The organism is Microbacterium sp. F1-18, assembly GCF_052921305.1.
The window spans coordinates 168,133-223,495 of record NZ_JBREVD010000001.1; the positions used below are offsets into that span (position 1 = coordinate 168,133).

Consider the following 55,363-nt stretch of genomic DNA (forward strand, 5'->3'; position numbering starts at 1 on the left):
ACCTCGCCGAGGAGGCAGCGGCCGTCGACCTCATCTCCGACGGACGACTCGCGCTCGGCGTGAGCCGCGGGTCACCCGAGACCGTCGTCCGCGGTTACGAGGCGTTCGGGTACACCGGCTCGGCGGATCCCCGCGGCGCCGACATCGCACGCGAGCACTTCGACACCTTCCTCCGCGCAATCGAGGGCGAGGGGCTCGCCGAGCGCGACCCGAACAGCCCCTTCGGCGGCGGCAGCGGGAAGCAGCGGGTCGAGCCCCACTCCCCCGGACTCCGCTCGCGGATCTGGTGGGGCGCCGGCAACACCGACTCCGCCGAGTGGGCGGGTCGCAGGGGGGTGAACCTGATGTCGTCGACGCTCCTCACCCAGGCCGACGGCACGCCGTTCGACATCCTCCAGGCCCAGCAGCTCGATGCCTTCCGCGCCGCGTGGCGCGAAGCCGGGCATCCGGGTGAGCCCCGCACGTCGGTCAGCCGGTCGGTCTTCCCCATCACGACCGCCGAGGACGAGCTGTACTTCGGCGGCAGCAACGAGCAGGACGGCATCGGCTACATCGACGGCATGCGCTCGACGTTCGGTAAGACGTACGCCGCGACGCCCGACGTGCTCGTCGAGCAGCTGCTGCAGGATGCCGCGGTCATGAGCGCCGACACCCTGATGCTGACGATCCCCTCGCAGCTCGGCGTCGAGTTCAACCTGCGCATCGTCGAGTCGTTCGCGAAGTATGTCGCGCCGGCGCTCGGCTGGAAGAGCGAGGCGCTGCAGCCGCGATGATCGCGGCGGAGCGTGGCTCGGGCATCCCGCTCATCGCGGTGCACGGGTTCGGCGTCGATCACCGCATCCTCCTTCCCCTGGAGGAATGGGCGGCCGACCGCCCGTGGCGACGCGTCTACCTCGATCTCCCGTGGGCGGAGGGCACGACCGATCAGGGTCTCAGTACGCCTCGAGAGGTCGCCGACGCTGTCCGCGACGAGGTCGAAGCGATCGCCGCAGGCGGCCCGTTCGCTATCGTCGGCAACTCGTTCGGCGCGATGGTCGCACGTCACGTGGCGCATGAGCTCCGGTCTCAGTGCCGCGGGCTGGCGACTCTCGCCGGCGTGTTCGAGCTCGACCACGACAAGCGGCGACTGCCCCCGCGCGAGATCGTTGTGGCGAACGAGTCCGTGCTCTCCCGAGCGGGTTCGTTCCGGGACGACTTCGCGGAGATGGCGGTGCTGCAGACCCCCGAAGCGCTGGCCGCGTTCGAGAGGTTCGTGCTGCCCGGCATCCAGGGGTCCGACGCGGATGTCCTCGACCGGATCGCCTCCTCGTACTCGGCTGGATACGCCCCCGAACGCACCGACGTCCCGTTCACAGCGCCGAGCCTGCACGTCTTCGGGCGTCAGGACCACGTCGTCGGTTTCGAGGATGGACTCGGCGTCGCCGACCACTACGTCCGGGGGACCTTCGTCGTCCTCGATGGCGCCGGCCACAACGTGCATCTGGAGCGCCCCGATGCCGTGGCCCCGCTCGTCCGCGACTGGCTCCTGCGAGCGGAACAGCACGCCCTCTGACCTCGGTCGGCCCAGCCTCGGTCGATTAGCGTGGATCGCGTGCACGATGAAGACACCCCCGACCACCCGGCATCCGACGCCGCCCGTTCGCGCGGCACCATCACGCTGGTCCGCATCGACCCGGCGGGAGCCGACCGCGAGGAACTGATCGCGTTCATGACCGGCGAGGTGTTCCCGTTCCACGTCGGCACCCGGCCGACGCGCGAGCAGGTCGAGGACGGCATCGCCGACGGTCGGTACCGCGACGACGACAACGACTCGTTCTGGATCGACCACGTCGAGCACGGTCGCATCGGCTTCTTCCGTCTCGAGGAGATCAGCGACGGCGCACCGCTGTTCGACCTGCGCCTCGCCTCACCCTGGCGCGGACGCGGCCTCGCCAAGGAGGTCGTGAAGACGGCGGCCGACCACGTGTTCACGACGATGCCCGAGGTCGACCGCTTCGAGGGGCAGACCCGCGAGGACAATCGCGCGATGCGCCGCGTCTTCGATGCCTGCGGCTGGGTCCAGGAGGCCTACTACCGCGAGGGATGGCCCGTCGAGGGGGCGGAGCCGCTGGGGTCGGTGGCGTACAGCATCCTCCGTCGCGACTGGGAGACCGGCGAGGTTACGCCGCTGCGCTGGTCGTAGCTCGCGCCGAGCACGCACCCTCGCGCCGAGAACGCACCGTCCGGGGTGCGTTCTCGCGGGGATGGTGCGTGCTCGCGGGTCGACGGGCCGGGCGCGGCATCCGAGAATGGACGGATGATGCAACGCCGGCGCACGACGATCGAGCGTGACGGTGTCTCGCTCGCGGTGACCGAGGCGGGCGGGTCGGGGCCTGCTGTCGTGCTGCTGCACGGGCTGGCGGGCAGCTCGCGCGAGCTCATGCCGACCGCCGAGGCACTCGCCGACCGCCACCGGGTGCTGCTGCTCGACCAGCGCGGCCACGGCTTCAGCACGCGGCGGCCCGACGACCTCTCACGCGATGCGTTCGTGGCGGATGCCGTCGCCGTGATCGAGCGACTCGCACCCGGCGAGCGAATGGCGCTGGTCGGGCAGTCGATGGGCGCCCACACGGCGTTCCTCGCCGCGAGCCACCGCCCCGACCTGGTCAGCCGGCTCGTGATGCTGGAGGGGCACCCGGCGGGGAGCGCCGATCCACAGGATGCCGCCGACCTCGGCGCCTTCTTCGCCTCGTGGCCGATCCCGTTCCCCGATGCTGCCGCCGCCCGGTCGTTCCTCGGCGACTCGCCGCTCACCAAGGCCTGGGTCGCCGACCTCGAGCAGACACCGTCGGGATTGCGGCCCCGCTTCGACGCCGACGTCATGCAGGCAGTGATCACCGCGGTCCACGAGCCACGATGGGCGGAGTGGGAGAACCTCGCGGTGCCGACGACCGCCGTGTTCGCCCGCCGCGGCATGTTCTCCCCCGAGCAGCAAGCCGAGCTCGCCGCTCGGCGCCCGGGCACCCGCATCCTGCCCCTCCCCGACGGCAGTCACGACGCCCACCTCGACGCGTTCGCAGCCTGGGTCCGCGCCCTGCGCGAGTCCCTCGCCTGAGGCACCCCTCGCCTGAGGCACCCCTCCCGAGCACGCACCCTCACCGCGAACGGGCACCATACCGGGTGCGTTCTCGCCACGACGGTGCGCGCTCGCGGCACATACGGACCCGGAAGGGTACAACCACGCCGGGCGTGGGCGGAAGGTCGACGGGCTTCCGCCGGAACGGCCATAGCCTGTCGTCCGCCCCGGGTGCCCGACCGGCACCTGTTCCCGCAAAGAAAGAAGAAGCACCATGCTCTGGACGATCCTCGGCCTCATCCTCGTCGGACTGATCGCCGGCTTCATCGCGCGCGCCGTCATCCCCGGCAAGCAGAACATCGGCATCCTGATGACGATCGTGCTCGGCATCGTCGGCTCGTTCGTCGGCGGATTCCTCGGATTCCTCATCTTCAACCACAGCCCCGAGGGTGGCTTCCTGCAGCCGTCGGGCATCATCGGCTCGATCATCGGCGCCATCATCGTGCTCGGCATCTACGTCGCGTTCTCGCGCCGCGGCTCGACCCGCACGCGCTGACACACCTGCGCACGCGCATCGCGCCAACTCCTCAGATCCGGCCGGTCCCGCCTCTCGCGGGGACTCGGCACAGCACCGCGGGTCGGAATCTGAGGAGTTGGCGCGTCGTCGTCCGGCCGTCTGGACCGCACGAGCCGGAATACCGACACCGGCCCGGGCCTTGAACTCATCATGAGCACGATCGGCAACAGCGACCTCTCCGTCTTCCCCCTCGCCCTCGGCGGCAACGTCTTCGGCTGGACCGCCGACCGCGACGCGTCGTTCGCGATTCTCGACGCCTTCGTCGAGGGCGGCGGCAACTTCGTCGACACCGCCGACTCGTACAGCGCCTGGGTCCCCGGCCACACCGGCGGTGAGAGCGAGACCATCATCGGCGAGTGGCTCGCTGCACGCAGCCGCCCCGAGGTCGTCGTGGCGACCAAGGTCAGCCAGCATCCCGACTTCCGCGGCCTGTCGGCATCGAACGTCCGCGCCGCGGCCGAAGCCTCACTGAAGCGCCTGGGCGTCGACGCGATCGACCTCTACTACGCCCACTTCGACGACGCGGAGACCCCGCTCGACGAGACCGTCGGCGCGTTCGGGCAGCTCGTCGCCGACGGCCTCGTCCGCCACATCGCCGTGTCGAACTACACCGCCGAGCGCATCGAGGAGTGGCTGCGCATCGCCGACGAGACCGGCGTCGCTCGGCCCGTCGCCATCCAGCCGCATTACAACCTCGTGCACCGGAACGACGTCGAAGAGACGATCGTGCCGATCGCCGAGCGCGAGAATCTCAGCCTCGTTCCCTACTTCGCCCTCGCCAAGGGCTTCCTGACCGGCAAGTACCGGTCGACGGATGCCTCCGGGCACGACTCCCCGCGCGCCGAGGGGGCAGCCGTCTACGCGACGCCGCAGGGCCTGCAGATCATCGACACGCTCGAGCGCATCGGTTCCGCGCACGATGTCTCTATCGCATCGACGGCACTCGCCTGGCTGCGCTCGCAGCCGACGGTGGTCGCACCGATCGCGAGCGCTTCGCGCCTGGAGCAGGTGCAGGGCCTCCTCGACGGCGGACGCGTCGAGCTCACCGCCGACGAGGTCGCCGAGCTCACCCGCGTGTCGACCTGGACGCCGGAGGCCTGATCGGGGGCATCCTCGGTGGGCCTGTTCCCGCAGGCTAGGGTTCGGATCGTGGGGTGGTCGGTGCTCGGTCTGATGACGAGCATCGCCGTGCTCGCGCCGAATGCGCTGCTGATCGCCTGGCCGCCACGAGGCCCGGCGCCCGATGCTCGGGTGCCGGTGCCGCTGGCCTGGCTGGAACGCGCCGGACAGGCTCTCTGCCTCGTCGTCCCCGCCATGACCGAACCGGGCGGCATCCGACCGTGGTGGGCGCTTCCGACGGCCGTGGCGCTCGCGACGTACTACGGGCTGTGGATCCGTTTCCTCCGGGCCGGGCGATGTCAGGCGATGCTCTACGCGTCCCTGCTCCGGATACCGGTGCCGATGGCGGTGACTCCCGTCGTGGCGTTACTGGCCGGTGCCGTCTGGCTCGACAACCCGTGGATGGCCGGCTCGGCACTCGTCTTGGCTGCCGGCCACATCCCTGTCGCGCTGGCCGCTCGTCGTTCGCTCGTCGCGTGACGCTGACCATGGCCGGACACGACACGCGACGCCCGGCTCGGAGATTCACGCGAACCTCGGAGCCCTGAGGCCGCAGGCTCCGAGGTTCGCCGTTTCCTCCGAGGTTCGCCCACCGAAGCGCTCGACCGCGCGAGCAAACCGACAAATTTCACGGTGTGGTAAGACCACAGCGTGTTTTCCGTGTTTAATGAGTCCTATGAGCACCGCGACAGTCGGATACAGCGCCATCTCGAGCTACTCCCGCGTCGAGATCCTGCACCTCATCCAGGAGCAGCCCCGCCGGACGATCCTCGAGCTGCAGGAGGCGACCGACCTGCACCCGAACACCATCCGCGAGCACCTCGCACGCCTGATCTCCGATGGCTTCATCGTGGCGGAGAAGGAACACCGCACCACCCGCGGCCGCCCCCGCGTGCTCTACAGCGCCGCCGACGGCGACGCCACCCGCAGCGCGATCCAGCGCCGCAAGGTGCGGGATGCCGCGCAGCGCGGCGACCTCATGCGCCGCGTCCTCACCCTCGACGTCCCCGACGTGCTCGAGACCCGCGCCCTGCACCAGATCGACGCCCTCGTCGAAGAGCTCGAGGACGAGGGCTTCGACCCGATCATCGACGACACCGCACTGACGGTCGATCTCACCCCGTGCGCGCACGCGACGGCGCAGGCCGACCATCGCGAAGTGCTGTGCAGCGTCCACCTCAGCCTGCTGCAGGGCGTGCTCACCGAGGCGGGCGGCCCCCTCGCCGTCGACGGTATGCGCTCCTCGTGCGATCCGTCGGTGTGCATCATCCAGCTGCTTCACGCCGCCACCACGCACGACTGATCCCGAGCACGCCGGGCGCGGGCCCGCCGTCAGCGCCGAGAGGCCGCGATCAGCATCGCCGCCGTCGAGCGCGCCAGATCGGTGTCGTGGCCTCGCTCACGCAACCGCATCGCCAGGTCGCCGCTGACGACGAGAAGCAGTCGCTCCGCGAGCTCGCCCGCGTCGGCGCCCGCGATCGGCCGGGCGAGCTCGGTCAGTCGGGTGCGCATGCCGACGGTGTCGGCGCGGACGGCGGATGCCACCTCCGGCGGCGGATCGGCGTACTCCGCGGCCGCGCCGAGGAACGCGCACCAGCGCGATCCGCGCGGCTCGTCGCGAAACGCCGTCAGCGCGTCGAACACCGCCAGCAGTCGCCCCTCGTCGTCGTCGCTGCGCGCGATCGCGGCGTCCCATGTCTCGAGCCAGGCCCGCTGCCGGCGTTCGAGGGCTGCGGCGAGCACCGCTTCCTTGCTGGCGAATCCGCGGTAGAGCGTCGCCGCCGAGACCCCGGCACGGGCGATCACGGCGTCGATCGGGGTCGCGGCGATGCCTCGCGTGAAGAAGAGGTCCTCGGCGGCGTCGAGGATGCGTTCCTCCGTGCGCGGCCGCATTCCCATGCCAGCACTCTATGCTCGGGAAAGTGAAACGATCGTTTTCGTTTTGGCGATGGGGGCTCGTCGCCTCGGGAGTCGCGCTCATCGCGGCGACCTACGGCCTCGTCCGCCTCGCCTTCGGACTTCATCTGCCCGACATGAGCGCCGACCTCGGTGTCGACACCGCCGCGGCCGGTCTCGTCTCGGCTGCAGGGTCGATCGTCTACGCCCTCGCCGCATGCGTCGGCTTCCTCGCCGCCGAGCGCCACCCCCGCGTGCTCGTCGTCGCGGCGACCCTCACGGCGAGCGGCGGGGCCGTCGGGATCGCGGCAGCAACGGATGCCGCAGTCTTCGCCCCCGCGGCGGCGATCGCCTCTGCCGGCGCAGGGCTCGCCTCGCCCGCGCTCGTGCGACTGGTCGCACGTTCGTTCGCCAATCGCGCGTCGAGCACGCCCCAAGCCGTCGTGAACGCGGGAACCGGCCCCGGCCTGGTCATCGCCGGCGCCATCGCCCTGGCACTCACCCCCGACTGGCGGCTGTGCTGGCTGATCGCGGCGGGAGCCACAGCCGTCGCCGGGATCGCCGTCCTCGCTGCCGATCGCCCGCCGAGGGGCCCATCGGAGGACGAGCGGACGGGCCGGGCCGCGCTCGTTCCGCCGCGAGCATGGTGGGCGGCGCATCGCCCCGCGATCGCGGCATCCGTCCTCCTCGGAATCGGCGCGGCGGCGATCTGGAACTACGGCCGCACCATCCTGGTCGATGCCGACGGAGCGCCGACGCAATCGGTGCTCGCCTGGATCGTGCTCGGATGCGGCGGCGCCGCCGTCATCGTCACGTCGCGACCTGTCGCGGGCCTGCAGCCCCGGACGCTCTGGTTGGTCGGCGCCGTCCTCATCGCCGGCGCGACCCTCGCCCTCGGCGCAGCTCCGACCCGCACGGTCCTCGCACTCGGCGCGTGCGCCGTGTTCGGGTGGGCCTACGTCACGGCCTCGGGAGCCCTCATCGGGTGGACGACCCAGATCGACGGCGGGCACGCGGCGGCCGGCACGGCCCTGCTCTTCGTGACGTTCATGGTCGGGCAGGCGATCGGCGCCGCAGCCCTCGGCGCCCTGCTCCCCGTCGCTGGGCCGGCGATCGTCTTCGCCGCAGCCGCCGCGATCGCCGTGGCTGGAGGCGCCAGCCTGACCGCACCCGGGAGCCGCCGCGAGGTCGTCGACGCCTGACCGTGACGATCGCGACGACCCAGGGGTCGCCTTTCCCCCGGTGGTTGCCGGTCAGCCGCCGATCGCGTTCATCCCCCGAGCGGGCTGGAGGAACCCGGGATCGTCGATCGCGTGACCGGCCTTCTTGCCCGCGATGCAGTTGCGCAGCACCCGATCGATCCGCTCGGCCCGCGCCCCCGGCGACATCTCGGAGCGCAGGACCGGGAGCAGGTCGTACTCGTCTATCGAGAACAGGCAATTGCGCAGCTGGCCGTCGGCCGTCAGCCGCATCCGATCGCACGCACCGCAGAACGGCGCCGTCACCGACGCGATGACCCCGACGGTGTGCGGGCCGCCGTCGAGCCGCCAGCGTTCGGCAGGCGCACCGCCCCGTCCCGGGACGGGGTCGAGGCTCCAGCGCGCCGACAGCGCCTCGAGGATCTCTTCACGAGTGACCATGCTCGACCGGTCCCAGGTGTGGCCGGCATCCAAGGGCATCTGCTCGATGAACCTCATCTGGGCGTCGTGCGCGACGGCGAAGGCCACGAGGTCGGCCAGCTCGTCGTCGTTGACGCCGCGCATCGCGACGGCGTTGATCTTCAGCGGTCGCAGCGCCGACGCCTGGGCGGCCCGCACACCGTCGAGCACATCGTCGAGTCGGTCGCGACGGGTGAGCGCACGGAAGCGTTCGCGGTCGAGGGTGTCGAGCGAGATGTTCAGGCGCGCGAGGCCCGCGGCGACGAGGTCGGGAAGCACCTCGGGCAGCCGGATGCCGTTCGTGGTCATCGCGATCTCGATCGGGCCGTCGGGCGACTCGATCGCCGCGAGTCGCCGCACGATCTCGACGAGGTCGGTGCGCAGCAGCGGCTCACCGCCGGTGAGGCGGAAGGTCGTGATACCCGCCGCGGCGGCGACCGTGGCGATCTCGACGATCTCGTCGAGGGTCAGGATGCTCTGGCGGGCGAGCCATTCATTGCCCTGCTCGGGCATGCAGTAGGTGCACCGCAACGAGCAGCGGTCGGTCAGCGAGATGCGCAGGTCGCGGTGGACCCGGGCGAATCTGTCGACGAGCGGCTCCCCCATGGGTCGAGCGTAAGCGGCCGAAGCGCACCCGAGGGTCGCTTGTCGCGAATCGCCGCTGGCCGGTGTGGTCTGACAGCACCTTGATAAGTGGTCAGACCACGCGTAGCATTATTCCCGGCCGCCCCTGAGACCGGGGAAAACCACACTCGATACCTTCAGCCTGTCGAAACCTTCGCCTCCCGAAAGGCACCTGCCGATGGACTTCCTCGATCCGCTCCTGCTGGCCCGCTGGCAGTTCGGTCTGACGACGCTCTACCACTACCTGTTCGTGCCGCTGACCCTCGGGATGGCTCTCGTCGTGGCGATCTTCCAGTCGGTGTGGCACCGCACGGGCAACGTGAAGTGGCTGCACCTGACCCGCCTCTTCGGCAAGATCTTCCTGATCAACTTCGCCATGGGCGTCGTGACCGGAATCGTGCAGGAGTTCCAGTTCGGCATGAACTGGTCGGCATACTCCCGCTTCGTCGGTGACATCTTCGGTGCTCCGCTGGCTTTCGAGGGCCTCCTCGCCTTCTTCTTCGAGGCGACCTTCATCGGCCTGTGGATCTTCGGGTGGGACAAGCTGCCGAAGGCGCTCCACCTGTTCTCGATCTGGATGGTCGTGCTCGGCTCGACCCTCTCGGCCTACTTCATCCTCGCGGCCAACGCCTTCATGCAGAACCCCGTGGGCTACCAGATGGCCGCCGACGGCGGACGGGCGGAACTCATCGATTTCGGCGCCGTCCTCACCAACCCGATCGTGCTGGCCGCTTTCCCGCACACGATCTTCGCCGCCTGGATGTTCGCCGCCGCCGTCGTCATCGCGGTCGCGGCCTGGCACCTCTCCCGCGCACAGCACATCGAGACGATGCGCCCCGCGCTGCGGTTCGGCATGTGGGGCATGATCGTGTCGTTCATCGGCGTCGCGCTCTCGGGCGATCAGCTGAGCCTCGTGATGGTCGCGACCCAGCCGATGAAGATGGCCGCCGCCGAAGCGATGTTCAACAGCGCGTGCGGAGCAGACGCATCCTTCTCGATCTTCTCCATCGGAACCCCCGACGGCACCGAAGAGATCTGGTCGCTGCGCGTGCCGTACCTGCTGTCCTTCCTCTCGACGCACAGCTTCGACGGCTGCGTCGAAGGCCTCAACGATCTGCAGGCGCAGTACACCGAGACCTTCGGGGCCGGCGTCGACTACCGCCCCATCGTGTGGGTCACCTATTGGTCGTTCCGCTGGATGATCGGCCTCGGCGGCGTCGCCACCCTCATCTCGGTCGCGGGCCTCTGGCTGACCCGCAAGAAGGCCCAGCGCCCCGTCGCCCGCTGGATGTGGAAGGTCGCGATCTGGTCGGCTCCGCTCCCCCTCCTCGGCAGCCTCGTCGGCTGGGTGTTCACCGAGATGGGCCGCCAGCCCTGGATCGTTTTCAGCCTCATGCTCACCGAGGACGGCGTCTCACCCAACGTCCCCGGATGGACCGTGCTCATCTCGCTGATCGCCTTCACCGCGGTCTACGCCTCGCTCGCGGTCGTCGAGTTCGGGCTCATCCGCAAGGCCGCGCAGAAGGGGCCTGACCCGCTGCCCGAGCCGGGCTCGCCCGAGGCCGAAGATCCTGCGGCCTCCCACACCCAGACCACCGTCTACTGAGGAGCACCACATGGATCTCGCATACGTCTGGTTCTTCATCGTCGGAGTGCTCTTCGTCGGATACTTCGTCCTCGACGGTTTCGACTTCGGCGTCGGGATGTCGTTGCCCTTCCTCGGCAAGGACAACGTCTCGCGTCGCCAGATCATCAACACCATCGGCCCGGTCTGGGACCTCAACGAGACCTGGGTGATCGTGGCAGGCGCCTGCCTGTTCGCGGCGTTCCCGGAGTGGTACGCGACCCTCTTCAGCGGGTTCTACCTGCCGCTGCTGCTGATCCTCATCGCCCTGATCCTGCGCGGCGTCTCGTTCGAGTACCGCCACCAGCGCGACGACGCCACCTGGCGCAAGCGCTTCGACCTCATGATCGTGGTCGGCTCGGCGCTCCCCGCCTTCCTCTGGGGTGTCGCGGTCGCCAACATCGTGCAGGGTGTGCCGATCGACGCCGACAAGGAGTTCACGGGCACCCTGTTCACGCTGTTGAACCCCTACGGCTTGCTCGGCGGCGTCGTGACGCTGTTGCTGTTCTTCACCCACGGCGTGTACTTCGTCGCGCTCAAGACCGACGGCGATGTCCGCGCGCAGGCCCGACGGCTCGCGACGAAGTCGGGACTGCTGACGCTCGTCGCCGCCGCCGTCTTCCTCGCCTGGACCGTCCTGTCGGCGATGCAGGCGCAGGCGCCGCTCCTGCCGCTCGTGTTCGTCACCGCCGCCGTGGCCGCCGTCATGCTGATCGGCGCCATCCTCGCCAATGTCCGGGGCCGCGAGGGGTGGGCCTTCGCGGGAGGCGCCGGCACCGTGATGTTCGCCGTGCTGACCCTGTGGCTGTCGCTCTTCCCGAACGTGATGCCGTCCTCGACCGACCCGGCGTGGAACCTGACGATCGAGAATGCCTCGTCGACCGACTACACGCTCACGATCATGACGTGGGCGGCCGTGATCTTCCTGCCCCTCGTGCTCCTGTACCAGGGCTGGACCTACTGGGTCTTCCGCAAGCGCGTCACGCGCGCACGGATCGAAGAGGCCGAGCTCGTCACCCACTGACCGAGCGACGGGATGCCTCGGATCCGCGCGATCGCGCCGGGCCCGAGGCATCCCGGTCCCGGGGTAAGGCAGGATCGAAGGGTGAGCATGGACGACTCCGAGGCGCCCGCGCGCTCGAGCGGGCGGCCCGTCGATCCGCGGCTGCTGCGCTACGCCCGCACCTCGCGCGTCTTCTTCGTCGCGATCGGGGCGATCGGCCTCGCCCAGACCGCCGTCGTCGTCGGGTTCGCCTGGCTGACCACCCAGGCGATCGTCGGGGCCATCGGCGGGATGCCGATGGGCGACCTCATGCGGACCCTCGCCGCCCTCGCCGCTGTCGTGGCCGCGCGCGCCGGGCTGCTGTGGCTGCGCGAAGCCGTCTCGGCGCGCGCCGCGGCCCGCGTCCGCAGCGAGTTGCGCGGCGGCCTCACCTCCGCCGTCGGGCGCCTCGGGCCCGGCTGGCTCGCGAGCCGCAACTCCGCTCAGCTCGCCATCACCGCCGGCCGCGGTCTCGACGCCCTCGACGCGTACTTCGGCCGCTACCTGCCGCAGCTCGTCCTGACGGTCATCGCCACGCCGGTGCTCATCGCCGTCATCTGGTGGAGCGACTGGATCTCGGGACTCACCGTGCTGCTGACGATGCCGCTGATCCCCCTGTTCATGGTGCTGATCGGTCTGGCCACCCGGGCGGTGCAGCGCGCGCAGTGGCAGACGCTCCGTCAGCTCGCCGCCCGCTTCGCCGACACCGTCCGCGGCCTCTCGACGCTCACGGTGTTCGGCCGGCAGCACCGGGCGGCGGCCTCGATCGAGCGGGTGACCGAGAACTACCGCATCGAGACGATGCGCGTGCTGCGGGTGTCGTTCCTGTCGGGCTTCGCCCTGGAGTTCCTCGCCTCGATCTCCGTGGCGATCGTGGCGGTCTCGATCGGATTCCGGCTCATCGACGGCTCGCTCGCACTGTCGGTCGGACTCTTCGTGCTGCTGCTGGCCCCCGAGGCCTACCTTCCGCTTCGTCAGGTCGGCGTCCAGTTCCACGCCGCCGCCGAGGGGGTTGCCGCCACCGACGACGTCTTCGAGGTGCTCGACGCGGCACGCGCCCTTCCGCTGCAGGGTGCTGCGGGCGCCGCTTCGACGGACGCCGCGACGAGCGCGACGGCAGAGCACGGCGTTCTGCGCGCTCGTGGTCTCCGGGTGCGCCGCGGCGACGCTCTGCTCCCGCCGGTGTCGTTCGCGGCGACGCCCGGCACGATCACGCTCCTGTCGGGTCCGAGCGGCGCGGGCAAGTCGAGCGTGTTCGCCGCGCTGCGCGGTGTCGCCCCGTTCGAGGGCGAGCTGACCCTCGACGGTGCGCAGCTCCCGCCGCCCGCCTCGTGGCTCGCCTGGGCCGGGCAGGATCCGGGGCTCATCGCCGGCACGGTCGCCGAGAACGTCACGCTCGGCGCCTCCTCGGAGCGCGCGCCGGGTCCGGCGGGCGAGCGGGCTGTCGCCCGTGCTCTCGCGGCTGCCGGCGCCGACGGCATCGACCCGGCCCTCGAGCTCGGCGTTCGTGGCGCAGGCCTGTCCGGGGGTCAGGCGCAGCGCGTCGCCGTCGCCCGCGCTCTCTTCCGTCACGCGAGCGGCGGCGCGCCGGTCGTCGCCCTCGACGAGCCGAGCGCCGCCCTCGACGCCGAGACCGAGGCCGCACTGTGGCAGAGCCTGCGTCGCGTCGCCGACGACGGCGCGACGGTGCTGCTCATCTCGCACCGGGAGTCGGCCCGGACGATCGCCGATGTGCTGGTCGATGTGCGACCCCGATCCGAGGTGACGGCATGACCACGACGTCCGACGTGCTCCGCGGCGCGATGCCCTCGCCGCGACGGTTCTGGCGCGCCCTCGCGACGGGGTTCGCCACGGAGGCCTCCGCCGTCGCTCTCCTCGCGTGCAGCGCGTGGCTCATCGTGCGCGCGAGCGAGCAGCCCGCGGTGATGTACGTGATGGCGGCCGTCGTCGGAGTGCGTGCGTTCGCGATCTCGCGGGCCGTCTTCCGCTACCTCGAGCGCCTCACGTCGCACGACGCGGCGCTGCGTCAGCTCGCCGCGACACGCACCGACCTCGTCCGTCGCCTCATCCCGCTCGCCCCCGACGGGCTCGGCCGCATCCGCCGCGGATCCGCGCTGTCTGCTCTCGTCGATGATGTCGACGACCTGCAGAACCTTCCGTTGCGGGTCGTGGAGCCGCTCGTGGCGTCGGCCACCGTCGCCCTCGCCGCCGTGGTCTTCGTCGCAACGGTGTCGTGGCCGGCGGGCCTGACTCTGCTGGGCTGCCTCGTCATCGCGGCAGCTGCGGCCACCGGCTGGGGCTGGGTCGCGGGAGCCCGCGCGGAACGGACGATCGCGCCGCTCCGTGCCCGGCTCGCCGACGCCGTCGCCGACCACCTCGGAAGCCTCGACGTGCTGCTGGCATACGGAGCCGAGGAGCAGAGCCGTCGGCGTGTCGAAGCCGCGGACGCCGATCTCCGCCGCGCCGTCGTCCGCCGGGCCGGCGCGCAGGCCGGCAGTGCGGCGATCGTCTCGCTCGCCGCCGGCGCCGCCTCGATCCTCGCCGTCATCGTCACCGCACCGGATGTCGCCGCCCTCGGCGGTCCGTGGCTGGCGGTCGCGGTACTCGTGCCGATGGCCGTGTTCGAGGTCTTCCAGACGGTTCCGCTCGCGGCGGCCTCGTGGCGTCAGGTCCACGCGTCTGCGGAGCGCATCGCCGAGACCGTGCCGAGCGGCATCCCCGCCGGTCTCGTCGAGAGCAGCGTCGCCCCCGCGGGTGTCGCGCCCGCCCTCGGCGACGGACTCCGCCTGCGCGACGTGTCGGTGACGTGGCCCGGAGACGATCGGCCGACGCTCGCCGGGATCGATCTGGACGTCCGTCCCGGCGAGCGCCTGCTCGTCGTCGGGTCGAGCGGGGCGGGCAAGTCGACGCTCGCGCACGCCCTGGTCCGCTTCCTCGACATCGACGGCAGCTACCGTGTCGGGGGCACCGACGTCCGCGAGCTCTCCCCCGACGACGTACGCCTGACCGTGGGACTGTGCGAACAGCAGCCGATGCTCTTCGACGAGGACATCCGCCAGAACCTGCTGTTCGCCCGCGACACCGCGACCGACGCCGAGCTGGAGGCGGTGCTCGAGCGCGTCGGTCTCGGCGGCTGGCTCCGTGAGCGCGGGGGTCTCGATGCGCGCGTCGGCGAGCACGGCGCTCTCGTCTCGGGCGGCCAGGCGCAGCGCATCGCGCTCGCACGTGCGCTGCTGCACGGCTTCCCCGTGCTGGTGCTCGACGAGCCGACGGCCGGGGTCGACCCCGCAGCATCCGACGCGCTGATGCGAGATCTGCTCTCCGCCGTCGACGCGGACCGCGCCGTCGTCCTCATCTCGCATGTGCGGGTGCCGAACTCACTCGTCGACCGCACGGTCCGCATCTCCGACGGAAGCCTGCACGCCGCCTGAGACGCGAGCCACACCCCGCGAGGTCCCAGTTGGGCCGGGAAACCTGCCGCCAAACCCGGCCCAAATGGGACCTCGGGTCGCACGACCCGGGCTCAGCGCGCGAGATCGATGCCGAAAGCCTGCGCGCCGGGCGACGAGGGCAGACGCTCGAAGCCCAGGCGGTCGTAGAAGGCGAGCGCACCGGTGTTGGCCGCGGACGCGACCAGGTGCAGCCGGGTGACCCCCGCCGCGCGGAGCTGTTCCGACACGCGGTCGATCAGACGACGCCCCCACCCCTGTCCCTGGGCAGCGGGCAGCAGGTCGATGTGGAGGTGCGCCGGGTAGGCCTCGGCGAACGGCTCCGCGCCCGCGCGCCGGCCGTAGGCGTACCGCAGCGTGGCCGCCTGGCGCGAGGTGTCGTCGGGCGAGGGCTCGGGCCAGCGCGCGGCGAAACGGGGCCACCACTCGCGATGGAACCACTCCTCGAAGGCCTCGGTGTCGGGCGTCGCGACGACGTAGCCGATCGCCCGATCGTCCTCGTCGGCCACGACGAAGGCGAAGTCGGGATGCCGCTCGGCATAGGGCCGCGCGAAGACCGCTCCCCAGATGTCGTCGTCGTCGAAGAGTCCGGTGGCATCGGAACCGTGATCGGCTGTTCGCAGACAGATGTCGCTCAGCGCGGCGTCGTCGCCGGACCGGACGGCACGCATGTGAGGCATATCCCCATCGTGCCACCCCGCATCGCCCGACCCGTTACCCTGCCGCCGTCTCCGGTTCCGGGCTCCCCCACGTGATCGCGGCGTTCGGCAGCGTGAGCCGGACGTGAGCGCCGGCACGAAGATCTGCTGCCAGGTCGACAGGGATGTCGACGGCGAGCGACGGATCGGCGACGAGCATACGCACACCTCCGACGGTAGGTTCGAGCCGCGCCACCCGCGCATGCCAGACGACACGCGAGCCCTCCGGCGCCGCTCCGAGCGTGGCGTGCCCCGCAGCGACGACCCCCTCGAGCCGGACGTCGCCCGGGCGGAACAGCGCCGCGACGGGGCCGGGTTCCGCACCAGGCCGCGCCACGGCGAGAGCACCTGCCCGCCACACCGCGCCGTCGCCGCGACCGATCACGCTTCCGACGACGCGGTTGACTCCCGCGATCGCCGCGCCGAACGCCGTCGCGGGAGTTCGCAGCACGTCGCGCACGGAGCCACTCTGCGTCACGGCACCCGCCTCGAGCACGACCAGCCGATCGGCCACGACCGCGGCGTCGAGCGCATCGTGGCTGACGAGCACGGCTGTCGTCCGCGCGGCCCGCAGCTGTTCGCCGAGCATCGTGCGGAGCGAGGCGGCCGTCGCCGGGTCGAGCGCCGTGAACGGTTCATCGAGCAGGATGACGCGGGGTCGCGCCGCGAGCGCGCGGGCGAGTGCGACCCGCTGCTGCTGTCCACCGGAGAGCTCGCGGGGATGCTGTCCTCCCACCCCGGCGAGCCCGACCCGTTCGAGCCATTCGTCGGCGACGAGACGCGACCCACGAGCGGGCGCCCCGCGAGAGCGCAGCCCGAAGGCGACGTTCTCGCGTGTCGAGAGGTGCGGGAAGAGGCCGGGGTCCTGACGCAGCAGCACGATGCCACGGCGCTGCGGCGCGACACGGTGACGCGGACTGGCCACCTCGTCGCCGTCGACGCGGACCGACCCCGCATCGAGCCGCACGAGACCCGCGATCGCCTCGAGGACGGTCGACTTGCCCGCCCCGCTCGGCCCCATGACGGCGACGATCTCGCCGGGCTCCGCGACCAGCTCGGCGGCCACGGTGAGACCGGGGCGCTGCACCCGGACGCGGGCCGTGAGCCGCCCGCTCACCGAGCACCGCCCGGTCGCCAGGCGCGCACGAGCAGAAGCGCCGCGATCGCCGTGATGAGCAGGAGCAGCGACAGCGCCACCGCCGTGCCCTGCGACACCCCGGCGCCGTTGAACGCGGTGTAGATCGCCAGCGGCATCGTCTGCGTGACTCCGGGCGCGTTGCCGGCGAACAGCGCGGTGGCGCCGAACTCGCCGAGTGCGCGGGCGAAGCACAGCACGGTTCCCGCGATCAGCCCGGGGGCGGCGAGCGGCAGTGTGACCCGCCACAGTATCCGCCACCGTCCCGCGCCGAGCGCCGCGGCTGTCTGCTCGTATCCGACGCCCGTCGCCCGCAGCGCCCCCTCGAGCGCCAGGACGAGGAAGGGAAGGGCGACGAAGGTCTGTGCGATCACGACGGCGGCGGTCGTGAACGGGATACGGATGCCGGCTTCGCCGAGCACGGCGCCCAGCCAGCCGGTACGACCGAACAGGAAGAGCAGGGCGACGCCGCCCACCATCGGCGGCAGCACGAGGGGAACCGTCACCACGGCGCGAAGCACCGCCGCGCCCCGAGCGCTCGCCCGGGCGATGGTGAGGGCGAGCGGTACGCCGAGCACGATGCACGCCACCGTGGCCGTCAGCGCGGTCTGCAGCGACAGCGCGAGGGCTGCGCCGGCCTCGGGTGAGGTGACGTCGGCCCACACCGTCGCGGGGTCGAGGCGGCCCACGAGCGCGACGAGGGGAACCACGAGGAGCGCGAGGCCGACGACCGCGGGGACGAGCAGGATGCGCGGCAGATTCCCCGGCGTCCGGCGACCCGTCGCCCGCTGACGGCCGGCTTCGGCGCCGCTCACGGGGCGCCGAAACCGAGACGGCGCAGCACCGCCTGGCCCTCGTCGGACAGCACGTAGGCGACGAACTCCGCGGCTGCGTCGGGCGACTGCGCGTCGGCGAGAACCGCGATCGGGTAGCGATTGACGACTCGCTCGGCGCCGGGAACCTCGACCGTCTCGACGTCGCCGGTGAGAGCGGCATCCGTGACGTAGACGAGCCCCGCGTCGGCTTCCCCGCTGGCGACCTTCGTCAGCACCGCCGTCACGTTCTGCTCGTAGCTGTCGACGCTCGCCGCGACACCCGCATCACTGAGAAGCGTCGCCGATGCCGCGCCGCACGGGACGGCGGCCGCACAGAGCACCACCGTGCGATCGGGGTCGGCGAGGTCTGCCAGACCCGTGACCGAGCCGGGGTTGCCGGACGGCACCACGAGGGTGAGCCGGTTCGTCGCGAAGATCTCCGGGGCGCCGGCGAGGCCGGCCGCGACGACTCTCTGCATGTTCGCCTCGTCGGCCGAGGCGAACACATCGGCCGGCGCGCCCTCGATGAGCTGGCTCGCGAGGGTCGACGATCCGTCATAGCTGATCGGCGAGATCGTGACCGAGGGATGCCGCTGCTCGAACTGCGTGGCCAGCTCGTCGAATCCCGTCTTCAGCGACGCCGCGGCGAAGACGGTGACCTCGCCCGAGACGCCGGCTTCCGCTGTGCCGGGCCCCGACTCGGCCACGCCCGGCGTGCCGTCCGTGCCGGTGTCGGGGCCACCGCCCGCCGCGCATCCGGCCAGCAGCAACGCGGCCGCGGCGAGGGCCGCGATGCTCGTCGTTCGTCGTGTTCGCACGCGCACGGTTCAGTCCTTCGGAGTCTCGACGACGACCGTGGTGGCCTTGACGACCGCGACGGCGAGCGAACCGGGTTCGAGTTCGAGCTCGCGCGCCGCCTCGGCCGACATCAGCGACACGACGCGGTGCGGTCCGGACTGCACGTCGACCTGGGCCATCACCCCGTCGATCTGCACCCGTGTGACGAGGCCGACGAAGCGGTTGCGGGCGCTCGAGAGCCGATCCCACGGGTCGTCGGCGGCAGAAGCGAGCTCGACCGCGTGAGCCGCGAGAGCGTCGCCGGGAATCCGCGCCGGGCTTTCGCCCGAGACCGGGAGGACGCCCTGGTCGGTCCAGCGACGGACGGTGTCATCGCTGACGCCGAGCAGGCGGGCCGCCTCCGAGATGCGATACGTCGTCATGCGCTGAACATACCCGCATCCGCGGAGGTCGAGGGCGGAATCCACCGCATCCGCGGATGCGCGGGGCGTTCTCGCCACCGCCCGCCCCCGGTACCCCCGCGCGCGTCTAGCCTGATCCCATGATCCTCGCGCCCCTCGTCGCTCCCGTCGACACCCTGTCGGATCGCGAGCGCGAACGCACCGCGAGGCACGCCGTCCTCGCGGGCGTGGGCGACGAGGGTCAGCGGCGGTTGACGGCGGCTCACGTCGCTGTCGTCGGTGCGGGCGGCCTCGGCTCTCCCGTCATCCTCGCCCTCGCCGCCGCGGGGGTCGGGACGATCACCGTCATCGACGATGACGTGATTGAGTACGCCAACCTCCAGCGGCAGGTCATCCACCGCGCCGACGACGTCGGCAGCCCGAAGGTCGCCTCGGCCCTCCGCGCGGCTGCCGCGCTGTCGCCCGAGACGCGGATCGAGCCGCGCCGCGAGCGACTGGATGCCGACAACGCGTCGCGTCTGCTCGCCGGAAGCGACCTCGTCATCGACGGCACCGACACGTTCGAGACCCGCACCGTCGTCGCCGCGGCGTGCGCGGCGCTCGGACTGCCCCTCGTCTGGGGCGTCATACAGGAGTTCCACGCGCAGGTCACCGTGTTCTGGACGGACCCACCGGAGGGGATACCGGCGATCGGGCTCGACGACCTCTACCCCGCCGGCAGCGCCGACGATCTGCCGACCTGCGCCGAGGTCGGTGTGCTCGGGTCGCTCTGCCTGACGGTGGGGGGAATGCTGGCGACCGAGGCCATCAAGCTCATCACCGGTGTCGGCGAGCCGCTCCTGGGCCGGCTCGTGGTGGTCGACGCGCTGTCCGGGACCACGCGTGAGGTGCCGCTGCGTGCCGCCTCGAGCGCACCGCCGGCGCCCCCGGCGCCTGAGCCCCGCACCCCGCAGACGCGGCCGACGACGCCCGAGATCGATCTCGATCAGCTCCGCGCCCAGCAGCGCGCCGGGGCGGTGGTCCTCGATGTCCGAGAGCCCCACGAGACGGCGACGGGGGTGCTCCCCGGCTCGGTGCTGCTCCCCCTCGGCGATCTCCTCGCCGACCCGAGCCGCGTCGACGCCGACCGGGTCGTGGTCGTGTGCGCGCACGGCATCCGGGCACGCCGCGCCGCCGACGTCCTCCGCGGCCGGGGCGTGACGGCCTCCGTCCTCGCGGGAGGCCTCGCCGGGTGGCGATCGTGAGCGGCGGGTTGCGCTCGGTCGAGGAGCAGCTCGCCGACGTCCTCGCGACCGTGCGACCGCTGCCGACCCGCACGGCCGGGCTCGCCGACGCCGCCGGCCGCGTTCTGCGCGAGGCGGCGGTCGCGCGAGGCGGCATCCCCGACTTCGACAATTCCGCCATGGACGGCTTCGCGGTCCGCTTCGCTGACGTCGCGAGCGCGTCGACCGAGCAGCCCGTCGACCTGGCGGTCGTCGCCGATCTGCCGGCCGGCACCGCGGACGACCCGCGTCTGCGCGCCGGCGAGACCGCGCGCATCATGACGGGCGCCCCGGTGCCATCCGGGGCCGACACCATCGTGCCGTTCGAAGACACCGCCGGCGGCCTCGACGATTCGCTGACGACCGCGCGCGTCCTCACCGCTCCCGCACGGCGGGGAGTGTTCGTCCGGCGTGCGCACGACGACATCCGCCCCGGCGACACCGTGCTGGAAGCGGGAGTGCTGCTCGGCGCCCGGCAGCTCGCCGCCCTGGCGGCTGCCGACATCGCCCGGGTCACCGTCTCGCACGCGCCGCGCGTCGTCGTGATCTCGACCGGCAGCGAGCTCGTCGAGCCCGGCCGCCCGCGCATGCGAGGCCAGATCCCCGAGTCGAACGGCCTGTTGCTCGAAGCGCTCGCTCGTCAGGCGGGGGCCGTCGTCGTCCGCCGCGTGCACGTCGACGACGGCGGCGCCGCGTTCCGCCGCGAGATCGCGGCGGCCACGACCGGCGATGCACGGGCGGACGTCGTCATCACCTCGGGCGGGGTGAGTGCGGGCGCCTACGAGGTCGTCAAGACCGAGCTCGGCGATGCGCTGCGCTTCTCGCGTGTGGCGATGCAGCCGGGCAAGCCGCAGGCGTTCGGTGTCCTGCCCTCGGGGACGCTCGTGTTCGGCCTTCCCGGAAATCCGGTGAGCGCGGCGGTGTCGTTCGAGGTGTTCGTACGCCCCGCCCTCCTCGCCCTGCAGGGCCGCTCCGACCTGTACCGACCAGCTCTCCGACTTCCCGCGAGCGAGTCCTGGCGTACGCCGCCGGGCCGTCGGCAGTACCTCCCCGCGGTCATCGACCGCTCCGACCCCGTGCGCTGGTCCGTGCATCCGGCGACACCCGGCGGCTCGGGGTCGCACCTCGCGGGCGCCCTCGCCCTCGCCGAGGCGTATGCGGTCGTGCCGGCGGAGACCGTCGCCGTAGAGCCCGGCGACCTCATCGATGTCCTGCTGCTGGAAGGATGAGGGCATGAGCTTCACCCACCTCGACGACGCCGGTCACGCCCGCATGGTCGACGTCACCGCGAAGCAGCCGACCGTCCGCGCGGCGACCGCTCGCGGCTTCGTCCGCTGTTCGCCCGAGGTCGTCGCCGCGCTGCGTGACGGCACCGTGCCGAAGGGCGATGTCCTCGCCGTGGCACGCATCGCCGGCATCCAGGCCGCCAAGCGCACCCCCGAACTGCTGCCTCTCACCCACGTGATCGGCGTGCACGGGGTCGTCGTCGACCTCGACATCACCGACGAGGGCATCGAGATCGAGGCGACGGCGCGCACCGCCGACCGGACCGGCGTCGAGATGGAGGCGCTCACCTCGGTGGCGGTCGCAGCCCTCGCCGTGGTCGACATGGTGAAGGGCATCGACAAGGCGACCTCGATCGAGAACGTTCGCATCACGGCGAAGTCCGGTGGCCGCAGCGGTGACTGGCGGCGTCCCGGCGGGGACGCCTGATGGCCCGCGTGCGCTACTTCGCCGCCGCGGCCGAGCGCGCCGGACGGAACGACGAGGACCGCTCCGAGATCACCCTCGGCGCCCTGCGCGACGCGCTGTCTCGCGAACGTCCGGGGCTGGGAGCGATCCTGCCCAAGTGCGCCGTGCTGGTCGACGGTGCGCGCGTCGCCGACGCCACCGAGATCGGCCCCGACGTCACCATCGACATCCTGCCGCCGTTCGCCGGCGGCTGAGACCGCCGGCGCTCAGCGATCAGCCGCCGATCCCCTTCCACGCGGTCGTGCCGTCGGCCTCGATCTGCTGCTTCCAGATCGGCAGCTCACGTTTGATCGCCTCGATCAGCTCACGGCACACCTCGAACGCGTCATCCCGGTGCGCCGTGCCCACCGCGATGACGACCGCCGCATCCCCCACCCCGAGGTCGCCGACGCGGTGGCTGACCGCGACCGCACCGTCACGTCCGGCGAGCGCGGTGTCCGCGATCGCACGCAGCGTCGCCTCGGCGTCGGGATGAGCCTCGTAGTGCAGCGCGGCGACCGTGCCCGCGGCATCCGGGTCGTGATCGCGCACGGTTCCGACGAAGCTCGTCACGGCCCCGACCGCGGCGGACTCGACGGCCTCGAGGTGCTGCGACACGTCGAGAGGCTCGGCGGTGATGCGGGCGATGCGGATCTCGCCCATCAGTGATCGTGCCCGTCGAGCTGGGCGACGACATGCCCGGCGATGCCCGTCACCACATCCATACCGGACGCCACGGCCCGGGGCGACCCCGGCAGGTTCACGATCAGCGTCCCACCGGCCACCCCCGCGCGCCCGCGCGACAGGACGGCCGTGGGGGTCTCGACGACCCCGCGTCGGCGCAGCTCTTCGGCCACGCCCGGCAGCTCGCGTTCGATGACCTCGCCGGTGGCTTCGGGCGTCTCGTCGCGCGGCGCCACACCTGTGCCGCCCGTCGTGACGATGAGGCGCGCACCCGCGGCGATCGCGGCGCGCAGAGCCTCCGCGACCGAGGCGACGCCATCGGCGACGACCGTCGGGTCGCCGCACTCCCACCCCGCGCCGCGCAGGGCCTCGACGGCGACGGGACCCGCCGTGTCCGGGCGTTCACCGTGCGCTGATCGGTCGGACACGGTGATGACGGTGGCGAAGCGGCTCATGACCCCACCCTAGGAGTGCCCGCATCTGATGAGGCGGAGTCGTCGTCGGCGTGCGCGCTCTCGACCGCGATCCGCCCCTCCTCCACCTTCCCCTCGGCCATCTCGGTGATGCGCGTGGCCATCGCCGTGAAGATCAGTCCGTGGAACGGCAGCACGCCGAGCCAGTACAGTCGCCCCGCCAGCCCGCGGGGGAAGAAGATCGCGCGCTGCTCGTACCGGGCACCCCCCTCGCGCGGGGCGACCTTGAGCTCGAGCCAGGCCTCGCCGGGCACGCGCATCTCCGCACGCAGACGCAGCAGGCGCCCGTCCTCGACAGCCTCCACCCGCCAGAAGTCGATCGCATCCCCCACCCGCACCTTGCCCCGGCTTCGGCGGCCACGTGCGAGACCGATGCCGCCGACCAGGCGGTCCATCCAGCCGCGGATCTCCCACAGCGCGCGAGCGGAGTACCAGCCATTCGTCCCACCGATTCCGGCGATGACCTCCCACAGCCGCTCGGGCGATGCGCTGGTCTCGGCGGACCGCTCGTCCGTGAATACCGTCCGGCCCGCCCACTCGGGGTCGCTCGGCAGGGGGTCGCTCGGCGCACCGAGCACATCGGCGTCCTGCCAGCTCGTCTCGACCTCGTCGGCGTCCATGCGGTGGAGCGCCAGTCGCACACTCGTCCGATACGACGTGAGGCCGTCCTCGGGCTGCGGGATGATCGCGTCGATGTCGTGATCGTCCATGACGCACTCGTTCTGGAGCGACGCGATCAGCGGACGCGCGATGGCGCGCGGCACCGGCGTCACCAGGTTGACCCAGTGCGAGGCCAGCCCCGGCGTCAGCACCGGCAGGGCCGCGATCGCCCTCTGGCGCAAGCCCGCCTCGAGGGCGTACCCGTTCATCATCTGCCCGTAGCGCAGGACATCGGGCCCGCCGATGTCGACGGCACGGTTCAGGTCGGGATCGACGCGAGCCGCGCCGAGGAGGTAGTGCAGGACGTCGCGGACCGCGATCGGCTGGATGCGGTTTCGCACCCACTTCGGCGCCGGCATGTACGGCAGGACGTCGGTGAGGTGACGCACCATCTCGAACGATGCCGACCCCGAGCCGATGACGACACCTGCCTGCAGCACGAGGGTGGGCACCCCCGACGCCAGCAGGATCTCGCCGACCTCCACGCGCGACCGCAGGTGCGGCGACAGCTCGGCGTCGGAGGGGTGCAGGCCGCCCAGGTAGACGATGCGCTTCACGGATGCCGCCGCGGCGGCCTCGGCGACGGTGCGGGCCGCCCGCTCGTCGGCTTCCTCGAATCCGGCACCCGCTCCCATCGAATGGATGAGGTAGTACACGACATCCACGTCGTCGACGGCTTCGGCGACGGCCTCCGCGTCGTCGGCCGAGCCTCCGACGATCTCGACGGCGTCTCCCCACGGAAAGCTCGCGACGCGTTCGGGGGTGCGTGCCAGCACGCGCACGCGGTATCCGGCCGCGACGAGGCGCGGCACCAAGCGCCCGCCGATGTAGCCGGTGGCGCCGAGGACGAGGGCTCGGGGGGCGGATCCGTCCGATCGAGGCTGCGCTCGCAGCTCGGGCTCGTGTCCGGTGGGTGCGGTCAGCTCGGTCATGATCAGACGGTAGGCGCCGCCGAGCATCGACCGACATGACTTGACACGCCTCGGTCGATCGGTCGGTGATGACACCAGCGGCGCCCCGCGCGCACGATAGGCGAGCGCCCGCCCGATCGCAACGTCGGACCGCGAGCTTGCGTGGGCCCCCTGCCGCGGGGCTACGCTCCCGTGAGCGAAGGACAGTCGTCTGGCGACCCGAGCCCGGCGGCGCTGCCGGAGGAGAACCGAATATGTCACGCACGCGCACGAAGCGGCCTGCCCGCCGACGTCTCGAGGTCGATGACGTCATCGTCGTCGAACGCAAGAAGGTCCGCACCGCGATCTCGGGGACCGTGGTCGGGAACTTCATGGAGTGGTTCGACTTCGGCATCTACGGCTACCTCGCCGTGACCCTGACCGTCGTGTTCGCCGAGGACATCCCCGACCCCTGGGGGCTTCTCGTGACGCTGCTCGGATTCGCCGTCTCGTTCCTCGTGAGGCCCCTCGGCGGCATCGTGCTCGGACCTCTCGGCGACCGGATCGGGCGTCAGAAGGTCCTGTTCCTCACGATGGCGATGATGGCGACCGCGACGGCACTCATCGGTCTGCTCCCCACATCCGCGCAGATCGGCATCTGGGCCGTCGTGCCCCTGTATGTGCTGAAGATGGTGCAGGGCTTCTCGACCGGCGGCGAGTACGCGGGGGCCTCGACGTACGTCACCGAGTTCTCCCCCGACCGCTCGCGCGGCTTCTGGGCGTCGTGGCTCGACGTCGGCTCGTACGTCGGCTTCGCAGCCGGTGCCACGGTCGTCGCGGTGACCACCCTCATCACCCAGGGCCTCTGGGGGCCGGACGCGATGGTCGACGGCGGCTGGCGCATCCCGTTCCTCGTCGCCATCCCCCTGGGCATCGTCGCCATCTGGTTCCGGCTGCGCATCCCCGAGACCCCCGCGTTCGAGCAGGAGTCGGAATCGGCCGCGTCGCCCCGCAAGGACGACCCGATGGCCCGCCACGGCATCGGCGGCATCCTGCGCCACCACTGGCGGACGATCCTCGTCGCCGTGGCCATCGTCGCCGCGACCAACACCGCAGGGTACGCATTGACCAGCTACATGCCGACCTACCTCGAGAAGGAGGTCGGTCTCTCGAACCTCTCGGCCGCGGTGGCGACCGTTCCGGTGCTGGTCGTGATGTCGGCGACCCTGCCGTTCGTCGGTCGGCTCAGCGACCGGTTCGGCCGCCGGCGCGTCTACGCCTTCGCGATCGGCGCATCACTCGTGCTGACCATCCCGGCGTTCGCGATCATGCAGATCGGCGAGCTGTGGGCCGTCTTCGTGGCCCTGGGCATCATCGCCGTGCCGGTCGCGCTGTTCGTCGCGATCTCGGCGAGCGCCCTGCCCGCGCTGTTCCCGACCGCGACCCGCTTCGGAGCTATGGGCATCGCATACAACCTCGCGGTGTCGCTCTTCGGAGGCACGACGCCGCTGTTCAGTCAGGCGCTCATCGAGTGGACCGGCAACACCTACATGCCCGCGTTCTACATCATGTTCTTCTCGGCGCTGGCGGCCGTCGCGCTGTTCGCGATGCGCGAGACCGCGCAGCGTCCCCTGCTCGGCTCGGTGCCGACGGTCGAGACCGTCGCCGAGGCCGAGGCTCTCGTCGCGGGGCAAGACGACGACCCGCGTATCGACACCTCGACGATGCCGCTCGACATCCTCCGGTCCTGAGGCGCTGTCCCTCTCGCGCTTCAGCGCCGTCCGGTGCCGAAGATGCCCCGGATGACGCCGGTGAGCACTTCCCGCGCGGCACGAGAGCCGAGGATCTGCTCTGCCGGCGTCTTCGTGCGCGAGCGCGTGTTGGAGGTCATGCTCCGCAGCATCCGGTCGTGGTCGCGTCGCTCCTTCGCCTCGTCGGCCGCCGCCTGCTTGCGGATGGCGGCGAGCTGCTTGGCGTAGGCGGCATCCGCCTTCGCCCGCAGCTTCGCGGCGTCCTGCTCGGCCTTGCGGCGCGCGGCCTCCGCCTCGGCCGCATCGAGGGCCGCCTGCGCGGCGTTCATGCGAGCGGTCAGGATCTCGCGTGCCGATTCGCGATCGATCGCCTCGGCGTAGCGCGGCCGGATCTCGGATGCCGCCATCCGGGCCTCGATGTCCGCAGGGGCGGCGGGCGACATCAGGGCCTGGGGCGCGCGCAGCCGGGTCCACGCGACGGGAGTCGGCGCGCCCCTCTCGTTCATCACGGTCACGACGGCCTCGCCGGTTCCGAGCTCCTGCAGCACCCGCTCGAGGTCGTAGCCCGATCGCGGGTAGGTGCCGACGCTCGCCCGCAGCGCTTTGGCGTCGTCGGGGGTGAAGGCGCGCAGCGCGTGCTGCACGCGCGAGCCGAGCTGTGCCAGCACATCCGATGGCACATCCTTGGGCGTCTGCGTGACGAAGAAGACGCCGACACCCTTCGATCGGATCAGCCGGACCGTCTGGACCACGGCGGACAGGAAGTCCTTCGAGGCGTCGCGGAACAGCAGATGCGCCTCGTCGAAGAAGAACACGAGCTCGGGCTTGTCGCGGTCACCCACCTCGGGCAGCACCTCGAACAGCTCCGCCAACAGGTACATGAGGAACGTCGAATAGAGCACCGGCTGGTCGGCGACCCCGGGCACCTCGAGCAGGGTGACGACGCCCTCGCCGGTGTCGGTCGTGCGCATGAGGTCGCGGACATCGAACTCCGGTTCGCCGAAGAAGACGTCCGCCCCGGCGTCGGCGAAGGTGATGAGCTCGCGCAGGATGACGCCGGCCGTGGCCTTCGAGAGCCCGCCGAGTTCGGCGAGCTCGGGCTTGCCGTCGTCGCTGGTGAGGTAGGTCAGCACCGCTCGGAGGTCGGAGAGATCGACGAGGGCGAGGCCGTTCGCGTCGGCGTAGTGGAAGACGAGGCCGAGACTCGACTCCTGCGTGGCGTTCAATCCGAGCACGCGGCTCAGCAGCAGGGGACCGAAGCCCGACACCGTGGCGCGAACGGGTGTCCCCGTTCCTCGGTCGCCGAGAGCGAGGAACTCCGCCGCGAACAAGCGTGGCGACCAGTCCTGGCCGATCGCGCGGGTCCGTGAGACGAGCTTCTCGTCGGCCTCGCCCGGTGAGGCCAGCCCCGAGAGATCGCCCTTGATGTCGGCGGCGAACACGGGCACGCCGTTGGCCGCCAGCTGCTCCACGAGAACCTGGAGGGTGCGGGTCTTGCCTGTACCGGTCGCGCCGGCGACGAGGCCATGGCGGTTGGTCATCGCGAGCGGGATCCGAACGGGCGCATCGCGTTGCGGCTCGCCGTTCAGAAGCGCTCCGAGCTCGAGCGCCGGCCCCTCGAACGCGTAGCCCTGTCGAATCGCCTCGACCTCCGGCGCCTCGAGCGGGCCCACCGCTCCCCCGATCACCGCAGGCTCGGCGCCGGCGGCCGAGGGCGCGGCGGCCGCCGCGCCGGTCGGGAGCGATGCCGCTGCCCTGGCCGCCTCCGCTTCGGCGGCCGCCAGAGCGGCCCGCGCGCGGGCGGCGACGAGAGCCGCCTCGGCGGCATCCGCCTCCGCACGCAGCCGGGCAAGGTCTGCAGCGGCCACCGCGTCGTCGGAGGGAACGGCCGGGCCATCGGGCGAGACGCTCATGCGGGCGAGCCTAGCCCCGACGCTCCCCCACGGCACGGCGTTCCCGTTCCAGCTGTTCGGTGAACATCGCGGCGATCACGAGCGCGACCCCGGCCCCCAGCAGCATCCCCCCGACCGTGTCGGAGAGCCAGTGCGCGTGCACGACCGTGCGGCTGAGCGCCATGAGCAGAGTCCAGGCGATTCCGATGAGCGCGACCCAAATGCGAGGGAAGAGGATGACGGCCACCACCGCGATCGTGGCCGCGTTGGCCGTATGCCCCGACGGGTATGACCCCGCGTCGGTCGTCACCAGGATGTCTTCGGGCCGGGCCCGGTCGACGAGGTTTTTGATCAGCTGCACGATGAGCGCGCTCACCGCCGACGCCACGATGAAGTAGCCAGCGGCCCAGGGCCGACGCAGCACGATCAGCACCACGGCCACCGCGATCGGGATCGCGAAGACCCCGACCCACGTGCCGCCGATCCGGTTCATCACGAGCCCGAACACGAGGCCGACGGCGCCCGGGTCGGCGGGGAGCGTCTCGTTCCACCACCGGTCGATGGCGAAAGGCTGGCCGAGCTGCGTGAACAGCCACCACCCCAGCAGCGCGCCGACCACAATGAGGACGGCTCCCAGGATGGCTCGACGCGGCCAGAGCCGGCGGGGATCGGTGGCAGGGGCGGCGTTCATCGGTCCATTGTGTCGACGATGGCCGATTGGACGTCGCCCCTTGCGCTGGACGCGGCGATCAGGGAGAGAGCTGAGGGACGCTGCGCGGACGCACGACGAGCCACAGCGAGAGCACCGCCACCACGGCGCACCCGGCCATCACCGAGGCCATCGTCGTGGCCGTGATGCCCGAGCCGCCCGAGATCCACGCGGCGAGCGGCGAGATGAAGCCCGCGACGCCGAAGTTGACGGCACCAATGAGGGAGGCCGCGGTGCCGGCCGCGCGTCCGTGACGATCGAGGGCGAGCACCTGCACGCAGGGGAAGGTGAAGCCGCATGCCGTGATGAAGAAGAACAGCGGCACGATCGTGCCCCACAGCCCCAGACCCAGCTGGTCGGTGACGATGATCGCGGCCCCGGCGACGACGAGCACGGCGGTCGAGACCGCCATGACCCACTGCGGACCGAATCGGGCCGCAAGGCGCGACGCCGTCTGCACGCCCAGGACGACGCCGAGCGAGTTGACGGCGAAGAGGATGCCGTACTGCTGCGGGTCGAAGCCGTACGTCTGCTGGAAGAGGAACGACGACGACGACAGGTAGGAGAACAGTCCGCTGAACGTCATGCCGCCGATGATGAGCACGCCGATGAAGATGCGGTCGCTCAGGACGCTGCGATAGCGCTGCCACACGGTCGCCGAACCGTTGTCGCGGCGCCGCGCCTTGGGCAGGGTCTCGGGCACGAGGAAGAGAGAGGCGATCAGCATCACTGCGCCGTAGGCGGCGAGGACGACGAAGATGCCCCGCCAGGGCATGACCGTGAGCAGGCCCGAGCCGACGAGCGGGGCGGCCACCGGGGCGACACCGGAGACGAGCGCCAGGCGGCTGAGCATCACCACGAGCCGGCGTCCGCCGAAGAGGTCGCGCACGATCGCCATGGCGACGACGCCGCCCGCGGCTGCGCCGATGCCCATGAAGACCCGGGCGGCGCTCAGCAGCTCGAGGGTCGGGGCGATGGCAGCGGCCGTGCTCGACAGCACATGCAACGCGGTCACGCACAGCAACGGAATCCTGCGCCCGAGCTTGTCGCTGAGCGGCCCGACGATGAGCTGTCCGAGCGCGAAGCCGACCATGGTCCCGGTGAGGGTCAGCTGGATCGCCGCGGCCGTCGTCTGGAAGTCGGCCTCCAATGCGGGGAAGGCCGGCAGGTACAGATCGATCGTGAAGGGGCCGAGTGCGGTGAGGGCGCCGAGCAGGATGATGTAGACGACGCGGCGCGAGGTCGGGATCGCATCACCCGGGTGGAGCATGATGGGCGCCGTCGCGGGGTTCGAGCCCAGCGTGCGGATCGCCCCGGTGGTGGAGGATGAATGATGGGGAGGAGTTTCGGGCACGTCTTCTTCGTTTCGTGGCAGCAGCGTTTTCGAGCGACCTTCTATCGTAACCCGGCGCGACTTCACGATATTCGCGCCTCTCAGCCGATTCACCATTCACGCGCATAGGCTGGCCACGCGCCGCACGCGCGCCCATCCTCTTGCCCCCGAACCGAGGTCACAGCAATGACTCCGTCCGCCGACAAGCGAACGAGCGGCAATCCTGCCGCCCAGGCCCAGATCAACCTCACCGTCAAGCAGCAGCGCGAGCAGCAGAAGCAGGCCAAGCTCGCCGAGTATCAGAAGCAGCTGGCGAAGCGACGCCGCAGCAAGCTGACCTGGTGGGTCGTCGGCTCGACCGCCGCAGTCGCCGTGGTGGGACTCATCGCAGCCTCCGTCGTCCTCGCGCCCCGGCCCGTCACGTACGAGGCCGGCAACAGCACCGGTCGCGAGATCCCCGGCGTCGAGACGTTCCAGAACATCACGACGCACGTCGAAGGCACCGTCGAGTACCCGCAGACCCCGCCCACGGGAGGCGAGCACAACCCGTACTGGCTCAACTGCGGCGTCTACACCGAGCCGCAGGCGAACGAGAACGCCGTCCACTCCCTCGAGCACGGTGCGGTCTGGATCACCTACGACCCGGCGCAGGTGTCCGATGCCGACATCGAGACCCTCGAGGGCTACATGCCGAGCACCTATGCGCTGCTGACGCCGTACCCCGACATGGACACCCCCATCGCCGTGAGCGCATGGAACGCCCAGCTGAAGGTCGACTCGGCCGACGACGAGCGCATCCGCGACTTCTTCACCGAGTACTGGCGCAGCCAGAACGTCCCCGAGCCGAACGCGATCTGCTCGGGTGCGATCGACGGGCCCGGCAAGGCGTGACCGACGACGTCGCGGTGGGCACGGGGCCGCAGGCATCCGTCCCGCCGCCACCCGGCATGCGCTGGTGGGCAGTGCTCCTGATCGTCCTCGCCGTCGCGGGCGCGGCCTTCGCGGTGGGGCGGTTCTCGGCCTTCGGCACCTCGCCCGCGGTCCCCGGCGATTCCTCCCCCGAGGCCGGATTCGCCCGCGACATGCAGGTGCATCACACGCAGGCGATCGAGATGGCGATGACGATCTACCGCAAGACCGAGGACGAGGGCATCCGCACGCTCGCGTTCGACATCGCCACCGCGCAGGCCGGTCAGCGCGGCGAGTTCTACGACTGGCTCGTCCAATGGGGCCTGCCGCAGGGCTCGACCGCTCCTCTCATGCAGTGGATGGTCGGGCACCCCGCCCACGACCACGGCACCGCGTCCGCCCAGCCGAGCGACGAAGAGCTCCGCGCCGAGATGGGCATGGCCACGCCCGCGCAGCTCGCTCAGCTCGACGCCGAGACCGGCGTCGCCGCTGACTGCACGTTCCTCGACCTCATGATCCGTCACCACCAGGGCGCCATTCCCATGGCGCAGGCCCTCGTCGATCTCGGCAGCGATCCTCGGGCCGTCCAGGTCGCCGGTGGCGTCATCGAGACGCAGAGTGCCGAGATCGACCTGATGCGATCGATCCAGCAACGACTGGGGTGCGGAGGCTGACAGCCCCCGCACCCCAGCGGCATCCGATCTTCTCAGTCAGCCCTTCGTGGCTCCGGCCAGCAGGCCGCGCACGAAGAAGCGCTGCAGGGCGAAAAACACGATCAGCGGCACGATGATCGAGATGAAGGTTCCCGCCGACTGCAGGAACCACCGGTTGCCCCACGTGCCCGACAGCGAGTTCAGCGCCTGCGTGATGGGCAGGGCACCCGGCGACGCGAAGATCGTCGCGACGAGCAGGTCGTTCCACACCCACAGGAACTGGAAGATCGCGAACGAGGCGATCGCGGGAGCGGCCAGCGGAACGATGATGCGGAAGAAGACCTGTCCGTGGCCGGCACCGTCGACCCGCGCGGCCTCGATGATCTCGCCCGGGATCTCGGCGATGAAGTTGTGGAGCATGAACGTCGCCAACGGCAGCGCGAAGATGGCGTGGGCGATCCAGACGCGGGCGAAGCTGTACTGCACCTCGTTGAGGCCGAAGCCGGGGAAGATGGGCACGTCGTTGATCGTGAGCCCCTCCGAGAAGAGGCTGAGCAGCGGCACGAGAGCCATCTGCAGGGGCACGATCTGCAGCGCGAACACGAAGACGAAGAGCGCGCTACGGCCCTTGAAGTCGATCCACGCGAACGCGTAGGCGGCGAGGGAGGCCATCACGATCGGGAACACCGTCGCGGGGATGGTGATCGCGAGCGAGTTGATGAACGCCGAGGCGAGCGTCGTCGACGTCCCTCCGGCGGTCAGTGCCTCGGCGTAGTTGTCGAGGGTGAACTCCGGGTTGGCGAAGACCGTCCACCATCCGGTGGACTGCGTGTCCGCGCCGGGTCGGAACGACGTCACGAACAGGCCGAAGGTCGGGATCGTCCAGAAGATGGCGATGATGACGGCCGCGATGGTCGCGCCCTTCGACGTCAGCTTCTTGTGGGCGATCGCCTCGTTGCGACGGGTGTCGCGCGCCACCTGGCGCTTGGTGCGGGTGTCGACGGGCGCGGCCGGGGCTGCAACGGTCATCAGCGGATCTCCCTCTGCTTGGCCATCGATCGGGCGTTGTAGATGATCAGCGGCAGGACGAACAGGAACAGCACGACGGCGAGCGCGGACGAGTGCCCGTAGCTCTGGAACCGCTGCTGCTGGTTGACCATCTCGAAGCCGAGCACGGTCGTCTCGTCGCGACCGCCGGTCATGACGGCCACGATGTCGTACACCTTCAACGACGCGATCGTGATGGTCGTGAGTACGACGATCAGCGACGACCGGATGCCGGGGACGGTGACGTTGCGGAAACGCTGCCAGGCGTTCGTGCCGTCCAGCTGCGCCGCTTCGAGCTGCTCGGTCGGGACGGCCTTGATCGCGGCCGAGAGGATCACCATGGCGAAGCCGGTCTGCGTCCAGATGAAGACCACCAGCAGCATGAGCGTGTTGATCACGGGCTTGATGGCGAGCCACTGGATCGGATCGCCGCCGAACGCCGTGACGATCGCGTTGAGCAGACCGACCTGCTCCCCCTGACGGGCGTCGTACATGAACTTCCAGATGATGCCGGCGCCGACGAACGAGATCGCGACCGGCATGAACACCAGGACCTTCAGGACCTTCTCACCGCGGGCGCGATCGATGAACACCGCGTACGCCAGGCCGATGGCGACCGAGATCGTGGGAGCGAGGAGCGCCCAGAGGATCGTGTTGACGACTGAGGCCGTGCCCGTCGGGTTGGTGAACACCCAGAAGTAGTTCTCCAGTCCCACGAACTGCTCACCCGACTTGTCGTAGAACGACTTGAAGATCGTGGCGATGGCCGGGTAGATGAGCCCGAGAGCCAGCATGATGCTGGCGGGGGCCATGAAGAGGATGAGCTGGAACAGGTAGCCCGCGCCCTGACGCGAACGGAAGTCGGCGAAGAAGAGCAGGGCACCCACGAGCAGCGCGATCGCGACGACGTACAGGACCGCGTTGGCGTAGGGGCGCAGCAGCAGGAACGCGAGCACCGGGATGACCAGGCACGCGACGAGTCGCATGATGAAGTAGCCGCGGCCCGGCCTCGGTGCGTACTCGATGAGCACCAGGATGATGCCCACGACCAGCCCGAACACGGCCAGGATGACGGGGATCTGGATGAGCGGGTTCATCGCGCCCAGCCAGAGGAAGAAGCTGTTGAGTGAGAACCCGATCGTGATGCGGGATGATTCCTCGCTCGATCCGGTGAAGATCAGGAGCAGCAGGATGGCGACGATCAGGGCGAAGCCGACGGCGACGACGATCCGGGTGATCGACCTCCCCTTCGGATCTGTGGCGTGGGTGGTGACGGGAGGTTCGGTGTCGACGGGTCTGTCGACGGTCGTCTGCGACATGTGGATCCCCTTCTGAGTACAGCGGCGTACCCGGGCGGTACGGACGGGAGGAGCGGGGCCGGGCTTGTGCAGCCCGACCCCGCTCGGCTCAATCGGTCGTCAGGCGACGATCAGTTCTCGTAACCGGCCTGGATGTCGGACAGGACGGTCTCGGTGTCCTTGCCGTCGATCCAGTCGACCATGCCCTTCCAGAACGAGCCCGAGCCCACCGTCGACGGCATCAGGTCGGATGCGTCGAAGCGGAAGACCGTGGTCTCGTCCTGCAGGGTCGTCATCGCTTCCTGGAGGAACTCGCTCGAGGCGAGGGAGGGGTCGGCGTTCTTGTTCGCCGAGATCACGCCGCCGAGCTTGACGCGGGCGTCGGCGAACTCGGGCGATGCCATGAACTCGAGCACCTTCTGCGTCGACTCGTCGTCGGAGAAGGCCGCGACGAACTCGCCGCCGCCCTCGACCTGGAGCTCGCCCTCGGTGTAACCCGGGGTCAGGAACGCGTAGACGTCACCGTCGGGGGCGACCTCGGGGGTTGCGCCGTCGGCGGTCTGCACGTCGAGGAAGTTCGCCGACAGGAACGAGGCCTGGTGCGTGAGGGCGCAGTCGCCGCTCGCGACAGCCGCGGCGACGTCGCCGAACGCGGTCGAGTTGATGCTCTTGACGTCGCCGTAGCCCGCGTTGACGTACTCGGGGTTGAGCAGGATCTCTCCCACCGCGTCGAACGCCGACTTGATCTGCGGGTCGGTGAACTTCACGTCACCGGCGACCCACTGGTCGTAGACGTCGGGGCCGGACTGGCGGAGGACCAGGTCCTCGATCCAGTCGGTGCCCGGCCAGCCGGAGGCGGCGTCGGAGGCGAAGCCGGCGCACCATGCGGGACCACCGGTCGTCTGGACGATCTTGTCGGTCAGGGCGATCATCTCGTCCCACGTCTTGGGCACCTCGACACCCCACTCCGCGAACTGCTTGGGCGAGTACCAGACGTAGCCCTTCAGGTTCGCGAGCATCGGCGCGGCGTAGAACGTGTCGTCGAAGGTGCCGTACTGCTTCCAGTCAGGCGACCAGTTCTCGTCGACCGCACTCTCGACGGCCTCGGTTGCGGGCAGCACCTTGCCGGTCTCGACGAGCGTCTTCAGCAGGCCGGGCTGCGGGACGATCGCGATGTCGGGGGCGTCGCCACCGGTCACCTTGGTGACGATGTTGCCCTCGAACGACTTGTCGCCGGTGTACTCCACCTTGATGCCGGTGTCCTCGGTGAACTGCGCGAACGATTCGTTGAGCGCGTCAGCCTCACCACCGGTGATGCCGCCCGAGATCCGGACGGTCGTCTTCGCGTCGCCGCTGCTCTCGCCGCCGCCGTCGGTGCCGCCTTCAGCGCACCCAGCCAGCACCAGTGCTGCCGCACCCATCAGGGCGACGGGGGCAAGAAGACGGTATCGCTGTGACAATGCCATGTACTTCTCCTCTATCGGGATCATCGTCCGCCCAGAGGAGCCTTGTCCGCATCCATTGGGGAACCGATTCCAGGACAACCTACTGTTCCGCAGAGTCCGACACAACCAGCGGAATATCACGGAATGGCAACCATCGTCTGTGATAGTGGTCTTTGCCATGGGAGCGCTCACACAGCTTGGGCATGGAACCGGTTCCCGCTCGCGCCCGAAACCGCTACGCTCTGGTGGGAGTCCCCCGGCAGGTCTCCCCGAACGGACGAGGAGGTCCCATGAGCACCATCGCCGACGTCGCGACCCGAGCAGGGGTGTCCAAGGCGACGGCGAGCCGGGCCCTCTCCGGTCGCGGTTACGTGTCGGACGAGACCCGACGGCGGGTGACCGCCGCAGCGCAGGAGCTGTCGTACGTCGCCCATTCCTCGGCCATGAGCCTCGCTACGGGCCGCACCCAGACGGTGGGTGTCGTGATGCCCCACGTGAGCCGATGGTTCTTCGGCGAGGTCCTGGAAGGAATTCAGGCAGCGCTGCTCGAACACGGCCTCGACCTCACCCTCTACGACGCACGGCCGGGAACCGAGACCCGGCGGCGGGTGTTCGAGGACTTCCTGGCCCGTCGGCGCTTCGACGGAGTCATCGCCGTGGGCCTGGAACCTGCCGAGAGCGAGCTCGACGCACTGCTGGCGCTCGGCAAACCGGTGGTGAGCATCATCGGCACTGAAGGCGATACGAGCCTCGTCACCCTTGACGACGCCCACGCCACCGCCCTCGCGACCGCGCACCTCGTCGAGCTCGGGCATCGCCGCATCGCGTTCCTGGGCGGCACCGACGCCACGCATTGGCCGCATGTCGAGTCCGAGCGTTACGCCGGCTACGAGTCCGAGATGCACCGAGCCGGACTCTCGGCGGAGATCTGCCGCGCGCCCGCGGAGCTCTCGATGCCGGCGGGATACGCCGCCGCCGTCGACCTGCTGAGCGACGCGGCATCCCGGCCGACGGGCATCGTCGCCGCCTGCGACGACGTCGCGATCGGAGCGATCATCGCGGCCCGCCGGCTCGGCATCCTGGTGCCCTCCGCGCTGAGCGTCGTCGGCATCGACGACCACGTCAACGCCGAGATGTTCGCGCTGACGACGCTGCGACAGATCCCCCACGAACAGGGCCGGGCGGCCGTCGAGCTGCTTCTGCGCCACATCGAAGACCCCGAGGCCGACACCGTGACCATGCGGATCAAACCCCGCATGGTGGTGCGGGGGACGACGGCCGGCGCACCCGGCCACAGCTCGGTCGCCGTCCGCGACTCGACCCTCTCCCGCCGCGACTGAACCCGAACGCACGACGACGGCCCCGGATGCAGCATCCGGGGCCGTCGTGCTGCTCTCGAGTGAGAGCGGGGAATTACTTGAGGGTGACCGTCGCGCCGGCCTCTTCGAGAGCGGCCTTCGCCTTCTCGGCGGTCTCCTTGTTCGCGCCCTCGAGGACGGCCTTGGGAGCACCGTCGACGACAGCCTTGGCCTCGCCCAGGCCCAGCGAGGTGAGCTCGCGGACCGTCTTGATGACCTGGATCTTCTTGTCGCCGGCAGCCTCGAGGATGACGTCGAACGAGTCCTTCTCCTCCTCGGCCTCAGCGGCACCAGCGCCACCAGCGGCGCCGGCGACGGCGACGGGGGCAGCAGCGGTGACGTCGAACTTCTCCTCGAACGCCTTCACGAACTCGCTGAGCTCGACGAGGGTCAGGCCGGCGAACTGCTCGAGCAGCTCCTCGGTGGAAAGCTTCGCCATGATGTATCTCCTAGATAGATGGGGTTGGTGTAAGAGCTCGCCTGTCGCTCACGCGGCGTCGGCGGTCTCCAGCTTTTCGCGAAGCGCGTCGATGGTGGCAGCAGCCTTGCCCATCGTCGCCTTCATCATGCCCGCGGCCTTGGCCAGCAGAACCTCGCGGCTCTCGAGCGAGGCGTACTTGTTGACCTCGTCGGCGGAGAGGGCGTTGCCCTCGAAGATGCCGCCCTTGATGACGAGGAGCGGGTTGGCCTTGGCGAAGTCACGCAGAGCCTTGGCGGTGGCGACGAAGTCGCCGTGCACGAACGCCACGGCCGAGGGACCCTTGAGGTCCTCGTCGAGCGACGTGATCCCCGCGTTGTTCGCGGCGATCTTGGTCAGCGTGTTCTTCACCACGGCGTAGTTCGCGTCCTGACGGATGCTGTTGCGCAGCTGCTTGAGCTGGGCCACCGTCAGACCGCGGTACTCGGTCAGCAGAACGGCAGTCGAGTCCTCGAATGACTTCGTGAGCTCGGCGACCGATGCGTCCTTCTGCACCATGGTCACTCCTTGATGTGTGCCTGACGCCCCGCGGTGGCGGAGCGCCGGCCTCGACCAGCCCCGGACATGACAAAAGCTCCGGCGCAGAGGCACGGAGCTCGGTTCCCGAAGGAGAAGTTCAGTGTCACCTGCGCGGGCCCCTGCAGTGCAGAGCTTCGATCACGTGTGCGCTTGCGCGCTCAGCGATGACCAGCGGTCTTTGGCTTACCCCCACCATACCCCCCATCCCCCCATCCCCCAAATCCCCCACCCCCAGCGCCGAGTGCACGGCATCCCGCCCACTGCACGGCACCGCTACGCAGGGTGCCCGTGCACTCGACGCGAGCTCGTTCGCTCGGCGCCGGCGGCGAGTTCTGCACATGTGGGGGTGGGGTGGGGGTGTCCACACATGGGTGGGGGGAATGGGGGTGATGGGGGGTGGGGGGGGTGAGCATGGGCGGGATGCGCAGACGACGAGGACCGGATGAGGTGCGGGCATTGCTCCACCGCCGTCGCGACCTGCTCGAGGCAGGCGAGAGCGAACGCTCGATCGCCCGTTCCGTCCGCGACGGCATCCGGGTTCACGTGCGACGCGGCTGGTACGTCGACCGCCCCGCGTTCGACGAGCTCTACGCCGAAGACGCGCATCTGCTCCACGTGATCTCGGTGGCCCATGACGTGCGCGGCGAAGCCGTCGTGTCACACGAGTCCGCCGGGGTCCTGCACGGCCTCGACCTCTATCGCGTCCGACCGGCCCGCGTCCACCTCACGACGGCCCCGGGCGCCCGGGTCTCCAGCGGCCCCGATGCATTCCGCCACTGCACGCCTCTCGATGCGCATGACATCGTCGAGGTGAACGGCATCCGCTGCACCTCCCTCGCCCGCACGATCTTCGACGTCGCGCGCACGATGACTCCCGAAGCGGCGCTCGTGATGGCCGACCGAGCGGATCGCATCTGGTTCGATCGCACGGGAGGTGACCCCGACGACTGGCGGAACGCGATGGCCGCTCGGATCGCCCGAGCGGGGGGGGCACGAGGCATCCGGCGAGCCCGGTGGGTGACCGGCTTCGCCGATGGCCGGGCGGAGTCGACACTCGAGAGCGTCAGCCGGTTCCGGTTGCACCAGCGCGGCTTCCGCTCGATCCGTATCCAGGTGCCCATCGCCGGTCCGCGCGGCTCGGGCTGGTACCGCGTCGACTTCGGCCTCGACGACGCCGAAGCGTGGGGCGAGTGCGACGGAGCCGGCAAGTATCTCGACACGGATCTTCGCGCTGGCCGCCCCGCTGAACAGATCGCCCTCGACGAGAAGCGCCGCGAAGACTGGATCCGGGGCACGACCGGACGCCGCCTGGTTCGCTGGGAAGCCCGCCACGTCACGTCCCCCGCCGCTCTCGCCGCCCGCCTCCGGGCTTTCGGCATCCACGCCCGAGCGTGAGGAGTGCCGCCGAGTGCACGGCTTGCCGCCGAGCGAACGAGGCAGCCTTGCACCGAGACCGTGCACCGGGCGAGATGCCGTGCACTCGAGCTCCGCGCGCGGCGCGCCGCGGCGCGGGGCACGCCGGGAGCAAGGCCGGGAGTGAGGGCGACCCGGGTTAAGGTCGAGGGCGTGTCACCCGAACTCGCCGCTCGCATCGTCGCGGACTCGCGCGACCGTGTGGCGTGGATCCGGGCTCGCTCGCGAGGCATCACGGCCACGGATGTCGCGGCGTTGACGAGCCCGAAGGCGATCGCGCGCGCCGCCGATGCCAAGCTCATGGGCTCGGGGTTCTCGGGCAACGCGTACACCGACCATGGCCGTCGCCGCGAGCCGGAGATCGCCGCCTGGGTCGCCGCGACGCACGGCATCCAGCCCTCGTCCGCACTCTTCCACGCCGTGGTCGAGAAGCGTCACCTCGCCACTCCGGACGGCGTGATGGTCGACGCCGACGGTCGCGTGACCCTCGCCGAGATCAAGACCACGAATAAGAGCTGGCGCTCGATCCCCCGCACCTACCTGCGTCAGGTGTGGTGGCAGCAGCACGTCCTCGGCGCCGAGCGCACCCTCGTGGTGTGGGAGCAGCACGACGACTTCGTTCCTATCGACGACGAGCCACGATGCGCGTGGGTCGACCGCGACGAGCGCGAGATCCGATCGCTCGTGAACCTGGCGACCGACCTCATCGATGAGCTCTACCGCCGCACGATGCAGCGGCGCGCAGCGGAAGCGCCCCGGATCGTCGCGACGCGTCCGCGTGAACCCTTCCGGGCCCTCGCCCTCAGCGACTGACCGCTCACTCGCCATGAGCGGGGCGATCACCCCAGTGGTGTGACGACCTTGGCCTCGGCATCCCACAGGCGGAGACCCGTCAGTTCACCGTCGACAGCGGCCGCGCCGACGACGGCGAGCGCCCGTCCGACCTGCTCCCCCGTCATCCGGCGCGCCAGGGTGATGTGCGGTGTCCATCGGTCGGTCGCCGTGACGGCGTAGCGCGCCGGCGGCGGTCCGATGAGATCGACGATGCGGGTGTGGAACCTCAGCAGCGCGGCGGTCATGATGAGGGGCCGGGCCAGGACGAACCTCTCCCCCGCCGCGAAGACCACCGCGCCACCGAGCCGGCACTCCAGCGGCAGCGCGCTGCCGAGGCGTGCGAGCTCGCTCGCGGCATCCGTCGACAGGCCGTCCCGCACCGCGAGGGTCACATGGGGGCGGTTCGATTCCGAGGGATGCCGCCCGGCGCTGGGCAGCGCGGCGTCGATGAGCCGCTGCCAATCGGCCCGCACGCTCCCGTCGATCCCCGCATCGGGAAGCGCCTCCACACTGAACATCCCCCCATCCTCGTCGCGGCGGAGCACCTCCGGGAATAGTTGACGTAACTCAACGATTGAACATATAGTTGACCGATCTCAACGGTTGACTTTCGTCAACCAGTTATGCCGCTTCGCGGCTACCGAAGTACCCGTCCCGCCGACGATCCGCGCCAGCGCAGCCGCGTCCGTCCGACTTTCCAGGAGGACCCATGTCCGCTTCCGCAGCCACCCACCAACCCGAGGGGAAGAGCATGTCGCGCCGCGCCGTGCTCGAAGCCCTCTCCGGGCTCTTGCTCGGCATGTTCGTCTCGATGCTGGCCTCGACCGTCGTCTCCACGTCACTGCCGGTCATCATCCACGACCTCGAGGGCACGCAGACCGCGTTCACCTGGGTCGTCACCGCGACCCTTCTGACGACCGCGATCTCGACCCCGATCTGGGGCAAGCTCGCCGACCTCACCAACCGCAAGGTGCTGTACCAGCTCGCGATCGTCATCTTCGTCCTGGCCACCGCAGCGGCCGGCTTCTCGCAGACCCCCGAGATGCTGATCGCCTTCCGGGCGGTGCAGGGCATCGGCGCCGGTGGCCTCGCCGCCCTCAGCCAGGTGCTGATGGCCGACATCATCAGCCCCCGCGAACGTGGTCGCTACATGGGCCTCTTCGGCGCCGTGATGGCCGTCGCCACCATCGGCGGCCCGCTGCTCGGCGGCGTCATCACCGACGCCTGGGGCTGGCGCTGGAACTTCTTCGTCGCTCTGCCCGTGGCCGTCGCCGCCCTGCTGATCGTGCAGCGCACGCTCCACATCCCGGTGCACGCGCGTAAGGAGACGCGCATCGACTACCTCGGCATCGTGCTGCTGTCGGCATCGGTCTCGCTCCTGCTGATCTGGGTGACCCTCGCGGGCGACTCGTTCGAGTGGATGAGCATCGAGACCCTCCTGATGGTCGGCGGCGCCGTGATCGGCGCGGTGCTCTTCGTCATCACCGAGCTCAAGGTGCGCGAGCCCCTCGTCCCGCTCACGCTCTTCCGCAACCTGACCTTCACCCTCTCGGTGATCGCGTCGATCGCGACGGGCATCGCGATGTTCGGCGCCTCGGTGTTCCTCAGCCAGTACATGCAGCTCGCTCGCGGTGCGACCCCCACCGAGGCCGGCCTCATGACGATCCCGATGATCGGCGGACTCCTCGTCGCGTCGATCGGCGTCGGCGCCCTGATCACGCGCACCGGACGCTGGAAGCCGTTCCTCATCGTCGGCGCCGTGCTGCTGATCGGCGGGGCCAGCCTGCTCTCCACGATCCACTACGACACCGACTTCACGCTCGTCTCGATCTACATGGCGATGCTCGGAGCCGGCATCGGCATGACGATGCAGAACCTCGTCCTCGTCGTGCAGAACACCTCGCGTCCGACCGAGATCGGCGTCGCGAGCTCGGGGGTGACGTTCTTCCGCAGCCTCGGCGGCACGATCGGCGTCTCCGTCATGGGAGCGGCGCTGGCCTCGCAGGTCACCTCGCTCGTCGGCGATCGGAGGGACGACATCCAGGCCGCGCTGATGTCGCTCGGCGACCAGGCTCCGACCTGGGCCGCGCAGCTCCAGTCGGGGACGCTCCCCCAGGTCTCGGCGATGCCCGAGGCGCTGCGGATCGTCTTCGAAGACATCTACGCCACCGGCATCTCGCACTCGTTCCTCATCGCCGTGCCCTTCGCGGTTCTGAGCCTCATCGCGATCGTGTTCCTGCCGAACAAGCCGCTGACCACGATGACCACCACCGAGCGCCTGCAGGCGGGCGAGGCCGACTTCGCCACGGTGTCGGTCCCTGAGGGCATGAGCGCGCTCACCGCGACCGGCGCCGTCCGCACGGATGCCGCAGACTCCGACGCCCCGGCCGACGCGGGGACGCGCCGCTCGGCTCGATAGGGTGATCGGGATGACCGCACGAGAGTCCGACGAGTCCCGGGGGTGCACCGCCCCCGGGACTCCCGGTCCGTGGGCGGCGGTTTTCGACGACGAGCGCACCGCCGCCGTCCGAGCACTCGAGCTCGAGTTCGGCGAACTCTTCACGCACGTCCGGCGTCTGTTCGCCGAGAACGCCGATCGGTTGAGCCCCGGCATGCTGCCCGGCGCCTACAAAGTGTTCACGACGATCACCCGCCGGGGTGAGATCACCCTCTCCGCGCTCGCCGACACGTTGCACGCCGACAAGGGTCAGATCAGCCGTACGGTCCGCGAACTCGAAGAGCTCCAGCTCGTTCAGCGCACGCCCGACCCCGCCGACGGGCGGTCGAGCCTGCTCTCTGCGACCCCCGACGGCATCCGCCGACTCGACGCCGTCCGGGCACCGCGCGAGAATTCGCTGCTGACCGCGCTCGAGTCGTGGCACGTCGATGACATCCGCGAGCTCACCCGCCTGCTCCACGCCCTCTCGGCATCCGAAGCTCCCGGCTGATCCGCGCCGATGTGTGCGCGCGCCCGTTCGCGCGCACACGCGAGCTTCTCCCCTCGGTGACCGCTCCGTAACACGGTCGAGACAATGTCACGATTGACTGAAGTCGACCGAGCATCATCGCCGCCGACGTCGGCGGCGTGAGGAAGGAGCGACGGATGAGATTCCGGCCGCTGCGCACAGCAACCGCCTCCCAGCCGACCACGCCGGCCGAGACGCCGCCCGAGACGATGCGCGCGGTCGTGTTCGACGAACCGGGTGCGCCGGAGGTCCTCCGCATCGGGGAGGTTCCGGTTCCCTCGCCCGCCCTCAGCGAAGTGCTCGTGCGGGTCGTCGCCGCCGGGGTGAATCCGATCGACACCAAGACGCGGGCGGGGCGCGGCGTGGCGGGGCTCATCGACCGCTGGCCGAGCACCCTCGGCTTCGACTTCAGCGGAGTCGTCGTCACGAGTCCGTATGAGACCCACGAGCTGCAGCCGGGCACCGAGGTCTTCGGCATGCTGCCGTTCCCCCGATCCGGCGGCAGCTACGCCGAGTACGTCGTCGTCCCCTCGCTCTCGGTTGCCCGCAAGCCCGCGAGCCTCTCGCACGTCGAGGCAGCGGGGGTGCCCCTCGCCGCGCTCACCGCCTGGGGCCTGGTGGTCGAGACGGCGCATGCGCACGAGGGGCAGCGGATGCTGATCCACGCCGGGTCGGGTGGGGTCGGCCACTTCGCGGTGCAGCTGGCCGCCTACTTCGGCGCGCAGGTGACCGCCACCGGCTCCGAGCGAAACCTGCCCTGGCTGCGCGAGCTCGGCGCCTCGGTCGCGATCGACTACGCCACGACGCGTTTCGAAGACGTCGTCGGCGAGATGGACGTCGTCATCGACCTCGTGGGCAACGTGCACGACGACACCGGCTCCCGCTCGCTCGGGGTTCTGCGCCCAGGGGGCCTGTACGTGATGGTCCCCACCGGCGGATGGCCGGGGTACGCCGAGGCCGCCGCGGCGGCGGGCGTCCGGGCGACGGGATACAAGGTGATCCCCGACGGCAGCGTCCTGGCGACCCTCGGCCGGCTGCTCGACTCGGGCGCCGTCCAGGTCTTCGTCGACAGCGTGCACGATCTGGCCGAGGTCGCCGCAGCCCACGTCGAAGTCGAGCGCGGCCACTCCCGCGGCAAGGTCGTTCTCACCGTCGCGGAGAGCTGAGTCCGCCCCCTCGCCATCCGCCCCCTCGCCATCCGCCGAGAACGTACCGTTGCGCCGACCACGCACCGACATTGCGACACTCTCGCGACGAGGGTGCACTCTCGGCGAACCGACCCTCGGCGAACCGACCGTCGGCGAGGCGGGCTCAGGCGGCGGGCTCGAGCACGCGACGGGCTTCGGCGACGACCTCGTCGGCCACCGCGTCGAGCAGCGGTGAGGCGAGGTTCCACTGCTGCCAGTACAGCGGCACGACGATGTCGTCACCGCCGAGCCTGAGCAGCTCGCCCCTTTCCACGTGCGTGTGCGACTGCAGCGTCGGCAGCAGCGCCCATCCCAGTCCGAGCAGCACGGCGGTCGCGAAGTCCTGCGACGCCGGGACGCGATGCCGAGGCGGTGCGTCGGCATCGACACCGGCGCTTCGGAGCCACCGGGACTGCAGCTCGTCGCGTCGGTCGAAGTCCACGACCGGCGCCGACGCGAGCCCGTCGCGGTCAGGTCCTCCTTCCGCCTCCGCCGTGAACCATCGCTTCGCGAAAGCGGGGGTCGCGACCGCCTCGTAGCGCAGCGCGCCGAGGGCCGACACGCGGCATCCCGCTACGGGCACGCGACGTGACGTGACGGCCCCCATCACCGTTCCGCTCTCGAGCAGACCGGCCGTGAAGTCCTGGTCGTCGCGATGCAGGTCGAACACGACATCGCGTGCGGACGCGACCCGCGCGAGCGGCGGCAGGAACCAGGTCGCCAGTGAGTCGGCGTTCACCGCGAGCGGGACGGTCATGACGCCCTCGTCGGTGCCGTCGAAGGCGTCGCGTTCGAGCAGAGCGAGCTGGCGCGCGTAGCGCACGAAGCGGTGGGCCGCCTCGGTCGCGCGTGCCGGCTTCGACCGCACGAGCAGCACCTGTCCGGCGATTCGCTCGAGAGCTCGGACCCGCTGACTCACCGCCGACGGGGTGATGTGAAGGCGGCGCGCCGCGGCATCCAGGCTTCCTTCATCGAGGATCACAGCGAGCGTCTCGACCAGGTCGACGGGCACACGCATCTTCAGAGATGCTTCACTGACTGAAGTTCCATGAACTGGACTGTACTGGGTCAGAACCATAGCTTCGACTCGTGCTCTCCGCCTCCCTTTCCGGCTTCGGCCTCGGCCTGTCACTCATCGTCGCCATCGGCGCGCAGAACCTGTTCGTGCTTCGGCAGGGCATCCGTCGCGAGCATGCCCTGCTGGTGGCGACGATCTGCGCCCTCTCCGATGCCGTGCTCATCGTCGCCGGGGTGACCGGCCTCGGCCTGGTCGTACAGAGCGTGCCGTGGCTGGTTCCCGTCGTGCGCTGGGCCGGGGCGGCCTTCCTCCTCGCGTACGGCCTCATGGCCGCGCGCCGGGCCTGGCGCCCGAGCGGGCAGGCTCTCGACGCTCGGGCCGCCGGCGATCGCGGGGCAGCCGCTCCCCCGGCTCGGCGCGCGACGGTCGTGCTCACGTGTCTCGCGCTGACGTGGCTCAACCCGCACGTCTACCTCGACACCGTGTTCCTCCTCGGCAGCATCGCCGCGACGCACGGCGACGACCGCTCCTGGTTCGCCGTCGGGGCGGTCGCCGCGAGCGCGGCCTGGTTCTTCGCCCTGGCTTTCGGGGCCCGTCTCCTCGGGCGGGTGCTCGCCACCCCACGCGCATGGCGGGTGCTCGACGGGTTCGTCGCCCTCGTCATGATCCTCCTCGCCGTCAGCCTCGTCTGGCCGTGAGGCAGGATGAGGGGATGCGAAGCGTCCACGTGATCGTCGAAGGCCGCGTCCAAGGCGTCGGGTACCGCTACAGCCTGCGGCTGGAAGCCGACCGACGCGGCGTCGCGGGCTGGGTGCGCAATCGCGTCGACGGGTCCGTCGAGGCCGTTCTCGAGGGCACGGATGACGCGGTCGACGCGGTCCTCGCCTGGATGGCGGAAGGACCACCCGGAGCCCGGGTCGACGCCGCGAAGGTCACCGAGGCCCAGCGCGTCGGCTCGACGGGGTTCGAGGTGCGCGACACCCACTGAACGATGCGGACGAATCCGAACCGCCGCATCCGAGCCTCACGCCTCCGGCAGCCCCGCGGCGAGCTCGCGCAGCACGTCTGCCGCGTCGTCCCGCCGAGCGAGACCGGCGGCCTGCCCCGCCCACAGCGACGACAGTTCGGGATCACCGCCGGCGGCAGCACGGAACACTCCCGTGAGCCAGTTCTGCGCCGGGAAGGGCGCGATCACACCGGTGGACTCGATGTGACGGACCGCGCGATTCGGAATGCCGCGGGCGAGGCGCCCGCTCATCGCACGTGTGAGCACGGTCGAGGTGTCGTGCGCACCCGCGATGGCGGCGCGGTGCCCTGTGGAAGCGGCGGACTGCCGCGTTCGCAGGAACGCCGTCCCCACCTGCACCCCCGAGGCGCCCAGGGCGAATGCGGCTGCCACACCGCGCCGGTCGCTGACACCGCCCGCGGCGATCACGGGCACGGACACGGCATCGACGACCTGCGGCACGAGAGCGAAGGTGCCGACGAGAGAGTGTTCCGGTGCCGCGAGGAACGAGACCCGGTGTCCCGCGGCCTCCGCGCCGCTCGCGACGACGACGTCGACTCCCCCGGCCTCGAGGGCCCGTGCCTCGGCGACCGTCGTGGCGGTTCCCATCACCCGGATGCCGAGCCGGTGCGCCTCGGTGACGACCGACGGCCCGGGCACGCCGAAGACCACGCTGAGCACGGCCGGCCGCGCCTCCCATACCGCCGCGAGTTGTTCCTCGAGCGGAGGGAGAAAAAGCTCGGGCAGAGAAGGCGCGGCCGCGCCCGCGGCAGCGTAAAGGGGACGGAGGGCGTCGCGCGACTGCGCGGCATCCACGTCGTCCGGCGTCACCTCGTCTCCGAGCGGCAACCAGAGGTTCAGGGCGAAGGGGCCGGACGTGCGCTCGCGGATCGAGGCGGCCGTCTCACGGATGCGGGTGGCGTCGTAGCCGTACAGCCCGTACGACCCGAGCCCGCCTCCCTCGCTCACCGCAGCGGTCAGCGTCGCCGATGACAGGCCCCCGAACGGCCCCAGCACGATGGGCAGGTCGATTCCGAGGAGATCGGTGAGGGGATGCCGCATGAGCCGACGCTAGCGCGAACCGCGCGCGTCCGGAACGACGAACGGGGCCTCACCCGAAGGCGAGACCCCGTCCATGCGAATCGCGATCAGACGAGCGCGTTGACGTCCAGCGGGATGCCGGGGCCGAACGTGGTCGACACGGCGCCCTTCTGGATGTAACGGCCCTTGGCGCTCGAGGGCTTCAGGCGGACGATCTCCTCGACCGCCGCGTTGAAGTTCTCTTCGAGCTGCTCGGCCGTGAACGACGCCTTGCCGACGACGAAGTGCACGTTGGCGTGCTTGTCGACGCGGAACTCGATCTTTCCGCCCTTGATCTCCTCGACGGCCTTGGCCGGGTTGGGGGTCACGGTGCCGGTCTTCGGGTTGGGCATGAGGCCACGGGGACCGAGGACCTTACCCAGGCGGCCGACCTGGCCCATGAGCTCGGGCGTCGAGACGGCCGAGTCGAATGCGGTCCAGCCGCCGGCGACCTTCTCGATGAGCTCGGCGCCGCCGACCTCGTCTGCGCCTGCGGCGATGGCGGCCTCAGCGGCCGGGCCCGTCGCGAACACGATGACGCGGGCGGTCTTACCCGTGCCGTGGGGCAGGATGACCGTGCCGCGGACCATCTGGTCCGCCTTGCGCGGGTCGACAGCGAGCTTCAGCGCGACCTCGACGGTCGAGTCGAACTTCTTCGAACCGGTGTCCTTCGCCAGAGCGACGGCCTCGGTGGAGCTGTAGAACTTGTCGCGGTCGATCTTCGCCGCGGCTGATTCGTAAACCTTGGACTTAGCCATTGTGTTCTCCCCCTCAGCTCTCGACCGTGATGCCCATGGAGCGGGCGGTGCCGGCGATGATCAGCGAGGCGGCCTCGATGTCATTGGCGTTCAGGTCGGGCATCTTGGCCTCGGCGATCTCGCGGACCTGGTCCTTCGTGAGCTTCGCGACCTTGGTCGTGTGAGGCGTGGCGGAGCCCTTGGCGACGCCGGCAGCCTTCTTGATGAGCTCCGCGGCGGGCGGGGTCTTCAGGATGAACGTGAAGCTGCGGTCCTCGTAGACGGTGATCTCAACGGGGATGACGTTGCCGCGCTGCGACTCGGTCGCGGCGTTGTACGCCTTGCAGAACTCCATGATGTTGACGCCATGCTGACCGAGCGCGGGGCCGATCGGCGGCGCCGGGTTGGCGGCTCCGGCGTTGATCTGAAGCTTGATCAGGCCGGTCACCTTCTTCTTCGGTGCCATTCGTTTTCCTTTCATCGAGCGGATGCCGGCGGCATCCCTCTCCCGCACGCCCGGCATTTCCGAGCGGCGGTCGTGTCATGCAGGCGCGTGAGCGCCCGCAAACTCCCCAAGCTTACCGCATCCCGACCGTGAAGGTGTCAGCGGACAGCGCCCCCGACGCGGCGAAGCGCCCCGGCCGCCGTAGCGGAGGGGCGCTTCGTCGACGCGGGTTCGCGTTACTGCTTGGTGACCTGGTCGAACGAGAGCTCGACGGGCGTCTCGCGCTCGAAGAGCGACACGAGCACCGTGAGCTTGCCGCTCTCGGGCTTGATCTCGCTGATCGAGCCGGGAAGGCCGGCGAACGAGCCCTCCTTGATCGTGATGGTCTCGCCGATCTCGAAGTCGACCTCGGTGACGATGCTGCGCGTGGGAGCCGCGGCACCCTTGACGGCACCGGCCTTGGCGGGAGCGGCTTCCTTGACCTCGACGAGCGACTTCAGCATGTTGAAGGCCTCGTCGAATCGCAGCGGCGTGGGGTTGTGAGCGTTGCCCACGAAGCCCGTGACGCCGGGGGTGTGACGAACGACCGACCAGGTGTCTTCGGTGAGCTCCATGCGGACAAGCACGTAGCCGGGAATCCGGACGCGCGTGACCATCTTGCGCTGGCCGTTCTTGATCTCGACGACGTCCTCCATCGGGACCTCGACCTGGTAGATGTCCTCTTCGACCTCGAGCGTCGACTTGCGCTGCTCGATGTTGGCCTTCACCTTGCGCTCGAACCCGGCGTAGGAGTGGATGACGTACCACTTGCCCGGCAGCATGCGCAGCTCGGTGCGGAACGCCTCGTACGGGTCTTCGTCGTCGTTGCCGACGGAGATCTCGATGCCGGCGGCAGCCTCGAACTCCGAGAGGTAGTCGACGGTCTCCTCGGAGACGTCGACGTCGGGCTCGGGGCCGTCGTAGGGCTCGACCTCGTCGGCGGCTTCGGCGGCCTGCTCGGCGATCTCCTCTTCGAGGGAGTCGGTCAGCACCTCCGCAGCGGCCTCGGCCTCGGCGGCCTCGTCGATCTCGAGCGCGTCGTTCACGACGGCGTCGGCCTCGGGGTCATCGATCTCGACGCCGTCGAGGTCGGTGTCGTCCTGCTCGGCCTCGTCGTCCACCACGTGGACAGCGGCGTGCTCGGCGGCGTCGGAGGCGCGCTCCTGGTCGGCCAGCACGTTGCCCTCCTGGGCTTCGTCGTCCTCGCTGGACTGCTCGGCGGCCGTGGCCCAATCGACGTCGTCGGGGATGCGTTCTGACACTGCGTTCTCTTCCATCGGTTGTCGGGATGCCTGCGCGGCAGGCATTCGCGGGTCGTGCGGGCGGGGCCCGTCGATCAGCCCGGGACGCCGAAGACGACGGTCGTGATCCAGACGAACAGGACCTCGAGGCCGTAGACGAGCGCCATCATGACGACGACGAATCCGAGGACCACTGCCGTGAACTTCACGAGCTCCTGGCGGGTCGGGGTGACGACCTTGCGGAGTTCGGCGAACACCTGGCGGATGAAGATGATGATCCGCGCGAAGATGTTCGGCTTCTTCTCGCGGGGCGCGCCACCTGCGGCGACGACTTCGCCACCCTCTTGGACCATCGAACCCACCTGATACCTTCCGTGTGCCGGCTGACGCCGACGCGCAGGGCGGACAGGAATCGAACCTGCAACCTGCGGTTTTGGAGACCGCTGCTCTGCCAATTGAGCTACCGCCCTAGAGATCCTGCGGACCCCGGGGTCTACGCCCGCATTCCTCCACTGCCGTCGAGTCCTTGACGCTTGGGCATGGCGAAAGAATGCAGATTTCGACTGCTCCTCTCAGTGTACGTCATGACCGCCAGGGTCGCGAACGTCGGCACAGTTTTCGCGCCGAGTCCTCCCCTCGCGAGGGGAGCCTCGGGTTGCGCACAGGGAAAGTTCTGTTCGATTCGGATGTCGGTGGTGCCTGCGAAGATGGGAACATGAAAACGAACGGCGACCGCAGGCTTGGGGGCGCGAATGCTCCGAGCGCGTCGCCGCACGCCGAGGCTTTCTCGGTGTTCGCCGACGCGCTCGATCTCTTTCATGCTGGCGAGGTCGCGCGGATGCGGGCGTTGGCCGATCTGGGCCGGTCGGCGTTGCGGGAGGCCCGGCACGGTGGGGTGCGGGGCATGGCCTCCGACATGGAGCTGCGATCGGTTGCGGCCGAGGCGGCGGGGATGGCGCGGTTGACGGATCGGCGGTTGCAGGGCGAGATCGACCATGCGATGACCGTCATCGACGACTACCCCGCCGTGTTCGAGGCGTGGGTGGAACGGCGGATCGAACGCGGACACGTCGATGTCGTCGTGAAGATCGGGGCGGGGCTGCCGGACGAGGTGCGCGGTGAGTTCGCGGAAGCGGCGATCGGCGTGTGCGAGCGGGATGTACCGTCCCGGGTGCGGGGTGCGCTCGAGGTTTTGGCGGCGCGGGTGCACCCCCAGTCGTTCACGGAGCGGCATGGTGCTGCGGCGGCGGAGCGGTGCGTGCGGGTGTTCCACGGGGCCGACGGGATGTCGAACCTCGTCGCCAACCTCCCCACCGTCATCGCTGTGGGGATGCTTGACCGGCTCACCCAGATGGGACAGTCGGTGAAGGACGCCCGGGCGGATGCCGCGGAGGCGGGTGGTTGCGGTGATGCGGTGGAGGCGGATGCTGCCTCGGCCGGTGCTTCCTCGGCCGGTGCTGCGGGCGCCGGGGCAAATGCGGCGCCAGACGCCCGGACGATGGATCAGCTGCGTGCTGACATCCTCGGCGACCTCGTCCTCGGCGGAGCACCGGTGGTCGACCCGACCTACGGAACCGACCGGGCCGGCGGGCTCGGGGCGATCCGGGCGCGCGTGCAGGTCACCCTCACCGCGGAGACCCTGGTGGGCCGTGACGAGCACCCCGCCGAGGCCGTCGGCGGTGCGCTGATCGATGCCGAGACCGCGCGGCTGCTCGCGGGACAGGTCACCGAGTGGGACCGGCTCTTCATCGACCCGGTCACCCGCACCCCGGTCGAGATCGACACGTACCGGCCCACCATGGCGATGAAGAAACTCCTCACCGCCCGTGACCAGCACTGCCGGTTCCCCGGATGCCGGCGGGCCGCGATCAGGTGCGAACTCGACCACACCATCGACTACGCCCTCGGCGGCCACACCCACATCTACAACCTCGCCCACCTCTGCCAACGACACCACTCCATGAAGCAATTCACCCGGTGGGAAGTGCGGCAGGTCGGCGGCGGAGTCCTGGAATGGACCTCACCCCTCGGCAGGGTCTACCGCGAAGACGTACCCACACCAGCGGTCTGCTTCACCACCGACACGACCGACACGACCGACCCACCACCGGACGACCGAACCGGCGGAACAACGCCACCCGGGCCACCACCCTTCTGATCGAGGGGGCCGGCCGGGCCCGTACGGGGACGGGCGCGGCGATTCTGGACGCGAGTCATAAATCAGGTCATAAATGACGCCTTACCGGGAACTGTTACGCTCGGCTGTCGCGCCGAGGACGCCATCGGTGGCGCATACCCGAACACGAAATCAGGCGGATGAATACCGGACGATCCCAGCAGTTCCAGGTCGACCTTCGCGGCATCGTCGACCTCCTGAGTCGGCACATCTATTCGGGTCCTCGCGTCTTCCTGCGAGAGCTCATGCAGAACGCCTGCGACGCCATCACCGCGCGCGCCGAACTCCACACCGCGGCATCCCGCGTCGCCACCGCGTGGGAGTCGAGCGGCATCCGCATCACGCCTCTCAGCGAGCGCAGTGACGAGTTCATCGTCCGCGACGACGGCATCGGCCTCACCGAGTCCGAGGTCACCGACCTCCTCGCGACCGTCGGCCGCAGTTCGAAGCGCGACATCTTCGACCTGCCCCGGAGCGACTTCCTCGGTCAGTTCGGAATCGGACTGCTCTCGTGCTTCATGGTCGCCGAGACGATCGTCATCCGCTCCCGCAGCGCGCGCGGCGGCGACGCCGTCGAATGGCAGGGCAACGCCGACGGCACATTCACGGTGCGCACGATCGCCGACGACCTCCCGATCGGCACGAGCGTGCACCTGCGGCCCCGTCCGGGCCAGCGCGATCTGCTCAGCACACCGGCGACGGTCGAGTTGGCCGAGACGTTCGGCGAGTTCCTCCCCCTCCCCGTGCGCGTCGACCTCCCCGGCGGCGGCGAGCAGGTGACGACCCGCACCCCGCCGTTCCGCGCCGCCACGACCGGCATCGACGAAGCGGCACGCTGGGCGTACGGGCGCGATCTGCTCGGCCAAGAGCCCTTCGATGCGATCCCCCTGCACGTCCCCGGTACCGACACCGTCGGGACCGCGTACGTCCTCCCCTACGCTCCCCCGCCCGGCGCCCGCCAGGCCACCCGCGTCTACCTCGGCCGGATGCTGCTGAGCGAGAACGCCGACGACATCCTTCCCGACTGGGCCTTCTTCGTCCGGGCCGTGATCGACTCCACCGCGCTCAGCCCCACCGCGAGCCGCGAGGCGCTGGTCGAGGACGACGCCCTCGAGCACACCCGTCAGGAACTCGGCGCCGCGATCCGGCGCTGGGTGCTCGACCTCGGCCTGACCGAACCGCACCGCCTCGCTCAGTTCGTCAGCGTGCACGAGGTGGCGCTGAAGTCGCTCGTGCGTCACGACGACGAGCTCGCCACGTTCATCGTCCGGTGGCTGAGCGTCGAAACCACGCACGGCCGGATGCGGGTCGGCGACCTCATCGGCCGCTTCCCTCACCTCCGCTACGTCGAGACCGTCGACGAGTACCGCCAGATCGCCGGCATCGCCGATCCCCGCCAGCCGCTGGTCAACGGCGGGTACCTCTTCGACGCCGAGCTGGTGCGCCTGCTCCCGCTCGTGTTCGACGGCGTCACGGTCGAGCACGTCGACCTGGCCGAAGAACTCGACCGACTCGATCCGCCTCCGCTCGACGACCGCGCGCGCGTCCTCGCGCTCGAGGAGCGCGCGAGCTCCGCCCTATCCGCCGTCGGATGCACCGTTGCGGTGCGTTCGCTCGACGCGGCCGAGATCCCGGCGGTCTACCTCGCGGGCGCCGAAGCGCTGCGCGCGATCGACCGCGGACGCGCCCGATCGGTCGGCAGCCCCCTGTGGGGAAGCGTCATGGACCGCATCGACGCGACGGCCGAGAAGCTCCGCCCGGCGTCGCCCGAGAGCACGTCCGGAGGCGTTCGTCTGTGCCTGAACTGGCAGAACTCCGTCGTGCGATCACTCCTCGACATCCCTGACGACCTCGCGTTCGCGCGCACAGTCCACCTCCTCTACGTGCAGGCACTCCTCGCCGCCCAGCGTCCCCTCAGCGGCGAGGACCGCGCGCTCATGATGGGCGCGCTGCACGCGCTCGTCGAACTCTCCGCGCGCCCCGCGACCTGACCGCGCACCTCTCCTGGACCCCCCGAAAGGACAGCATGAGCAGCGACCGTATCCTCGAACTGTTCGAGCAGATCGACCGCACCCCGGTCGGCGTCGAAGAACGAGCCCTCATCAACGAGGCGATCGCCCTCGCCGTAGACGCGGGCGACGAGCCGATGGAGTACCGCGCCCGGATGCGGCTGACCTCGTCCGCCTGCATGAGCGGCGACACCGAGGCCATGCTGACGTCGTTCGCCTGGTGCCTCGGCAAGCACGACGGCGACCCCGAACGCTTCCCGGCCGACCTCGGCGACGAGACAGCCGACCTGATGTGGCAGTTCAAGTGGATGGCCGACAGTCTGGCCGCATCCCCCGCCTTCGACCGCGAGCAGATCTCCGCCGTGCTCGACGACATGGAGAGCCACTACCGCGCGGCCGGACTCGGTCAGAGCGGCGTGCTCATGGCGCGCTTCGAGACCGCGTGGATGGCCGGCCGCCTCGACGAAGCCGAACAGCTGCGCACCCGGCTCGAGACCACGCCCCGAGACAGCCACAGCCATTGCGAGGCCTGCGTTCGCAGCGTCATCGCCGGCTACCTGATCGACACGGATCGTGAAGACGAGGCCATCCGTCTCGTCGAAGAACTCGTCGAGGGTGACTTCTCGTGCGGTGAAGAGCCCGAGCACGCCCTCGCGCGGTCGCTCGTCCCCTACCTGCACGCGGGCGAGTACGACAAGGCGCGTCTCGCACACCTGCGCAGCTACCGACTCGCCAAGGACAACGCCGACAACCTCGCCATCGTCGCCGACAACATCGTCTTCTGCGCGATCACCGGCAACGAGGCACGCGCACTCTCGCTCGTCGAGCGTCACCTCGACTGGCTCGCCCACGACGCCCTGGGCGTCGACGGTCACCTCTCCGCGCTCACCGCTTTCGCGATCGCGCTCGAGGCCGTCAGCGCGGCCGGCCACGCCGATACCATCGTGCGCGGCGCCGACTCCGACCGGCTCCGCGCCTTCTTCGGCGACCACGACGGACCATGGCGCGCTGCCGAACTCGCGGCCGTCATGCGTTCCGAGGCCGAGCGGATCGCCGGCGAATTCGACCGCCGTGACGGCACCGACGGCCACCGGCGCCGTCTCGATCGAGCCTGGGCCGTCGGACAAGAGCGTCATACGCTCCCGCTGAGCACCGAGCCGCTGCTCCCCCGTGTCGCCCCCGTGCCCGCGCGCTCTGCCGAGGAACTCGTCCAGCGCGCAATCGACCTC

At 70.3% G+C, this 55,363-nt stretch carries 56 protein-coding genes and 1 tRNA gene (2 of these 57 running past the window's edge); 31 read left to right on the forward strand and 26 right to left on the reverse strand.

What is annotated here, in order from left to right:
• The 8 genes from ACU6RU_RS00820 to ACU6RU_RS00855 all read left to right on the forward strand — a co-directional run.
• Positions 1 to 773, forward strand: partial view of an LLM class flavin-dependent oxidoreductase gene (locus ACU6RU_RS00820; protein WP_446725662.1) — the 3' portion only. It extends 265 nt beyond the left edge of the window; the window shows 773 of its 1,038 coding nt (coding positions 266-1,038); the start codon falls outside the window, past its left edge; its stop codon occupies positions 771 to 773.
• Entirely contained in the window at positions 770 to 1,552 is a 783-nt protein-coding gene (locus ACU6RU_RS00825) for an alpha/beta fold hydrolase (protein WP_446725663.1), read from the forward strand. Before ACU6RU_RS00820 ends, ACU6RU_RS00825 begins: the two co-directional genes overlap by 4 nt.
• Before the next feature lie 39 nt (positions 1,553 to 1,591).
• Complete coding sequence (locus ACU6RU_RS00830; protein ID WP_446725664.1) at positions 1,592 to 2,182, forward strand: GNAT family N-acetyltransferase; 591 nt, start codon at positions 1,592 to 1,594, stop codon at positions 2,180 to 2,182.
• A 114-nt stretch (positions 2,183 to 2,296) separates the two neighbouring features.
• Positions 2,297 to 3,094 carry an alpha/beta fold hydrolase gene (locus ACU6RU_RS00835; RefSeq protein WP_446725665.1) on the forward strand — a complete coding sequence of 266 codons (798 nt, stop codon included), beginning with the start codon at positions 2,297 to 2,299 and terminating at the stop codon, positions 3,092 to 3,094.
• 235 nt (positions 3,095 to 3,329) lie between these two features.
• Entirely contained in the window at positions 3,330 to 3,611 is a 282-nt protein-coding gene (locus ACU6RU_RS00840; RefSeq protein WP_120263210.1) for a GlsB/YeaQ/YmgE family stress response membrane protein, read from the forward strand.
• A 171-nt stretch (positions 3,612 to 3,782) separates the two neighbouring features.
• Positions 3,783 to 4,733: an aldo/keto reductase gene (locus ACU6RU_RS00845; protein ID WP_120263211.1), complete on the forward strand. Its 951-nt coding sequence runs from the start codon at positions 3,783 to 3,785 to the stop codon at positions 4,731 to 4,733.
• A 48-nt stretch (positions 4,734 to 4,781) separates the two neighbouring features.
• The gene (locus ACU6RU_RS00850; RefSeq protein ID WP_446725666.1) at positions 4,782 to 5,231 is read left to right on the forward strand and encodes a hypothetical protein; all 450 of its coding nucleotides are present in this window, start codon (positions 4,782 to 4,784) and stop codon (positions 5,229 to 5,231) included.
• Positions 5,232 to 5,427: 196 nt separating this feature from the next.
• Entirely contained in the window at positions 5,428 to 6,054 is a 627-nt protein-coding gene (locus ACU6RU_RS00855; RefSeq protein WP_120263213.1) for a helix-turn-helix transcriptional regulator, read from the forward strand.
• Positions 6,055 to 6,083: 29 nt separating this feature from the next.
• On the opposite strand, the gene ACU6RU_RS00860 is transcribed toward ACU6RU_RS00855, so the two are convergent.
• Complete coding sequence (locus ACU6RU_RS00860; protein WP_446725667.1) at positions 6,084 to 6,650, reverse strand: TetR/AcrR family transcriptional regulator; 567 nt, start codon at positions 6,648 to 6,650, stop codon at positions 6,084 to 6,086.
• 23 nt (positions 6,651 to 6,673) lie between these two features.
• Between ACU6RU_RS00860 and ACU6RU_RS00865 the strand changes: the two genes are divergently transcribed.
• Entirely contained in the window at positions 6,674 to 7,849 is a 1,176-nt protein-coding gene (locus ACU6RU_RS00865) for an MFS transporter (RefSeq protein ID WP_446725668.1), read from the forward strand.
• A gap of 51 nt (positions 7,850 to 7,900) precedes the next feature.
• Here the strand turns inward: ACU6RU_RS00865 and moaA are convergent, their stop codons facing one another.
• Positions 7,901 to 8,911: a GTP 3',8-cyclase MoaA gene (moaA, locus tag ACU6RU_RS00870; RefSeq protein WP_446725669.1), complete on the reverse strand. Its 1,011-nt coding sequence runs from the start codon at positions 8,909 to 8,911 to the stop codon at positions 7,901 to 7,903.
• Positions 8,912 to 9,107: 196 nt separating this feature from the next.
• Between moaA and ACU6RU_RS00875 the strand changes: the two genes are divergently transcribed.
• The 4 genes from ACU6RU_RS00875 (at position 9,108) to cydC (ending at position 15,026) form a co-directional block, all read left to right on the forward strand.
• The gene (locus tag ACU6RU_RS00875; RefSeq protein ID WP_120263217.1) at positions 9,108 to 10,535 is read left to right on the forward strand and encodes a cytochrome ubiquinol oxidase subunit I; all 1,428 of its coding nucleotides are present in this window, start codon (positions 9,108 to 9,110) and stop codon (positions 10,533 to 10,535) included.
• Between the two features lie 10 nt (positions 10,536 to 10,545).
• A complete protein-coding gene (gene cydB, locus ACU6RU_RS00880; RefSeq protein ID WP_446725670.1) occupies positions 10,546 to 11,577 on the forward strand; it encodes a cytochrome d ubiquinol oxidase subunit II in 1,032 nt (343 codons plus the stop codon).
• An 87-nt stretch (positions 11,578 to 11,664) separates the two neighbouring features.
• Positions 11,665 to 13,368, forward strand: coding sequence for a thiol reductant ABC exporter subunit CydD (gene cydD, locus ACU6RU_RS00885; protein ID WP_446725982.1), 1,704 nt, complete (start codon positions 11,665 to 11,667; stop codon positions 13,366 to 13,368).
• On the forward strand, positions 13,365 to 15,026 hold the full coding sequence (gene cydC, locus ACU6RU_RS00890) for a thiol reductant ABC exporter subunit CydC (protein WP_289331045.1): 1,662 nt from the start codon (positions 13,365 to 13,367) through the stop codon (positions 15,024 to 15,026). Before cydD ends, cydC begins: the two co-directional genes overlap by 4 nt.
• 92 nt (positions 15,027 to 15,118) lie before the next feature.
• Here cydC and ACU6RU_RS00895 read toward each other — a convergent pair whose 3' ends face one another.
• From ACU6RU_RS00895 to ACU6RU_RS00915, 5 genes are read right to left on the reverse strand one after another with little or no spacing between them, the layout of a single operon-like run.
• On the reverse strand, positions 15,119 to 15,724 hold the full coding sequence (locus ACU6RU_RS00895; protein ID WP_446725671.1) for a GNAT family N-acetyltransferase: 606 nt from the start codon (positions 15,722 to 15,724) through the stop codon (positions 15,119 to 15,121).
• Between the two features lie 34 nt (positions 15,725 to 15,758).
• Positions 15,759 to 16,859, reverse strand: a complete 1,101-nt coding sequence (locus tag ACU6RU_RS00900) for a sulfate/molybdate ABC transporter ATP-binding protein (RefSeq protein WP_446725672.1) — start codon at positions 16,857 to 16,859, stop codon at positions 15,759 to 15,761.
• Complete coding sequence (locus ACU6RU_RS00905) at positions 16,856 to 17,692, reverse strand: ABC transporter permease (RefSeq protein ID WP_289331043.1); 837 nt, start codon at positions 17,690 to 17,692, stop codon at positions 16,856 to 16,858. The genes ACU6RU_RS00900 and ACU6RU_RS00905 overlap by 4 nt, the downstream gene beginning before the upstream one ends.
• Complete coding sequence (modA, locus tag ACU6RU_RS00910; RefSeq protein WP_446725983.1) at positions 17,689 to 18,510, reverse strand: molybdate ABC transporter substrate-binding protein; 822 nt, start codon at positions 18,508 to 18,510, stop codon at positions 17,689 to 17,691. The genes ACU6RU_RS00905 and modA overlap by 4 nt, the downstream gene beginning before the upstream one ends.
• Before the next feature lie 9 nt (positions 18,511 to 18,519).
• Entirely contained in the window at positions 18,520 to 18,912 is a 393-nt protein-coding gene (locus ACU6RU_RS00915) for a TOBE domain-containing protein (protein WP_120264373.1), read from the reverse strand.
• Positions 18,913 to 19,031: 119 nt separating this feature from the next.
• On the opposite strand from ACU6RU_RS00915, the gene ACU6RU_RS00920 reads away from it, so the two are divergent.
• The 4 genes from ACU6RU_RS00920 to ACU6RU_RS00935 are packed head-to-tail and all read left to right on the forward strand — an operon-like array spanning position 19,032 to position 22,099.
• Positions 19,032 to 20,135 (forward strand): ThiF family adenylyltransferase, encoded by a 1,104-nt coding sequence (locus ACU6RU_RS00920; protein ID WP_446725673.1) that lies wholly within the window; start codon positions 19,032 to 19,034, stop codon positions 20,133 to 20,135.
• Positions 20,132 to 21,382 carry a molybdopterin molybdotransferase MoeA gene (locus ACU6RU_RS00925; RefSeq protein ID WP_446725984.1) on the forward strand — a complete coding sequence of 417 codons (1,251 nt, stop codon included), beginning with the start codon at positions 20,132 to 20,134 and terminating at the stop codon, positions 21,380 to 21,382. The genes ACU6RU_RS00920 and ACU6RU_RS00925 overlap by 4 nt, the downstream gene beginning before the upstream one ends.
• A 4-nt stretch (positions 21,383 to 21,386) precedes the next feature.
• Positions 21,387 to 21,866, forward strand: a complete 480-nt coding sequence (moaC, locus tag ACU6RU_RS00930; RefSeq protein ID WP_446725674.1) for a cyclic pyranopterin monophosphate synthase MoaC — start codon at positions 21,387 to 21,389, stop codon at positions 21,864 to 21,866.
• Positions 21,866 to 22,099 (forward strand): MoaD/ThiS family protein, encoded by a 234-nt coding sequence (locus tag ACU6RU_RS00935; RefSeq protein ID WP_289331039.1) that lies wholly within the window; start codon positions 21,866 to 21,868, stop codon positions 22,097 to 22,099. The genes moaC and ACU6RU_RS00935 overlap by 1 nt, the downstream gene beginning before the upstream one ends.
• 19 nt (positions 22,100 to 22,118) lie before the next feature.
• Here the strand turns inward: ACU6RU_RS00935 and ACU6RU_RS00940 are convergent, their stop codons facing one another.
• From ACU6RU_RS00940 to ACU6RU_RS00950, 3 genes are read right to left on the reverse strand one after another with little or no spacing between them, the layout of a single operon-like run.
• Positions 22,119 to 22,547, reverse strand: coding sequence for a molybdenum cofactor biosynthesis protein MoaE (locus ACU6RU_RS00940; RefSeq protein WP_446725675.1), 429 nt, complete (start codon positions 22,545 to 22,547; stop codon positions 22,119 to 22,121).
• The gene (locus tag ACU6RU_RS00945; RefSeq protein ID WP_120263227.1) at positions 22,547 to 23,023 is read right to left on the reverse strand and encodes a MogA/MoaB family molybdenum cofactor biosynthesis protein; all 477 of its coding nucleotides are present in this window, start codon (positions 23,021 to 23,023) and stop codon (positions 22,547 to 22,549) included. Before ACU6RU_RS00945 ends, ACU6RU_RS00940 begins: the two co-directional genes overlap by 1 nt.
• Positions 23,020 to 24,633: an SDR family oxidoreductase gene (locus ACU6RU_RS00950; RefSeq protein WP_120264375.1), complete on the reverse strand. Its 1,614-nt coding sequence runs from the start codon at positions 24,631 to 24,633 to the stop codon at positions 23,020 to 23,022. The genes ACU6RU_RS00945 and ACU6RU_RS00950 overlap by 4 nt, the downstream gene beginning before the upstream one ends.
• A 233-nt stretch (positions 24,634 to 24,866) precedes the next feature.
• On the opposite strand from ACU6RU_RS00950, the gene ACU6RU_RS00955 reads away from it, so the two are divergent.
• A complete protein-coding gene (locus ACU6RU_RS00955) occupies positions 24,867 to 26,342 on the forward strand; it encodes an MFS transporter (protein ID WP_446725676.1) in 1,476 nt (491 codons plus the stop codon).
• 20 nt (positions 26,343 to 26,362) lie between these two features.
• Here the strand turns inward: ACU6RU_RS00955 and ACU6RU_RS00960 are convergent, their stop codons facing one another.
• The 3 genes from ACU6RU_RS00960 to ACU6RU_RS00970 are packed head-to-tail and all read right to left on the reverse strand — an operon-like array spanning position 26,363 to position 30,213.
• Positions 26,363 to 28,255, reverse strand: coding sequence for a helicase HerA-like domain-containing protein (locus ACU6RU_RS00960; protein ID WP_446725677.1), 1,893 nt, complete (start codon positions 28,253 to 28,255; stop codon positions 26,363 to 26,365).
• A gap of 10 nt (positions 28,256 to 28,265) precedes the next feature.
• Positions 28,266 to 28,925, reverse strand: a complete 660-nt coding sequence (locus ACU6RU_RS00965; protein ID WP_120263230.1) for a phosphatase PAP2 family protein — start codon at positions 28,923 to 28,925, stop codon at positions 28,266 to 28,268.
• Between the two features lie 58 nt (positions 28,926 to 28,983).
• A complete protein-coding gene (locus ACU6RU_RS00970) occupies positions 28,984 to 30,213 on the reverse strand; it encodes a multidrug effflux MFS transporter (protein ID WP_120263231.1) in 1,230 nt (409 codons plus the stop codon).
• A 249-nt stretch (positions 30,214 to 30,462) separates the two neighbouring features.
• On the opposite strand from ACU6RU_RS00970, the gene ACU6RU_RS00975 reads away from it, so the two are divergent.
• Positions 30,463 to 31,167: a DUF3105 domain-containing protein gene (locus ACU6RU_RS00975; protein ID WP_120263232.1), complete on the forward strand. Its 705-nt coding sequence runs from the start codon at positions 30,463 to 30,465 to the stop codon at positions 31,165 to 31,167.
• Positions 31,164 to 31,859, forward strand: coding sequence for a DUF305 domain-containing protein (locus ACU6RU_RS00980; protein ID WP_310790725.1), 696 nt, complete (start codon positions 31,164 to 31,166; stop codon positions 31,857 to 31,859). Before ACU6RU_RS00975 ends, ACU6RU_RS00980 begins: the two co-directional genes overlap by 4 nt.
• A gap of 36 nt (positions 31,860 to 31,895) precedes the next feature.
• On the opposite strand, the gene ACU6RU_RS00985 is transcribed toward ACU6RU_RS00980, so the two are convergent.
• The 3 genes from ACU6RU_RS00985 to ACU6RU_RS00995 form a co-directional block, all read right to left on the reverse strand.
• A complete protein-coding gene (locus ACU6RU_RS00985) occupies positions 31,896 to 32,867 on the reverse strand; it encodes a carbohydrate ABC transporter permease (RefSeq protein WP_120263233.1) in 972 nt (323 codons plus the stop codon).
• Positions 32,867 to 34,204 (reverse strand): carbohydrate ABC transporter permease, encoded by a 1,338-nt coding sequence (locus tag ACU6RU_RS00990; protein WP_120263234.1) that lies wholly within the window; start codon positions 34,202 to 34,204, stop codon positions 32,867 to 32,869. The genes ACU6RU_RS00985 and ACU6RU_RS00990 overlap by 1 nt, the downstream gene beginning before the upstream one ends.
• Before the next feature lie 110 nt (positions 34,205 to 34,314).
• Positions 34,315 to 35,649, reverse strand: a complete 1,335-nt coding sequence (locus tag ACU6RU_RS00995; protein WP_183045298.1) for an ABC transporter substrate-binding protein — start codon at positions 35,647 to 35,649, stop codon at positions 34,315 to 34,317.
• A gap of 269 nt (positions 35,650 to 35,918) precedes the next feature.
• Here ACU6RU_RS00995 and ACU6RU_RS01000 point away from each other — a divergent pair, with 269 nt between their 5' ends.
• Entirely contained in the window at positions 35,919 to 36,968 is a 1,050-nt protein-coding gene (locus tag ACU6RU_RS01000) for a LacI family DNA-binding transcriptional regulator (protein WP_120263236.1), read from the forward strand.
• A gap of 73 nt (positions 36,969 to 37,041) precedes the next feature.
• Here the strand turns inward: ACU6RU_RS01000 and rplL are convergent, their stop codons facing one another.
• Together rplL and rplJ are read right to left on the reverse strand one after the other, a co-directional pair.
• Positions 37,042 to 37,425 (reverse strand): 50S ribosomal protein L7/L12, encoded by a 384-nt coding sequence (rplL, locus tag ACU6RU_RS01005; RefSeq protein WP_023952029.1) that lies wholly within the window; start codon positions 37,423 to 37,425, stop codon positions 37,042 to 37,044.
• A 48-nt stretch (positions 37,426 to 37,473) separates the two neighbouring features.
• Positions 37,474 to 37,962, reverse strand: coding sequence for a 50S ribosomal protein L10 (rplJ, locus tag ACU6RU_RS01010; RefSeq protein ID WP_120263237.1), 489 nt, complete (start codon positions 37,960 to 37,962; stop codon positions 37,474 to 37,476).
• Between the two features lie 441 nt (positions 37,963 to 38,403).
• Here rplJ and ACU6RU_RS01015 point away from each other — a divergent pair, with 441 nt between their 5' ends.
• Both ACU6RU_RS01015 and ACU6RU_RS01020 read left to right on the forward strand, forming a co-directional pair.
• Positions 38,404 to 39,378 (forward strand): hypothetical protein, encoded by a 975-nt coding sequence (locus tag ACU6RU_RS01015; RefSeq protein WP_446725678.1) that lies wholly within the window; start codon positions 38,404 to 38,406, stop codon positions 39,376 to 39,378.
• Positions 39,379 to 39,549: 171 nt separating this feature from the next.
• The gene (locus ACU6RU_RS01020; RefSeq protein ID WP_120263239.1) at positions 39,550 to 40,209 is read left to right on the forward strand and encodes a YqaJ viral recombinase family protein; all 660 of its coding nucleotides are present in this window, start codon (positions 39,550 to 39,552) and stop codon (positions 40,207 to 40,209) included.
• Between the two features lie 26 nt (positions 40,210 to 40,235).
• Here ACU6RU_RS01020 and ACU6RU_RS01025 read toward each other — a convergent pair whose 3' ends face one another.
• On the reverse strand, positions 40,236 to 40,748 hold the full coding sequence (locus tag ACU6RU_RS01025; RefSeq protein WP_289331032.1) for a 2'-5' RNA ligase family protein: 513 nt from the start codon (positions 40,746 to 40,748) through the stop codon (positions 40,236 to 40,238).
• 191 nt (positions 40,749 to 40,939) lie between these two features.
• Between ACU6RU_RS01025 and ACU6RU_RS01030 the strand changes: the two genes are divergently transcribed.
• From ACU6RU_RS01030 to ACU6RU_RS01040, 3 genes are all read left to right on the forward strand, one after another.
• Positions 40,940 to 42,649, forward strand: coding sequence for an MDR family MFS transporter (locus tag ACU6RU_RS01030; protein WP_259455226.1), 1,710 nt, complete (start codon positions 40,940 to 40,942; stop codon positions 42,647 to 42,649).
• Positions 42,650 to 42,659: 10 nt separating this feature from the next.
• A complete protein-coding gene (locus ACU6RU_RS01035) occupies positions 42,660 to 43,178 on the forward strand; it encodes a MarR family winged helix-turn-helix transcriptional regulator (RefSeq protein WP_120264377.1) in 519 nt (172 codons plus the stop codon).
• 155 nt (positions 43,179 to 43,333) lie between these two features.
• On the forward strand, positions 43,334 to 44,362 hold the full coding sequence (locus tag ACU6RU_RS01040) for an NADP-dependent oxidoreductase (RefSeq protein ID WP_120263242.1): 1,029 nt from the start codon (positions 43,334 to 43,336) through the stop codon (positions 44,360 to 44,362).
• Between the two features lie 145 nt (positions 44,363 to 44,507).
• Here ACU6RU_RS01040 and ACU6RU_RS01045 read toward each other — a convergent pair whose 3' ends face one another.
• Positions 44,508 to 45,401 (reverse strand): LysR family transcriptional regulator ArgP, encoded by an 894-nt coding sequence (locus ACU6RU_RS01045; RefSeq protein ID WP_446725679.1) that lies wholly within the window; start codon positions 45,399 to 45,401, stop codon positions 44,508 to 44,510.
• 71 nt (positions 45,402 to 45,472) lie between these two features.
• On the opposite strand from ACU6RU_RS01045, the gene ACU6RU_RS01050 reads away from it, so the two are divergent.
• On the forward strand, positions 45,473 to 46,099 hold the full coding sequence (locus ACU6RU_RS01050; RefSeq protein WP_446725680.1) for a LysE/ArgO family amino acid transporter: 627 nt from the start codon (positions 45,473 to 45,475) through the stop codon (positions 46,097 to 46,099).
• A gap of 14 nt (positions 46,100 to 46,113) precedes the next feature.
• Positions 46,114 to 46,389 carry an acylphosphatase gene (locus ACU6RU_RS01055; protein WP_120263245.1) on the forward strand — a complete coding sequence of 92 codons (276 nt, stop codon included), beginning with the start codon at positions 46,114 to 46,116 and terminating at the stop codon, positions 46,387 to 46,389.
• 36 nt (positions 46,390 to 46,425) lie between these two features.
• Here the strand turns inward: ACU6RU_RS01055 and ACU6RU_RS01060 are convergent, their stop codons facing one another.
• The 6 genes from ACU6RU_RS01060 to ACU6RU_RS01085 form a co-directional block, all read right to left on the reverse strand.
• On the reverse strand, positions 46,426 to 47,469 hold the full coding sequence (locus tag ACU6RU_RS01060; protein WP_446725681.1) for an NAD(P)H-dependent flavin oxidoreductase: 1,044 nt from the start codon (positions 47,467 to 47,469) through the stop codon (positions 46,426 to 46,428).
• Positions 47,470 to 47,555: 86 nt separating this feature from the next.
• On the reverse strand, positions 47,556 to 48,245 hold the full coding sequence (rplA, locus tag ACU6RU_RS01065) for a 50S ribosomal protein L1 (RefSeq protein WP_446725682.1): 690 nt from the start codon (positions 48,243 to 48,245) through the stop codon (positions 47,556 to 47,558).
• Between the two features lie 13 nt (positions 48,246 to 48,258).
• The gene (gene rplK / locus ACU6RU_RS01070) at positions 48,259 to 48,690 is read right to left on the reverse strand and encodes a 50S ribosomal protein L11 (protein ID WP_023952050.1); all 432 of its coding nucleotides are present in this window, start codon (positions 48,688 to 48,690) and stop codon (positions 48,259 to 48,261) included.
• 215 nt (positions 48,691 to 48,905) lie between these two features.
• Positions 48,906 to 49,970, reverse strand: coding sequence for a transcription termination/antitermination protein NusG (gene nusG, locus ACU6RU_RS01075; protein ID WP_120264378.1), 1,065 nt, complete (start codon positions 49,968 to 49,970; stop codon positions 48,906 to 48,908).
• Between the two features lie 74 nt (positions 49,971 to 50,044).
• A complete protein-coding gene (gene secE, locus ACU6RU_RS01080; protein WP_446725683.1) occupies positions 50,045 to 50,302 on the reverse strand; it encodes a preprotein translocase subunit SecE in 258 nt (85 codons plus the stop codon).
• Between the two features lie 44 nt (positions 50,303 to 50,346).
• Positions 50,347 to 50,419 (reverse strand) — tRNA-Trp (locus ACU6RU_RS01085).
• Between the two features lie 245 nt (positions 50,420 to 50,664).
• On the opposite strand from ACU6RU_RS01085, the gene ACU6RU_RS01090 reads away from it, so the two are divergent.
• From ACU6RU_RS01090 to ACU6RU_RS01100, 3 genes are all read left to right on the forward strand, one after another.
• Positions 50,665 to 52,107 (forward strand): HNH endonuclease, encoded by a 1,443-nt coding sequence (locus ACU6RU_RS01090; protein ID WP_446725684.1) that lies wholly within the window; start codon positions 50,665 to 50,667, stop codon positions 52,105 to 52,107.
• A gap of 158 nt (positions 52,108 to 52,265) precedes the next feature.
• Positions 52,266 to 54,116, forward strand: coding sequence for an HSP90 family protein (locus ACU6RU_RS01095; RefSeq protein ID WP_289331028.1), 1,851 nt, complete (start codon positions 52,266 to 52,268; stop codon positions 54,114 to 54,116).
• Positions 54,117 to 54,151: 35 nt separating this feature from the next.
• A protein-coding gene (locus ACU6RU_RS01100) for a hypothetical protein (protein ID WP_446725685.1) crosses the window boundary here: on the forward strand, positions 54,152 to 55,363 show its 5' end (the start). The gene runs 1,575 nt beyond the window's last position; the window shows 1,212 of its 2,787 coding nt (coding positions 1-1,212); it begins with the start codon at positions 54,152 to 54,154; its stop codon lies beyond the right edge, outside the window.

Coding starts and splice junctions, on each gene's coding strand:
- ACU6RU_RS00960 (WP_446725677.1), bottom strand. CDS start 28,255: ATGAGCGTCTCGCCCGATGGCCCGGCCGTTCCCTCCGACGACGCGGTG.
- rplK (WP_023952050.1), bottom strand. CDS start 48,690: ATGGCACCGAAGAAGAAGGTGACCGGCCTGATCAAGCTTCAGATCAAC.
- ACU6RU_RS00940 (WP_446725675.1), bottom strand. CDS start 22,547: ATGGGCGAGATCCGCATCGCCCGCATCACCGCCGAGCCTCTCGACGTG.
- ACU6RU_RS01035 (WP_120264377.1), top strand. CDS start 42,660: ATGACCGCACGAGAGTCCGACGAGTCCCGGGGGTGCACCGCCCCCGGG.
- ACU6RU_RS01040 (WP_120263242.1), top strand. CDS start 43,334: ATGAGATTCCGGCCGCTGCGCACAGCAACCGCCTCCCAGCCGACCACG.
- ACU6RU_RS00845 (WP_120263211.1), top strand. CDS start 3,783: ATGAGCACGATCGGCAACAGCGACCTCTCCGTCTTCCCCCTCGCCCTC.
- ACU6RU_RS00825 (WP_446725663.1), top strand. CDS start 770: ATGATCGCGGCGGAGCGTGGCTCGGGCATCCCGCTCATCGCGGTGCAC.
- ACU6RU_RS01030 (WP_259455226.1), top strand. CDS start 40,940: ATGTCCGCTTCCGCAGCCACCCACCAACCCGAGGGGAAGAGCATGTCG.
- rplL (WP_023952029.1), bottom strand. CDS start 37,425: ATGGCGAAGCTTTCCACCGAGGAGCTGCTCGAGCAGTTCGCCGGCCTG.
- ACU6RU_RS00950 (WP_120264375.1), bottom strand. CDS start 24,633: ATGACCGAGCTGACCGCACCCACCGGACACGAGCCCGAGCTGCGAGCG.
- ACU6RU_RS00920 (WP_446725673.1), top strand. CDS start 19,032: ATGATCCTCGCGCCCCTCGTCGCTCCCGTCGACACCCTGTCGGATCGC.
- secE (WP_446725683.1), bottom strand. CDS start 50,302: ATGGTCCAAGAGGGTGGCGAAGTCGTCGCCGCAGGTGGCGCGCCCCGC.
- ACU6RU_RS01045 (WP_446725679.1), bottom strand. CDS start 45,401: ATGCGTGTGCCCGTCGACCTGGTCGAGACGCTCGCTGTGATCCTCGAT.
- ACU6RU_RS01060 (WP_446725681.1), bottom strand. CDS start 47,469: ATGCGGCATCCCCTCACCGATCTCCTCGGAATCGACCTGCCCATCGTG.
- ACU6RU_RS00840 (WP_120263210.1), top strand. CDS start 3,330: ATGCTCTGGACGATCCTCGGCCTCATCCTCGTCGGACTGATCGCCGGC.
- ACU6RU_RS00955 (WP_446725676.1), top strand. CDS start 24,867: ATGTCACGCACGCGCACGAAGCGGCCTGCCCGCCGACGTCTCGAGGTC.
- ACU6RU_RS00970 (WP_120263231.1), bottom strand. CDS start 30,213: ATGCTCCACCCGGGTGATGCGATCCCGACCTCGCGCCGCGTCGTCTAC.
- moaA (WP_446725669.1), bottom strand. CDS start 8,911: ATGGGGGAGCCGCTCGTCGACAGATTCGCCCGGGTCCACCGCGACCTG.
- cydD (WP_446725982.1), top strand. CDS start 11,665: ATGGACGACTCCGAGGCGCCCGCGCGCTCGAGCGGGCGGCCCGTCGAT.
- cydC (WP_289331045.1), top strand. CDS start 13,365: ATGACCACGACGTCCGACGTGCTCCGCGGCGCGATGCCCTCGCCGCGA.
- ACU6RU_RS00975 (WP_120263232.1), top strand. CDS start 30,463: ATGACTCCGTCCGCCGACAAGCGAACGAGCGGCAATCCTGCCGCCCAG.
- ACU6RU_RS00875 (WP_120263217.1), top strand. CDS start 9,108: ATGGACTTCCTCGATCCGCTCCTGCTGGCCCGCTGGCAGTTCGGTCTG.
- ACU6RU_RS00985 (WP_120263233.1), bottom strand. CDS start 32,867: ATGACCGTTGCAGCCCCGGCCGCGCCCGTCGACACCCGCACCAAGCGC.
- moaC (WP_446725674.1), top strand. CDS start 21,387: ATGAGCTTCACCCACCTCGACGACGCCGGTCACGCCCGCATGGTCGAC.
- ACU6RU_RS00995 (WP_183045298.1), bottom strand. CDS start 35,649: ATGGCATTGTCACAGCGATACCGTCTTCTTGCCCCCGTCGCCCTGATG.
- cydB (WP_446725670.1), top strand. CDS start 10,546: ATGGATCTCGCATACGTCTGGTTCTTCATCGTCGGAGTGCTCTTCGTC.
- ACU6RU_RS00965 (WP_120263230.1), bottom strand. CDS start 28,925: ATGAACGCCGCCCCTGCCACCGATCCCCGCCGGCTCTGGCCGCGTCGA.
- ACU6RU_RS00990 (WP_120263234.1), bottom strand. CDS start 34,204: ATGTCGCAGACGACCGTCGACAGACCCGTCGACACCGAACCTCCCGTC.
- ACU6RU_RS00855 (WP_120263213.1), top strand. CDS start 5,428: ATGAGCACCGCGACAGTCGGATACAGCGCCATCTCGAGCTACTCCCGC.
- ACU6RU_RS01095 (WP_289331028.1), top strand. CDS start 52,266: ATGAATACCGGACGATCCCAGCAGTTCCAGGTCGACCTTCGCGGCATC.
- ACU6RU_RS01025 (WP_289331032.1), bottom strand. CDS start 40,748: ATGTTCAGTGTGGAGGCGCTTCCCGATGCGGGGATCGACGGGAGCGTG.
- ACU6RU_RS01015 (WP_446725678.1), top strand. CDS start 38,404: ATGCGCAGACGACGAGGACCGGATGAGGTGCGGGCATTGCTCCACCGC.
- ACU6RU_RS01090 (WP_446725684.1), top strand. CDS start 50,665: ATGAAAACGAACGGCGACCGCAGGCTTGGGGGCGCGAATGCTCCGAGC.
- ACU6RU_RS01055 (WP_120263245.1), top strand. CDS start 46,114: ATGCGAAGCGTCCACGTGATCGTCGAAGGCCGCGTCCAAGGCGTCGGG.
- ACU6RU_RS00895 (WP_446725671.1), bottom strand. CDS start 15,724: ATGCCTCACATGCGTGCCGTCCGGTCCGGCGACGACGCCGCGCTGAGC.
- ACU6RU_RS00945 (WP_120263227.1), bottom strand. CDS start 23,023: ATGAGCCGCTTCGCCACCGTCATCACCGTGTCCGACCGATCAGCGCAC.
- ACU6RU_RS00915 (WP_120264373.1), bottom strand. CDS start 18,912: ATGACGACGTATCGCATCTCGGAGGCGGCCCGCCTGCTCGGCGTCAGC.
- ACU6RU_RS00860 (WP_446725667.1), bottom strand. CDS start 6,650: ATGGGAATGCGGCCGCGCACGGAGGAACGCATCCTCGACGCCGCCGAG.
- ACU6RU_RS01000 (WP_120263236.1), top strand. CDS start 35,919: ATGAGCACCATCGCCGACGTCGCGACCCGAGCAGGGGTGTCCAAGGCG.
- ACU6RU_RS00935 (WP_289331039.1), top strand. CDS start 21,866: ATGGCCCGCGTGCGCTACTTCGCCGCCGCGGCCGAGCGCGCCGGACGG.
- ACU6RU_RS00835 (WP_446725665.1), top strand. CDS start 2,297: ATGATGCAACGCCGGCGCACGACGATCGAGCGTGACGGTGTCTCGCTC.
- rplA (WP_446725682.1), bottom strand. CDS start 48,245: ATGGCTAAGTCCAAGGTTTACGAATCAGCCGCGGCGAAGATCGACCGC.
- rplJ (WP_120263237.1), bottom strand. CDS start 37,962: ATGGTGCAGAAGGACGCATCGGTCGCCGAGCTCACGAAGTCATTCGAG.